At 72.9% G+C, this 57,111-nt stretch carries 50 protein-coding genes, 1 pseudogene and 1 riboswitch (1 of these 52 only partly in view); of the genes and pseudogenes, 23 read left to right on the top strand and 28 right to left on the bottom strand.

The annotated features are described in order from the left end of the window. On the bottom strand, positions 1-70 hold the 5' portion of the coding sequence (locus tag ACZ42A_RS35645; protein ID WP_468531490.1) for a hypothetical protein. Its footprint begins 377 nt before the window's first position; only the first 70 of its 447 coding nucleotides appear in the window; it begins with the start codon at positions 68-70; its stop codon lies beyond the left edge, outside the window. Positions 71-87: 17 nt separating this feature from the next. Further along, positions 88-654: a TetR/AcrR family transcriptional regulator gene (locus ACZ42A_RS35640; protein WP_468531489.1), complete on the bottom strand. Its 567-nt coding sequence runs from the start codon at positions 652-654 to the stop codon at positions 88-90. 135 nt (positions 655-789) lie between these two features. Between ACZ42A_RS35640 and ACZ42A_RS35635 the strand changes: the two genes are divergently transcribed. Continuing rightward, the gene (locus tag ACZ42A_RS35635) at positions 790-1,308 is read left to right on the top strand and encodes a flavoprotein (RefSeq protein ID WP_468531488.1); all 519 of its coding nucleotides are present in this window, start codon (positions 790-792) and stop codon (positions 1,306-1,308) included. 113 nt (positions 1,309-1,421) lie between these two features. Next, positions 1,422-1,898 carry an SRPBCC family protein gene (locus tag ACZ42A_RS35630; protein WP_468531487.1) on the top strand — a complete coding sequence of 159 codons (477 nt, stop codon included), beginning with the start codon at positions 1,422-1,424 and terminating at the stop codon, positions 1,896-1,898. On the opposite strand, the pseudogene ACZ42A_RS35625 reads toward ACZ42A_RS35630, so the two are convergent. Continuing rightward, positions 1,813-2,064, bottom strand: a pseudogene (locus ACZ42A_RS35625) (hypothetical protein); the annotation flags it as partial. The gene ACZ42A_RS35630 and the pseudogene ACZ42A_RS35625 overlap by 86 nt on opposite strands. Before the next feature lie 224 nt (positions 2,065-2,288). On the opposite strand from ACZ42A_RS35625, the gene ACZ42A_RS35620 reads away from it, so the two are divergent. Continuing rightward, positions 2,289-3,257 (top strand): aldo/keto reductase, encoded by a 969-nt coding sequence (locus tag ACZ42A_RS35620; protein WP_468531486.1) that lies wholly within the window; start codon positions 2,289-2,291, stop codon positions 3,255-3,257. Positions 3,258-3,320: 63 nt separating this feature from the next. Here ACZ42A_RS35620 and ACZ42A_RS35615 read toward each other — a convergent pair whose 3' ends face one another. Beyond that, positions 3,321-4,136: a phytanoyl-CoA dioxygenase family protein gene (locus tag ACZ42A_RS35615; protein WP_468531485.1), complete on the bottom strand. Its 816-nt coding sequence runs from the start codon at positions 4,134-4,136 to the stop codon at positions 3,321-3,323. Positions 4,137-4,220: 84 nt separating this feature from the next. Here ACZ42A_RS35615 and ACZ42A_RS35610 point away from each other — a divergent pair, with 84 nt between their 5' ends. Further along, complete coding sequence (locus ACZ42A_RS35610; RefSeq protein WP_468531484.1) at positions 4,221-5,126, top strand: helix-turn-helix domain-containing protein; 906 nt, start codon at positions 4,221-4,223, stop codon at positions 5,124-5,126. A gap of 6 nt (positions 5,127-5,132) precedes the next feature. Here ACZ42A_RS35610 and ACZ42A_RS35605 read toward each other — a convergent pair whose 3' ends face one another. Continuing rightward, positions 5,133-5,747, bottom strand: a complete 615-nt coding sequence (locus ACZ42A_RS35605; RefSeq protein WP_468531483.1) for a DUF4232 domain-containing protein — start codon at positions 5,745-5,747, stop codon at positions 5,133-5,135. Positions 5,748-5,811: 64 nt separating this feature from the next. Then, a complete protein-coding gene (locus tag ACZ42A_RS35600; RefSeq protein ID WP_468531482.1) occupies positions 5,812-8,202 on the bottom strand; it encodes a SpoIIE family protein phosphatase in 2,391 nt (796 codons plus the stop codon). A gap of 226 nt (positions 8,203-8,428) precedes the next feature. Here ACZ42A_RS35600 and ACZ42A_RS35595 point away from each other — a divergent pair, with 226 nt between their 5' ends. The 6 genes from ACZ42A_RS35595 to ACZ42A_RS35570 all read left to right on the top strand — a co-directional run bounded on the left by ACZ42A_RS35595 (position 8,429) and on the right by ACZ42A_RS35570 (position 17,258). After that, the gene (locus tag ACZ42A_RS35595) at positions 8,429-11,512 is read left to right on the top strand and encodes a glycoside hydrolase family 2 TIM barrel-domain containing protein (protein WP_468531481.1); all 3,084 of its coding nucleotides are present in this window, start codon (positions 8,429-8,431) and stop codon (positions 11,510-11,512) included. Between the two features lie 412 nt (positions 11,513-11,924). Beyond that, positions 11,925-12,089, top strand: a complete 165-nt coding sequence (locus ACZ42A_RS35590; RefSeq protein WP_468531480.1) for a hypothetical protein — start codon at positions 11,925-11,927, stop codon at positions 12,087-12,089. 125 nt (positions 12,090-12,214) lie between these two features. Further along, positions 12,215-14,449 (top strand): glycoside hydrolase family 9 protein, encoded by a 2,235-nt coding sequence (locus ACZ42A_RS35585; RefSeq protein WP_468531479.1) that lies wholly within the window; start codon positions 12,215-12,217, stop codon positions 14,447-14,449. A gap of 143 nt (positions 14,450-14,592) precedes the next feature. Further along, entirely contained in the window at positions 14,593-14,838 is a 246-nt protein-coding gene (locus ACZ42A_RS35580) for a hypothetical protein (protein ID WP_468531478.1), read from the top strand. A 2-nt stretch (positions 14,839-14,840) separates the two neighbouring features. After that, the gene (locus ACZ42A_RS35575; RefSeq protein WP_468531477.1) at positions 14,841-15,221 is read left to right on the top strand and encodes a toxin Doc; all 381 of its coding nucleotides are present in this window, start codon (positions 14,841-14,843) and stop codon (positions 15,219-15,221) included. A gap of 456 nt (positions 15,222-15,677) precedes the next feature. Next, on the top strand, positions 15,678-17,258 hold the full coding sequence (locus tag ACZ42A_RS35570; RefSeq protein ID WP_468531476.1) for an RICIN domain-containing protein: 1,581 nt from the start codon (positions 15,678-15,680) through the stop codon (positions 17,256-17,258). 171 nt (positions 17,259-17,429) lie between these two features. On the opposite strand, the gene ACZ42A_RS35565 is transcribed toward ACZ42A_RS35570, so the two are convergent. From ACZ42A_RS35565 to ACZ42A_RS35550, 4 genes are all read right to left on the bottom strand, one after another. Further along, on the bottom strand, positions 17,430-18,422 hold the full coding sequence (locus ACZ42A_RS35565; protein WP_468531475.1) for a 2-hydroxyacid dehydrogenase: 993 nt from the start codon (positions 18,420-18,422) through the stop codon (positions 17,430-17,432). After that, a complete protein-coding gene (locus tag ACZ42A_RS35560; RefSeq protein WP_468531474.1) occupies positions 18,419-19,588 on the bottom strand; it encodes an alpha-hydroxy-acid oxidizing protein in 1,170 nt (389 codons plus the stop codon). The genes ACZ42A_RS35565 and ACZ42A_RS35560 overlap by 4 nt, the downstream gene beginning before the upstream one ends. Positions 19,589-19,657: 69 nt before the next feature. Further along, the gene (locus tag ACZ42A_RS35555; RefSeq protein WP_468531473.1) at positions 19,658-20,353 is read right to left on the bottom strand and encodes an alpha/beta fold hydrolase; all 696 of its coding nucleotides are present in this window, start codon (positions 20,351-20,353) and stop codon (positions 19,658-19,660) included. Next, positions 20,350-21,936: a purine-cytosine permease family protein gene (locus tag ACZ42A_RS35550; protein ID WP_468531472.1), complete on the bottom strand. Its 1,587-nt coding sequence runs from the start codon at positions 21,934-21,936 to the stop codon at positions 20,350-20,352. The genes ACZ42A_RS35555 and ACZ42A_RS35550 overlap by 4 nt, the downstream gene beginning before the upstream one ends. A 505-nt stretch (positions 21,937-22,441) precedes the next feature. Here ACZ42A_RS35550 and ACZ42A_RS35545 point away from each other — a divergent pair. Beyond that, positions 22,442-22,861: a subtilase-type protease inhibitor gene (locus ACZ42A_RS35545; RefSeq protein ID WP_468531471.1), complete on the top strand. Its 420-nt coding sequence runs from the start codon at positions 22,442-22,444 to the stop codon at positions 22,859-22,861. A gap of 278 nt (positions 22,862-23,139) precedes the next feature. Here the strand turns inward: ACZ42A_RS35545 and ACZ42A_RS35540 are convergent, their stop codons facing one another. The 10 genes from ACZ42A_RS35540 to ACZ42A_RS35495 form a co-directional block, all read right to left on the bottom strand. After that, a complete protein-coding gene (locus ACZ42A_RS35540) occupies positions 23,140-23,346 on the bottom strand; it encodes a CDGSH iron-sulfur domain-containing protein (protein WP_468531470.1) in 207 nt (68 codons plus the stop codon). Continuing rightward, complete coding sequence (locus ACZ42A_RS35535; protein ID WP_468531469.1) at positions 23,327-24,001, bottom strand: HemK2/MTQ2 family protein methyltransferase; 675 nt, start codon at positions 23,999-24,001, stop codon at positions 23,327-23,329. The genes ACZ42A_RS35540 and ACZ42A_RS35535 overlap by 20 nt, the downstream gene beginning before the upstream one ends. Next, positions 24,002-25,009 carry an iron-containing redox enzyme family protein gene (locus ACZ42A_RS35530; protein ID WP_468531468.1) on the bottom strand — a complete coding sequence of 336 codons (1,008 nt, stop codon included), beginning with the start codon at positions 25,007-25,009 and terminating at the stop codon, positions 24,002-24,004. A 52-nt stretch (positions 25,010-25,061) separates the two neighbouring features. Then, positions 25,062-25,262, bottom strand: coding sequence for a hypothetical protein (locus ACZ42A_RS35525; RefSeq protein WP_468531467.1), 201 nt, complete (start codon positions 25,260-25,262; stop codon positions 25,062-25,064). 26 nt (positions 25,263-25,288) lie between these two features. After that, positions 25,289-26,296 carry a Ppx/GppA family phosphatase gene (locus tag ACZ42A_RS35520; protein WP_468531466.1) on the bottom strand — a complete coding sequence of 336 codons (1,008 nt, stop codon included), beginning with the start codon at positions 26,294-26,296 and terminating at the stop codon, positions 25,289-25,291. Positions 26,297-26,435: 139 nt separating this feature from the next. Beyond that, the gene (locus ACZ42A_RS35515) at positions 26,436-29,252 is read right to left on the bottom strand and encodes an NHLP bacteriocin export ABC transporter permease/ATPase subunit (protein ID WP_468531465.1); all 2,817 of its coding nucleotides are present in this window, start codon (positions 29,250-29,252) and stop codon (positions 26,436-26,438) included. A 1-nt stretch (position 29,253) separates the two neighbouring features. After that, positions 29,254-31,368, bottom strand: coding sequence for an NHLP family bacteriocin export ABC transporter peptidase/permease/ATPase subunit (locus tag ACZ42A_RS35510; protein ID WP_468531591.1), 2,115 nt, complete (start codon positions 31,366-31,368; stop codon positions 29,254-29,256). A 104-nt stretch (positions 31,369-31,472) separates the two neighbouring features. Continuing rightward, a complete protein-coding gene (locus ACZ42A_RS35505; protein WP_468531464.1) occupies positions 31,473-32,279 on the bottom strand; it encodes a hypothetical protein in 807 nt (268 codons plus the stop codon). 116 nt (positions 32,280-32,395) lie between these two features. Then, the gene (locus ACZ42A_RS35500) at positions 32,396-32,611 is read right to left on the bottom strand and encodes a type A2 lantipeptide (RefSeq protein WP_468531463.1); all 216 of its coding nucleotides are present in this window, start codon (positions 32,609-32,611) and stop codon (positions 32,396-32,398) included. A 455-nt stretch (positions 32,612-33,066) separates the two neighbouring features. Next, entirely contained in the window at positions 33,067-33,480 is a 414-nt protein-coding gene (locus ACZ42A_RS35495) for a PaaI family thioesterase (RefSeq protein WP_468531462.1), read from the bottom strand. Positions 33,481-33,669: 189 nt separating this feature from the next. Here ACZ42A_RS35495 and ACZ42A_RS35490 point away from each other — a divergent pair, with 189 nt between their 5' ends. Then, a complete protein-coding gene (locus tag ACZ42A_RS35490) occupies positions 33,670-35,019 on the top strand; it encodes a S1 family peptidase (protein WP_468531461.1) in 1,350 nt (449 codons plus the stop codon). 32 nt (positions 35,020-35,051) lie between these two features. Here the strand turns inward: ACZ42A_RS35490 and ACZ42A_RS35485 are convergent, their stop codons facing one another. Further along, positions 35,052-37,199 carry a SpoIIE family protein phosphatase gene (locus ACZ42A_RS35485; protein WP_468531460.1) on the bottom strand — a complete coding sequence of 716 codons (2,148 nt, stop codon included), beginning with the start codon at positions 37,197-37,199 and terminating at the stop codon, positions 35,052-35,054. Between the two features lie 297 nt (positions 37,200-37,496). On the opposite strand from ACZ42A_RS35485, the gene ACZ42A_RS35480 reads away from it, so the two are divergent. The 3 genes from ACZ42A_RS35480 to qcrB all read left to right on the top strand — a co-directional run bounded on the left by ACZ42A_RS35480 (position 37,497) and on the right by qcrB (position 42,123). Beyond that, positions 37,497-39,941: a SpoIIE family protein phosphatase gene (locus ACZ42A_RS35480; RefSeq protein WP_468531459.1), complete on the top strand. Its 2,445-nt coding sequence runs from the start codon at positions 37,497-37,499 to the stop codon at positions 39,939-39,941. 53 nt (positions 39,942-39,994) lie between these two features. Further along, entirely contained in the window at positions 39,995-40,414 is a 420-nt protein-coding gene (locus ACZ42A_RS35475) for a CBS domain-containing protein (protein WP_468531458.1), read from the top strand. Between the two features lie 167 nt (positions 40,415-40,581). Beyond that, complete coding sequence (gene qcrB, locus ACZ42A_RS35470) at positions 40,582-42,123, top strand: cytochrome bc1 complex cytochrome b subunit (RefSeq protein WP_468531457.1); 1,542 nt, start codon at positions 40,582-40,584, stop codon at positions 42,121-42,123. Here the strand turns inward: qcrB and ctaF are convergent. Both ctaF and ctaD read right to left on the bottom strand, forming a co-directional pair. Next, positions 42,041-42,442, bottom strand: coding sequence for an aa3-type cytochrome oxidase subunit IV (gene ctaF / locus ACZ42A_RS35465; RefSeq protein WP_468531456.1), 402 nt, complete (start codon positions 42,440-42,442; stop codon positions 42,041-42,043). The genes qcrB and ctaF overlap by 83 nt on opposite strands. Then, positions 42,439-44,118, bottom strand: a complete 1,680-nt coding sequence (gene ctaD, locus ACZ42A_RS35460) for an aa3-type cytochrome oxidase subunit I (RefSeq protein WP_468531455.1) — start codon at positions 44,116-44,118, stop codon at positions 42,439-42,441. Before ctaD ends, ctaF begins: the two co-directional genes overlap by 4 nt. 161 nt (positions 44,119-44,279) lie before the next feature. Here ctaD and ACZ42A_RS35455 point away from each other — a divergent pair, with 161 nt between their 5' ends. From ACZ42A_RS35455 to ACZ42A_RS35445, 3 genes are all read left to right on the top strand, one after another. Next, entirely contained in the window at positions 44,280-44,636 is a 357-nt protein-coding gene (locus tag ACZ42A_RS35455) for a DUF6479 family protein (protein WP_468531454.1), read from the top strand. A 97-nt stretch (positions 44,637-44,733) separates the two neighbouring features. Further along, positions 44,734-44,913, top strand: coding sequence for a hypothetical protein (locus tag ACZ42A_RS35450; protein ID WP_468531453.1), 180 nt, complete (start codon positions 44,734-44,736; stop codon positions 44,911-44,913). A 29-nt stretch (positions 44,914-44,942) separates the two neighbouring features. Then, positions 44,943-45,443 (top strand): metallophosphoesterase family protein, encoded by a 501-nt coding sequence (locus tag ACZ42A_RS35445; protein ID WP_468531452.1) that lies wholly within the window; start codon positions 44,943-44,945, stop codon positions 45,441-45,443. A gap of 40 nt (positions 45,444-45,483) precedes the next feature. Here ACZ42A_RS35445 and ACZ42A_RS35440 read toward each other — a convergent pair whose 3' ends face one another. Further along, positions 45,484-46,587, bottom strand: a complete 1,104-nt coding sequence (locus ACZ42A_RS35440) for an XdhC family protein (RefSeq protein ID WP_468531451.1) — start codon at positions 46,585-46,587, stop codon at positions 45,484-45,486. A gap of 153 nt (positions 46,588-46,740) precedes the next feature. Here ACZ42A_RS35440 and ACZ42A_RS35435 point away from each other — a divergent pair, with 153 nt between their 5' ends. Both ACZ42A_RS35435 and ACZ42A_RS35430 read left to right on the top strand, forming a co-directional pair. Continuing rightward, positions 46,741-48,714 carry a GTP-binding protein gene (locus ACZ42A_RS35435; protein WP_468531450.1) on the top strand — a complete coding sequence of 658 codons (1,974 nt, stop codon included), beginning with the start codon at positions 46,741-46,743 and terminating at the stop codon, positions 48,712-48,714. Between the two features lie 32 nt (positions 48,715-48,746). Further along, positions 48,747-50,618, top strand: coding sequence for a glycoside hydrolase family 5 protein (locus tag ACZ42A_RS35430; RefSeq protein ID WP_468531449.1), 1,872 nt, complete (start codon positions 48,747-48,749; stop codon positions 50,616-50,618). On the opposite strand, the gene ACZ42A_RS35425 is transcribed toward ACZ42A_RS35430, so the two are convergent. Further along, complete coding sequence (locus ACZ42A_RS35425; RefSeq protein WP_468531448.1) at positions 50,611-51,867, bottom strand: YncE family protein; 1,257 nt, start codon at positions 51,865-51,867, stop codon at positions 50,611-50,613. The two genes, ACZ42A_RS35430 and ACZ42A_RS35425, sit on opposite strands and share 8 nt — an antisense overlap. A 157-nt stretch (positions 51,868-52,024) precedes the next feature. Here ACZ42A_RS35425 and ACZ42A_RS35420 point away from each other — a divergent pair, with 157 nt between their 5' ends. Together ACZ42A_RS35420 and ACZ42A_RS35415 are read left to right on the top strand one after the other, a co-directional pair. Beyond that, positions 52,025-52,684: a TetR/AcrR family transcriptional regulator gene (locus tag ACZ42A_RS35420; RefSeq protein WP_468531447.1), complete on the top strand. Its 660-nt coding sequence runs from the start codon at positions 52,025-52,027 to the stop codon at positions 52,682-52,684. Between the two features lie 160 nt (positions 52,685-52,844). Then, entirely contained in the window at positions 52,845-53,708 is an 864-nt protein-coding gene (locus ACZ42A_RS35415) for an LLM class flavin-dependent oxidoreductase (RefSeq protein ID WP_468531446.1), read from the top strand. Positions 53,709-53,728: 20 nt separating this feature from the next. Here ACZ42A_RS35415 and ACZ42A_RS35410 read toward each other — a convergent pair whose 3' ends face one another. The 3 genes from ACZ42A_RS35410 to ACZ42A_RS35400 form a co-directional block, all read right to left on the bottom strand. Then, positions 53,729-55,015 carry a cytochrome P450 gene (locus tag ACZ42A_RS35410; protein ID WP_468531445.1) on the bottom strand — a complete coding sequence of 429 codons (1,287 nt, stop codon included), beginning with the start codon at positions 55,013-55,015 and terminating at the stop codon, positions 53,729-53,731. Between the two features lie 105 nt (positions 55,016-55,120). Continuing rightward, on the bottom strand, positions 55,121-55,969 hold the full coding sequence (locus ACZ42A_RS35405) for a bifunctional 5,10-methylenetetrahydrofolate dehydrogenase/5,10-methenyltetrahydrofolate cyclohydrolase (protein WP_468531444.1): 849 nt from the start codon (positions 55,967-55,969) through the stop codon (positions 55,121-55,123). A 22-nt stretch (positions 55,970-55,991) separates the two neighbouring features. After that, positions 55,992-56,077, bottom strand: a riboswitch (ZMP/ZTP riboswitch). Between the two features lie 40 nt (positions 56,078-56,117). Then, positions 56,118-56,483, bottom strand: a complete 366-nt coding sequence (locus ACZ42A_RS35400) for a nuclear transport factor 2 family protein (protein WP_468531443.1) — start codon at positions 56,481-56,483, stop codon at positions 56,118-56,120. Between the two features lie 172 nt (positions 56,484-56,655). On the opposite strand from ACZ42A_RS35400, the gene ACZ42A_RS35395 reads away from it, so the two are divergent. Then, positions 56,656-56,955 carry a hypothetical protein gene (locus ACZ42A_RS35395; RefSeq protein WP_468531442.1) on the top strand — a complete coding sequence of 100 codons (300 nt, stop codon included), beginning with the start codon at positions 56,656-56,658 and terminating at the stop codon, positions 56,953-56,955. Positions 56,956-57,111 lie beyond the last annotated feature (156 nt).

The raw sequence follows: 57,111 nt of genomic DNA, 5'->3' as shown, positions 1-57,111 counted from the left end.
ACCGGTGCTCACCCAGCCGACGCCGGAGCGAACTCCTCGCATCGCCGAATCCGGCGATGTCCAGCCCCACCCAGGGGATCACCTCCGTCACGCCGGTTCACTTCCGCCTGTGTCGAGGAGCAGTCGTGCCGCCTCCCGCGCCTCGGCGGCCGGTTCCGTTGCGCCGGTGATGCCCGCTGTCACCATGGCGCCCTCGGCCAGCAGGAACAGCGGCCCGGTGAGCGCGGCGGGGAGCCCCGCGTCCGCGACCAGACCGGCGAGACAGTCCCGGAACGCCTCCTTGTGCGCCCGCACGCGCTCCGCCACCCCCGCCGAGGTGGCCCCCAGTTCGCCGTACGCGTTGATCCACGCGCAGCCCCGGAAGTCCGGCTCGGCGAACCAGCCCTCCAGCCAGTCGAAGACCGCGATGATGCGCCGCCGAGGGTCCTCATGCTCCGCCACATGGGCCGCGAGCCGCCCGCGCCAGCGTCCGTCGCGCCGCTCGAGATACGCCTCGACCAACTGCTCCTTGGCCGGGAACAACTGGTACAGCCGCTTGAGCGAGAGCCCCGACGCGCCGCGGATCTCATCCATACCGACCGACTGCACGCCGCGCCCGTAGAAGAGGCCTTCCGCCGCGTCCAATGCCCGCTCCCGGGCGACCGCGCTGTCCATGAACCGCCTCTCCCTGGCCTTTCCCTGACGTGAGAACGAGCGTTCCCCCACGGTAGCAGCCGAGCGGGAGAGCGATCGTTCTCCGGTCCTGTCGGAGGGTGACGGACCGTCCCTGTTCAGTAGGGTGCCCGGGTGATGGAACAGGCTCGGAAACCCTTCCTCTACGTCGTCGTCTGCGCCGCCGGCATCGCCGCCGACGTGAGCAAGCTGATCACCGCCGCCCAGGAGCGGGACTGGGAGGTCGGCGTCATAGCCACCCCCGTCGCGATGAACGGCTTCTTCGACACCGCCGCCGTCGAGGCCCAGACGGGCCGCCCCATCCGTTCGGCCTGGCGCACCCCGGGCGAACCGCGCCCCTTCCCGCCGCCGGACGCGGTCGTGGTCGCGCCGGCCACCTTCAACACGGTCAACAAGTGGGCGGCGGGACTGGCCGACACCCTCGCCGTCGCCACCCTCTGCGAGGCCTGCGGCCTCGGCGTCCCTGTGGCCGCCCTGCCCTGCGTCGCCGACGCCCTCGCCGCCCACCCCGCCTACCAGGACAGCCTGACCCGGCTGCGCGCCATGGGCGTCCGCTTCGGGGAGCCGTACTCCGGTGAGGACCGTGACCCAGCGGAGTTCCCGTGGGAGCGGGCGCTGGACCTCGTGGCGCGCTAGGGAAGACGCCCCCTGTCTTTCGCGTCGGGTTTCCCGGGTACCCGATGCCTCGCAGACGGGGGTGGGCGCGCCGGCCGCGGCCCACCCCGCGAGGAGCGGATCAGGAGGATCAGATGAGCACGGTCAAGGAATCGGTCGAGGTCGAGGTCCCGCTGCGCCGGGCGTACGACCAGTGGACCCAGTTCGAGGACTTCCCGAACTTCATGGAAGGTGTCGACGAGGTCAGGCAGCTCGATGACCGGCACAACCACTGGTCCACAAGCATCGGTGGGGTGCACCGTGAGTTCGACACGGAGATCGTCGACCAGCTGGCCGACGACCGGATCACCTGGCGGACCATCGGCGGTGAGACTCAGCAGCGCGGCTCGGTCCGGTTCGAGCGGCTGGACGATACGCACACCCGGGTGGAGCTCACCATGGACGTCGAGCCGACCGGTGTCGCCGAGAAGGGCGCGGACGCACTCGGTGTGATCGACCGGCGGGTCAAGGGTGACCTGCGACGTTTCAAGGACTACGTCGAGAGCGGTGGCGGCCAGGGTGGCGGCTGGCGCGGACGTATCCGGCCGCAGGACCCGGGCACCACCCTCTGAGGTTCGTGATGCCGACACGCAGACCGGGGAATCCGGGCCGGCCCCGCGCCTCACGGGGCCGGCCCAGGATCCCGTTCGGCAGCGGGCCCGCCATCGCGGTCGTCACCACGGCCATGACGACCAAGAGCGAGTAGAGGTCCTGGTCGAGGCGGCCGACCGCAGGACCGGCATCTTGTTCAGGTGAAAGCACCACGGGGAACAGCGTCGAGGGCCTCCTCGTGAAAGACCGGGCAACCCGGCGTGGCCGCTGTCTCCGTGCTTTCGGGCATCTCCTTGGACGCCAAGGAGGCTTCCATGCCTTCTGGTCGTAGCGTCCTTTCGTGATCGGAACGACCCGGCCCCGGACGTCGTACGCTCCTTGGACCTACTCCGGAGGCAGGAGCAGCAACGATGCAGTATGTGAAGCTCGGTTCGACGGGCCTGGACGTGTCGCGGATCTGTCTGGGCTGTATGACGTACGGCCTTCCCGACCGTGGCGTGCACGAGTGGACGCTCGACGAGGAGGCGTCCCGCCCGCTGATCCGGCAGGCCGTGGAGGCCGGGATCAATTTCTTCGACACCGCGAACGTGTACTCCGACGGCACCAGCGAGGAGATCGTCGGCCGGGCGCTGCGCGACTTCGCCCGCCGGGACGAGATCGTGCTGGCGACGAAGGTGCACGGCCGGATGCGGCCCGGACCCAACGGCGCGGGCCTGTCCCGCAAGGCGATCACGGCCGAGATCGACCACAGCCTGCGCCGCCTCGGCACCGACTACGTCGACCTCTACCAGATCCACCGCTTCGACCCGCACACCCCGGTCGAGGAGACGATGGAGGCCCTGCACGACCTGGTCAAGGCGGGCAAGGTCCGGTACCTCGGGGCGAGTTCGATGTACGCCTGGCAGTTCTCCAAGATGCAGTACACCGCCGAGCGGCACGGCTGGACGAAGTTCGTCTCCATGCAGAACCACTACAACCTCCTCTACCGCGAGGAGGAGCGCGAGATGCTGCCGCTCTGTGCGGACCAGGGCGTCGGCGTGCTGCCCTGGAGCCCGCTCGCCCGCGGCCGGCTCACCCGCGACTGGGGCACGGTCACCGAGCGCAGCTCGCGCGACAACTTCGGCAGCACCCTCTACCAGGAGGGCGACCACGCCATCGTCGACGCCGTCACCCGGATCGCCGCCGACCGCGGCGTTCCGCGCGCCCAGGTGGCCCTCGCCTGGCTGCTGCAGCGGGACACGGTGGCGGCACCGGTCGTCGGCGCGTCCAAGCCGCACCACCTCGAGGACGCCGTGGCCGCCGTGGAACTGGAGCTGACCGAGAAGGAGATCGAGGAGCTGGAGCGCCCGTACACCGCGCGCCCGGTCGTGGGGCACTGACGGGCAGTCAGGTCCTCGGTGCCTCGGTGCCTCGGTGCCTCGGTGCCTCGGTGCCTCAGTGCCTCAGTGCGGTCCGTGCGGTGCGAACTCCGTGCCGCACGGACCGGCGCCCTCGCTCTCCGGCAGGGCGACCCGCTCGCCGGACATGGTCAGCGTCCGGTAGTAGCCCCCGATGCGCTCCGCGGAGCGGCCCACGTAGTGGCCGATGAAGGAGCGGCGGAACCGGTCGGCGGTGCGATTGGGCTGTGAGCCGTGCACCAGGCTGCCGTTGAAGAACAGCACGTCCCCGGGGAGCATGTCGACCGGTACGGCCGCCAGCCCGGGCGGCGGCGGTACGTACTCCCGGGCGAAGGACACCTCCGCGTCCGCCTCTTCGGGGCAGAACAGCTCCATCCGGTGGGTGCCCGGCACCACCTCCAGGCCGCCGTTCTCCCGGTCGATCACATCGCAGGCGATCCACGCCGCCACACACGTGCCCGGCTCCACCCGCAGATAGAAGTTGTCCTGGTGCAGCGCCTGGCCCCGCGCGCCCGGCGGCTTGAAATAGAACATGGACTGGGCCGCCAGCACCTCCTCGCCGAGCAGCGCCTCCAGCACCTCGCGCAGCCGCGCGTCCAGCAGGAACTCCCGCGCCAGGTCGTCGATCTCGTGCGGCTGCATCACCCGTGGGTAGGCGTGGAGCGGATCGGCCGGGGTGGCGGGCATGGGCCGGCGCGGCTCGAAGTGCCCGGGCACCGGCCCGGCCTCCCGCAGCTCCGCGAACCGGGCGCACAGGCGGTCGATCTCGTCGTACCCGAACAACCCGCGCACGACGGCGAAGCCGTCCTCCTCGAACCGCGCGAGCGTGGAACCGGCGGCGCCCCTGTCCGTGGCCGTCATACGTCCCCTCCTGAACCGATGGTCGGATGGTCGGTTGCCCTACGACCGCCACGCTAGGGTGACCGGCTGATCCGGAGGATGCCCATGAGCGCTGCCGACCTGCCCGCCACTGCTGCCCCCGGCGACCCCTCCCCGCCGCCCGGCCTGGTGGTCGTCGGCCACTTCGACCAGCCGCAGGGCTACGCCGTCCACCGGCCGCGCGGCGCGGACAGCTGGCTGTTCACCTGGACGACCGGCGGTGCGGGCGTGTTGCGGCAGGGCGCGGCCGGGACGCGGGCGGGCGTGGGCGACCTGGTGGTGCTGGCGCCGGGCGTGGGGCAGCGGTACGCCGTCGCGCCCGGGGCCCGCACCTGGCGCTTCTGGTGGGCGCACGGCCAGGCCCGGCCGTCCTGGCAGGCGTGGCTGCGGCCGTATGCCGCCGGCGACGGCCTGTACGTCGTGGCGCCGGTCCCGGCCGGTGTCCACGGCCGGATCGAGACGGTGTTCCGGCGCATGCTCGCGGACGCCCGCTGGAGCGGGGCCGAGGCGCCGCCGGCCGCCGCCGCGCCCTCGGACGACCCGGTCGCCGTGGCGCACGGCGCCGCCGCGCGGGAGCTGGCCCGGTGCGCGCTGGAGGAGGTCGTGCTGCTCGCCGCGACGACCGCGAGGAGCGTCCCCGCGCCGCCCGGGGCGGATGAGCGGGTGCTGCGCGCGCAGGCGCTGATCGACGCGGATCCGGGCGCCCCGCACACCGTCCGCTCCCTGGCCGCCGCTGTCGCGCTCTCGCCCTCCCGGTTCGCGCACCTGTTCACCCAGCACCTCGGCCAGTCACCGATGCGGGCCCTACGCGAGGCCCGGCTGGGCCATGCCGCCCGCCTGCTGGAGGGCACCGACCTCTCCGTGGAACGTGTCGCCGCGGCCTCGGGCTTCGCCAGCCCGTTCCACTTCCACCGGGTCTTCCGCGACCGCTACGGCGTCCCGCCGGGCGCCTACCGCGCCAGGCACCGCTGACGATCGTCAGGCGCCGGTCCCCGCCCGCAGTACCGTCAGGGACACCGTCGACTCGTTCCCGCCCACCGGCACCTTGCCCGCCGTCCACGGCACCCGCAGCGGCTCCCGCTCGTCCGGCGGCGTGACCAGCAGCGCCGCCGGGGTGGCCGTACGGGCGCCGCTGATCTCGGGGTTGGCATACGACAGCCCGGCCCACGCGCTGCCGCCCGGCGCCAGCGTGACCCGCGTCGGCGACTCGGGCTCGCGGCGCGGATCGGGGCCCAGCTGCTCTCCGGAGGGGTCGACGAAGGCGGCGCCCGGGAAGCCGTAGAGCGTGCACGTGTGCGAGGACGTGTTGGTCAGGACGATCGGGTAGTTCTCCTGACCGGCTCCCGGGTTGTTGCGGCCGACGGTGGCGCGCAACTCGGAGGTGTGGCAGCGGTCGGCGCCGGGGGAGGGGGAGGTGGTTGCGGGGACCGCGGAGACCTCGGAGGCCGCCGGGCTCGCCGAGGCGGCCGGAGCCTCGGACGCTCTGCCGGTCGTACCACCGCCGCTCCCACCACAGGCCGTCAGCAGAGCGAGCATCGACGCCGCCGCGACGACGAGCGTCGCGCGACGCGGGGACGAGGACACGGACGCCATGCAGACCTGGTGCCCCGTTGCGGGCGGAGGATGCGCGGAGGAGGGAGGATCCGCGCAGGATGCCTTACTCCTCCTCGACGAGGGCCAGCTCCGCCCAGATCGTCTTGCCCTCGGGCGTGTGCCGGCTGCCCCAGCGCTGGGTGAGCTGGGCGACCAGGAGCAGCCCCCGGCCGCCCTCGTCCCACGTCTTGGCGCGGCGCAGATGCGGCGCGGTGTGGCTGGTGTCGGAGACCTCGCAGATCAGGGTGTCCGCGTCGTGGATCAGCCGCAGCCGGATCGGGTGCGAGCCGTACCGGATCGCGTTGGTGACCAGCTCGCTCACCACCAGCTCGGTGGTGAAGGAGGCCTCCGTCAGCCCCCAGGTGCTCAGCTGCTCGGCGACCTGCTTGCGGATCGGCGCGACCAGCGCCGGATCGGCGGGGATGTCCCAGGTCGCGACCTGCGAGGCGGGCAGTCCGTGGGTGCGGGCGAGCAGCAGGGCCACGTCGTCGCAGGCCCCGCCGGCCGGCAGCAGGGCGTGCAGGATCCGGTCGCAGGTCTCGTCCAGCGAGGTGGACGGCGCCGGGCCGGCGCCCGAGGCCAGCGCGTCGCGCAGCAGCCGCTGTCCGGTCTCGGCGTCCCGGTCCGGGCTCTGGACCAGGCCGTTGGTGAAGAAGGAGAGCAGGGTGCCCTCGTGCAGATACAGCTCGGCCGCCTCGAACGGCAGCCCGCCCAGCCCCAGCGGCGGACCGGCGGGCACCTCGAGCTCCCGGGGCGTGCCGCCCGGCGGCACCACGATCGGCGCCGGATGCCCGGCCCGGGCGAAGGTGCAGCGCCGCGAGACCGGGTCGTAGACGGCGTACAGACAGGTGGCCCCCATCTCTCCGGGACCGCCGCCCTCGCCGCCGGACTCCTCCGACAGCCGGACGACCAGGTCGTCGAGGTGGGTGAGGAGTTCGTCGGGGGCAAGGTCGATGTCGGCGAGGGTGCGCACGGCGGTGCGCAGCCGGCCCATGGTGGCCGAGGCCTGGATGCCGTGCCCGACGACGTCTCCGACGACCATGGCGACGCGCATGCCGGACAGCGGGATCACGTCGAACCAGTCGCCGCCGACCCCGGCGCGGGCGGCGGGGAGGTAGCGCGAGGACGCCTCCAGCGCGGCCGTCCTCGGCAGCGTGCGGGGCAGCAGGCTGCGCTGGAGCGCGAGAGCGGTATCGCGTTCGCGGGAGTACCGGCGGGCGTTGTCGACGCAGACCGCGGCCCGCGCGGTGATCTCCTCGACCAGCAGCACGTCGTCCCCGGTGAAGGGGTCCGGCCGCTGGGCGCGGCTGAGGACCGCGACGCCGAGGGTGGTGCCGCGGGCCTGGATCGGCACGGACATCGTGGAGTGGAAGCCGTACTGCCGGTACCGGTCGCGGCGGACCGCGTCGTGCTCCAGCCACCGCTCCAGGGTGCCGTCGCCGATGGCGGCGACGATGGTGCGGCCCGCCACCAGCGAGTCCGCCTGGGGGGAGGCGGCGGGGTGCGACTCGACCTCGCCGGGCTCGACCATGGCCTCCGGGCAGCCCGGGTTCACCGACTGGTGCGCGACCCGGCGCAGCGTCACCGGCGCGGAGACCCGGGCCGGGGGCTCGCCGCCGGGCAGCGGCGGGTCGAGCAGATCGACGCTCACGAAGTCGGCGAGCGCGGGCACGCAGACGTCGGCCAGCTCCTGGGCCGTGCGGGTGACGTCGAGGGTGGTGCCGATGCGCACGCTGGCCTCGTTCACCAGGTGCAGCCGCTGCCGGGCCTGATAGTTCTCCGTGATGTCATGGGCGGCCAGGCAGACGCCCCGCACCCGGCCCTCGGCGTCGGTGACGGGGGCCATCCGGGCCAGCCAGGCGTGCGCCCGGCTCTCGCCGCCGGTGCGCAGATAGGTCTGCACGTCCTGCGGCTGCCCGGTGGTGAGCACCTGGAGGAGATGCCGCTCCAGCTCCTCGCTCTGCGGCTTTCCGCCGATCTCGGAGAGCCTGAGGCCCCGGATGCGTTCCTCGGGCAGGCCGACGACCTGGGACATCGCGTCGTTCTGGGTACGCAGCCGAAGCTGCTCGTCATAGACGGCGACGGCGCACGGTGACTGGGTGAGCGCCGCCGCGTCCAGCGGGTCGTCGAGCGAGCGGGGGCCGGGGGGCTCCAGCGGGGCGACCACCAGCCAGTGGCCGGGTCCGCCGCCGCGTGGCCCGCGGTGGTGGGCGAGCAGCCAGACGGGAACCGTACGGCCGGCTCGGTGACGCAGTGCGACCGTGCCGTCCCAGCGGGGGCCGCTCACCTCGGGGGCGGAGTCCGCGAGCAGCCGGGCGGCGGGCCGTCCCACGACCTCGTCGGCCGTCCAGCCGAGCAGCCGCCGCGCGCCCTCGTTCCACTGGGTCAGGGTGCCGGCGTCGTCGATGACAGCCCGGGCCGTCGCGGCCTCGTCGAACGGGTACTCCGGGCTCATCGTCGCCACTCCATCGCGCACACCCACCGTTAACAAGTGCGTCACTTCCGTTCCAGCCTAGTGCGTCCGGCTCCCGCGCGGCCGGGTTGCCGATTGCCGCGCGGCGTTACCCGCGGGACGCGAGCGGCGTCCGCACTCTTGACGGGCCCATGTGGCAGGCCGTCAGAATCTGTTTGTTCACGATCACTTGTGAGTACTTCTGGGCCCTGATGAGGGAGAGCCGCACATGACGGTCACGCGCAGATCGGTTCTGATCGCCGGTACGGCGGCACCGGCCGCCGGAGCGCTGCTGGGCGCCGCCGACGCCAGGGCCGCGCACCCGGGCGGACGCCGCACCGTCGCCCTCCGTGACGGCTGGCGGTTCGCGCTGGTCAACCCGGACGGCATCACCGATCCGAGCGGCGCGTATGCGCGGGCCGCCGATCCCGCGTACGACGACTCCGCCTGGCGCGAGGTGGCCGTACCTCACGACTGGTCCATCGAGCAGGCGCCGACCACCGAGCATGGCACCACCAGCGGCACCGGCTTCTTCGCCGGCGGTCTCGGCTGGTACCGGCTCGCCTTCACCCTGCCACCCGCCCTCGTCGGCAAGCGGATCTCGGTGGAGTTCGACGGCGTGTACATGGACGCGTACGTCTACTGCAACGGGACCGAGATCGGCCGGCACCCCTACGGGTACACCGGCTTCGCCTTCGACCTCACCGACCTGGTGCACACCGACGGCACCACCGAGAACGTCCTCGCCGTCAGGGTCCTGAACCGGCTGCCCAGCAGCCGCTGGTACTCGGGCAGCGGCATCTACCGCGAGGCCCGCCTGGTCGTCACCGAGCCGGTGCACGTCGAGCGCTGGGGCACGTACGTCACCACCCCGGAGATCACCGCCGACCGGGCCCTGGTCCGGGTGCGGACCTCGGTGGTGAACACCGCGCGCGACGGCGCCGACGTCGAGATCGTCTCCCGGATCACCGCGCCCGGCGGCCGGACCGTCGCCCGTACGTCCTCCACGGTCACCGTCGCCGACCGCGCGACCGAGACCCACGACCTCACGGTCCCCGACCCGAAGCTCTGGGACTTCGGGACCCCGCACCGCTACACCCTCACCACCGAACTGCGCGTCGACGGCGAGACGACCGACACCTACCGCACCCCCTTCGGTATCCGGACCTTCCGTATCGACCCCGACGAGGGCTTCCACCTCAACGGCACCCATCACAAGCTCCAGGGCGTCAACCTGCACCACGACCTGGGCGCGCTCGGCGCCGCGACCAGCGCCGACGCCGTGCGCCGCCAGCTGACGATCATGAAGTCGATGGGCGTCAACGCGCTGCGCACCTCCCACAACCCGCCCTCCCCGGAGGTGATCCGGGCCTGCGACGAACTCGGCATCGTGCTCCAGGTGGAGGCCTTCGACTGCTGGCGGAGGGGGAAGACCAGCTACGACTACGGCCGCTTCTTCGACGAGTGGTGCGAGCGGGACGCCACGGAGATGGTGCTCGCCGCCCGCAACTCGCCCGCCGTGATCATGTGGTCCATAGGCAACGAGATCCCCGACTCCACCTCCACCGCCGGCCTCGCCATGGCCGACCGGATCATCGCCGCGATCAAGGCCGCCGACGACACCCGCCCCCTCGTCATCGGCTCCGACAAGTACCGGCGGCTGCCCGCCAAGGGCTCGGCGGCCGATCTGATGCTGGCCAAGCTCGACGGGCTCGGCCTCAACTACAACAGCGCGAAGTCCGTCGACGCCCTGCACGCCGCCTACCCGCACCTGTTCGTCTTCGAGTCGGAGTCCTCCTCGGAGACCTCCACGCGCGGCACCTACCAGGAGCCGGAACGCCTGAACACGGGCGAGAACCACACCCCCGGCCGACGGGCCACCTCGTCGTACGACAACAACCTCGCCTCCTGGACGATGAGCGGCGAGTACAGCCACAAGAAGGACCGCGACCGCAAGTGGTTCACCGGGCAGTTCCTGTGGTCCGGCATCGACTACATCGGCGAGCCCACCCCGTACGACGTCTTCCCGGTGAAGGCCTCCTTCTTCGGCGCGGTCGACACGGCCGGCTTCCCGAAGGACATGTACCACCTGTTCAAGAGCCAGTGGACGACCGAGCCCATGGTCCATCTGCTGCCCATGAGCTGGAACCACGCCGAGGGCGAGACGGTCGAGGTCTGGGCGTACTCCAACGTCGACACCGTCGAGCTGTTCCTGAACGGCGAGTCCCTCGGCGTACGGCGGTTCGACACCAAGAAGACCGTCGACGGCCGGACCTACCTGGAAACCACCGAGCCGACCGGCGACGACAAGACCTTCACCGACGGCCCCTACCCCGGCAGCTACACCAGCCCCAACGGCAGTGCCGGCAAGCTCCACCTGACGTGGAAGGTGCCCTTCCGGCCCGGGGAACTGAAGGCGGTCGCCCGCCGCGACGGCAAGGTGGTGGCCACCGACGTACTGCGCACCGCCGGGGCCCCGCATGCCCTACGCCTCACCCCGGACCGCGAGACCGTCGCGGCGGACGGGCGGTCGCTGGTGTTCGTCACGGCGGAGGTGGTCGACGCGCGCGGGGTCGTCGTGCCGGGCGCCGAGGACCTGATCGCCTTCGAGGTGCGCGGCGGCTCGCTCGCGGGGCTCGACAACGGCCGCCAGGAGAGCGCCGAGCGCTACCAGGCCAGTACCCGCACGGCCTTCCACGGCAAGGCCCTCGCCATCGTCCGCGCCGGCACGAAGGCGGGCACCCTGAAGGTGACGGCCCGTGCCGAAGGCCTGCGCGCGGGCACGGCGACCGTCCGTACGACCGCCGCCCGCGCCGCCTCCACCACGCCCGCACCGGAGTTCCGCCCCGACCTCCCGGCCCCGCTCACCTACCCGCACGCCGACGCCGGTTACTCCGGCCGCCCCGACACCCTCCCCGCCGCCATGCTCGACGGCGACCCCGCCACCGGCTGGTCCAACGGCTTCCTCAAGGCGGCCACCGCCCTGCTGCCCGCCTTCGACGGGGCCCGCGCCGAGGACTGGGTGTCGGTCGACTGGGGCCGCGTCAGGACCGTCGACCGGGCCGAGATCTCCTTCACCGTGGACGCCGCGCACAGCCTGCCCGCGGCGATCGAGGCCGAGGTCTGGGACGGCCGCCGCTATGTGCCTGTCGAGAACCCCTCGGTCGACTGGGCCACCACCTCGGACACCCCCACCGTCCTCACCTTCGCCCCGCTCCAGGGCTCCCGGCTCCGGCTGACCCTGACCAGCCGGTATCCCGGGGAGGCACGCGGGGCCCTGCGCATCAGCAGGCTGGAGGTCCCGGCAAGCTAGGGCCGATCATCTGTGGTTGATCAGAGGGCGGCTCGGGAATGGAGCGGGGACTCACCGTCCTGGACGGCGGCGCAGGCCGGGCGTCCCGTGCCCGGGATCGAGAACATGGCCGCGTACCTCGTCGCCCAGCTCCACGACGCCTCGCACCGGGAGGTCGTCGGACCCTGCTGGACGGGCAGGGCACGAGCGGCGTCATCGTCCGGCGGGGTGCCGTGATCGCGTCCTGGGGTGACCCGGAGCGCCCGGAGATGGCGTACAGCGCGACGAAGAGCGTCCTGGCGCTGGTGGCGGGCGTCGCCCACGACGACGGGGCGCTCGTGCTCGACGAACCGGTGTCGGCCCGCCTCGATCTGCCACAGTTCGTGCCCCTGCCGAGTACGGACTGTCCTGGTGGCTCAACGACCGTCGCACGGTGTGGCCCGCGGCGCCGTCGAGGGGGCGCTGCGCCCGCGGCAACGGCGGCCGTCATCTGCTCTGGCTCGACCCGGCCCGCGATCTGGTGATCAGCTCCCGCTGGGGCGCGGAGGCCGAGACGCTGCTGACGGAGGTGTCCCGCGCGGTGGAGCCCGGCCGATAGGGACCACCAGTCCCGCCCGGACCGTTGACGGCACGTCATGACTCCCACAAGCATGGCCTCCGTCCGCAACTTGGGAGCGCTCCCATCACCGGGGGCGCCACCCGTACCTCCCGAGGAGCCCCGACGTGAAACGACGCAGAACCGCGCTGCTGTCCCTGACGGCACTCATCGGCGCGGCGCTCACCACGGTCCCGGCCCAGGCCGACGAGGTCGAGCAGGTCAGGAACGGCACCTTCGACACCACCACCGAGCCCTGGTGGACCACGAGCAACGTCACGGCCGGCCTGTCCGACGGCCGGATGTGCGCCGACGTCCCCGGCGGCACCGCCAACCGCTGGGACGCCGCCGTCGGCCAGAACGACCTCACCCTGGTGAAGGGAGAGTCGTACCGCTTCTCCTTCCATGCCGACGGCACCCCGGCCGACCACGTGGTCCGGGCCATCGTGGGACTCTCGGTGGCCCCGTACGACACCTGGTTCGAGGTGAGCCCGCAGCTCAGCGTCTCGGGCAACAGCTACTCGTACACCTTCACCTCGCCCGTCGACACCACCCAGGCCCAGGTCGGCTTCCAGCTCGGCGGCAGCGCCGAGCCCTGGCGGTTCTGCATGGACGACGTCTCGCTGCTCGGCGGGGTGGCGCCCGAGCCGTACGAGCCTGACACCGGGCCCCGGGTCCGCGTCAACCAGGTCGCCTATCTGCCCGCCGGGCCGAAGAACGCCACCCTCGTCACCGCGGCGACCGAGCGGCTGCCCTGGCAGCTGAAGAACGCCGACGGCACCGTGGTCGCCCGCGGCTGGACCGTGCCGCGCGGCACGGACGCCTCCTCCGGGCAGAAGGTCCACTCCCTCGACTTCGGCGCCTACAAGACCCGCGGCAAGGGCTTCACCCTGGTCGCCGACGGGGAGACCAGCCGCCCCTTCGACATCGGCACCGGCGCGTACGACCGGCTGGCCACCGACGCGGCGAAGTTCTACTACACCCAGCGCAGCGGCCTCGCGATCCGCGACGACCTGCGGCCCGGCTACGGCCGCCCGGCCGGCCACGTCGGCGTGGCGCCCAACCAGGGCGACACGGACGTACCGTGTCAGCCGGGTGTGTGCGACTACCGGCTCGACGTCTCCGGCGGCTGGTACGACGCCGGCGACCACGGCAAGTACGTCGTCAACGGCGGTATCTCGGTCTGGGAGCTGCTGAGCACGTACGAGCGCGCGCGGCACGCCCGCACCGGCGAGGTGGAGCGGTTCCGGGACGGCACGCTCGCCATCCCGGAGAGCGGCAACAAGGTGCCCGACCTGCTCGACGAGGTCCGCTGGGAGCTGGACTTCCTGCTGAAGATGCAGGTCCCGGACGGTCAGCCGCTGGCCGGCATGGCGCACCACAAGATCCACGACGAGAACTGGACCGGGCTGCCGCTGCTGCCGAGCGACGATCCGCAGAAGCGCGAGCTGCACCCGCCGACCACCGCCGCGACCCTGAACCTCGCGGCCGTCGCCGCCCAGGCGGCCCGCCTCTACAAGCCGTACGACCCCGCGTTCGCGGCGCAGGCGCTCGTCGCCGCGCGCAAGGCATGGGCGGCGGCCCAGGCGCACCCCGCGGTGTACGCGGACGAGAGCGACGGCATCGGCGGCGGGGCCTACCCGGACCGGACCGTCGACGACGAGTTCTACTGGGCGGCGGCCGAGCTGTACCTCACCACCGGCGAGCAGCGGTTCGCGGACCACGTCCTGAACTCCCCGGTCCACACCGCCGACATCTTCGGCCCGCTCGGCTTCGACTGGGCGCGCACCGCCGCGGCGGCCCGGCTGGACCTGGCCACCGTGCCGAACGGGCTCCCCGGCCGGGACAAGGTCCGTCAGTCCGTCGTCAAGGGCGCCGACCGCTATCTGGCCACCCTGAAGGCCCACCCCTACGGGCTGCCGTACGCCCCCGACGACAACAAGTACGACTGGGGCTCCAGCCACCAGGTGCTCAACAACGCGGTCGTGCTGGCCACCGCGTACGACATCACCGGCGGCGCCAAGTACCGCGACGGGGCCGTCCAGACCATGGACTACATCCTGGGCCGCAACGCGCTGAACATCTCCTACGTCACCGGCTACGGCGACGTCAGCGCGCAGAACCAGCACAGCCGCTGGTACGCCCGCCAGCTCGACCCGAACCTGCCGAACCCGCCGGCCGGTTCGCTCTCGGGCGGCCCGAACTCGAGCATCCAGGACCCGCTGGCGCAGAGCAAACTCCAGGGATGCGTCGGCCAGTTCTGCTACATAGACGACATCCAGTCCTGGTCGACCAACGAGATCACCATCAACTGGAACGCGGCCCTGGCCCGGATGGCGGCCTTCGTCGCGGACCAGGACTGAACGGTCCGAATCGACACCCGAGGGGTTCGAATGTGATGCACATCTCGGCGAATCTGACCGCTTTCGAACCCCTCGGTACCGTCCTGCCCCCTATCTGACCTGGGGATATTTACGAGTAAGTACCCTCGCGGTACCGTGAGCCCATGCCAGCCCTCAACGTGGAGTTCAGCGAGCGCGAGCTGGAGGACCTGCGCCAGATCGCCAAGGAGCGCGGGACGTCGATGAAGGCCCTCGTCCGGGAGGCCGCCGCGGCCGACATCGCCCGGCACCGGGCGCTGCAGGAAGGTGCCGAGGCGTTCCGCCGGTTCTTCGCCGCTCACGCCGACGAGTTCGCGGCCGCCTTCCCCGACGACGAGCCGCCCGCCGGCGGCGAGGGACGGGCCGCCTGACGATGGCATCCCCCGTCCTCCATATCGACGTGCCCTGGCTGCTCCAGCGGCACGAAGAGGTCCTGCCGGACCAGCCGACGATCAACGACTTCTCCGCGCTCGTCGCCGCCGTCGCCCGGCACCGCGTCGACCCGCCGCGGCTCGGCGTCGACTCCGACCCGGCCTGGCGGGCCGCCGCGCTGCTGCACACCCTCGCCCTGCTGCGTCCCCTGCCCTCGGCGAACGCCCGCTTCGCCTGCGCGACCGCCGTGGCCTACATGTTCGTCAGCGGCGTCGGCATCGACCCGCCCTACGGCGCCCTCGTCGACCTCGCCCGCGATCTGATGGACGGCAAGACGGACGTCTACGGCGCGGCCGACCGGCTGCGCTCCTGGCAGATCTGACCCCGCCCGGCGCCGGCGAGCCGCTCCCGCCCTCGGGGGAGGCCGCCGGCCGAGGGCGGGAGGAACACGGCCGGCGGCCGTGACGCGCGGGAGTGCCGCCGTCCCGCGCGGGGCCTGGCGAACGAGGCCGACTCCAGTGCACCGCGGGACGCCCGCCGGCGGGAGCGTGCGCATCACCCCCGGCGCGGGCACGCGTTTCACACGGGGTGCGGGAAAAAGCGAATGGCGAGGCGAGCAGCGCGAGTTGCCGCCAAATCTGACTTTATTTCAGTGGTGCGGATGTTGCCCGAGTGCCTTGTTGCGCGCTACTCGGTTGTGCAAAAGTGATCCACCGGGAATTTCTGCTCCCGATCGCCCGCCAAAAAGGTATGCACCAAGTCCGGCTTCCTCGTCCGGGTTCCTTTCGGCGAACAGAACTCCCGGCTGTCCCATATACGTGGGAAGGAAACCCGCTCAGTGCTCACCCCCCACCCTGCTCCACCGCCGTCCTTCGACGGCGTCCCCGGCCCCTCCGACGAAACGCTGGCCGCCCGGCTCAGCGGCGTCCCGGACGTCGAAGTCTCCCAGGCCACCGCCCAGTTGCTGGCCCGTCACTGGCCCTCCGCGCACGCCTACGCGAGCATCTGCCTCGCCTCGTCCGCGCAGGTCGCCGCCATGGTCACCGCCGCCGCCTGCCACCAGGTGCTCGACCGGCTCACCCTCGGCGACTCCGGTGTCGCACTGCGTCCGCGGTTGCTCGTCACCGTGCGGGACACCGTGCGGCAGTGGTCCGCCGAGGACCGAATATCCGGTCTGCTGCCGGAGTTGCGGAAACCGGCCGGAGGGCGCGGTATGCGTGCCGCCACGTCCATGACGCCGGAAAACCGCAAGCTGGCGGAACGCGCTTTCCAAGAGCTTCCCGGACCGGCCCGCTGTCTGCTGTGGCACACCGAGGTCGAAGCCGAACCGCTCGACTTCCCGGCCATGCTGCTGGGCATGGACACCGACACCGCGGCGGTCACCCTGGAACAAGCGCGGGAGAAATTCCGGGAAGGCTGCGTCCGCGCCCACCGGCAACTCGCCCCGAGCCCCGACTGCCGCTTCTACAACCGCCTCCTCGACGTGCCGATCCGGCGCGGCGGCGCCCTGCTCCCGGACGTCCAGGACCATCTGACGGGGTGCCGGCACTGCCGGGACACCGCGGAGCAGCTGAGCCAGGCCGAGACCGGACTCGGCGCGCTCCTCGCCGAGGCGGTGCTCGGCTGGGGCGCCCGCCGCTACCTCGACTCACGGCCCGGCCGCGCGCAGCACCGGCCGCGCGTCCGCGGCGCCCGGCGGGCCGGGCGGCCCCGCGTCCTGCCGAGGTTCCCCGGCGCGGCGGCCCGCTCCACGCGGGCGCTGCGCACCGGCGTCGGTATCGCCTCCGCCGGTCTGCTCGCGACCGTCCTCGCCACCAGCCTGTCGTACGACGGTGACGCGGACCCCACGGCGTCCACCGGCGCGACCGACCGCCGCGACGCGGCCGCCCCCGGCACCGGCGCGACCACCGCGCCCCCGGACGCCGCCCAACTGCCCAGCGCACCCCGGCAGACCAGGTTCCGCGACGCGGACACCGGCCTGTGCCTCGACATCCAGGGCGAGCCGAAGGCCGGCGCGGAGGCCGGTCTGGCGGCCTGCTCCGAGGCGTGGACGCAGCAGTGGTCGTACGAGAACGACGGACTGCTGCGCAGCGTGGCCGACCCCGGGCTGTGCCTCGACTCGCACGCGGACGCCGGGGTGGTCATCCTCGGCACCTGTGCCGACGCGGACGACGAGCGCGGCGACGACGTGCGCTACGACCGCACCGCGCAGGGCGAGTTCCTCCCCCGCTGGGACGAGCAGCTGGCCCTCGCCCCCGCCACCGGCGGGCCGGGCGCCGACCTCGTCGTCAAGGTCCGCGACGGTTCCCCCGCACAGCGCTGGACCGCCGACCCGGGGACCACCGGGGCGGACTCCCTGTCGGTCGCCGAGACGACCTCGGCGACGGCCCGGCGGGCGGGACTGCCGGGGGCGGGGTAGCGGCACGATCCGCCGCGCCGGCCGGCTCCCGCCGGCTCGGCACGCGGCACCCGCGTGGCGCGCGCCGGCCGGCCGGGGCTGCGATGAGCTGCCTCGGTCGGCCTGGGCGGCGTGCATGGCCGGGTACCGGGCGTCCGGCGCCGCCGCCGGGACCGGGCACGCCCCCCCGCGTCACACCCCTGGACCGGGACTCACGACGTCCCGTGGCTCCCCGCCCGTCAGGAAGTCGGCGGCGTTGCGGACCGCGGCCAGGGCGATGCGGATCACGGTCTCGCGGGTGACCCCGGCGGCGTGTGGGGAGAGGACCACGTTCGGGGCCTTGAGCAGGCGTAGGGCCGGGGTGGGCGGTTCGGGGTCGAAGACGTCGAGGCCCGCACCGGCCAGGGCGCCGCGCTCCAGGGCGTCCGCGAGGGCCTCCTGGTCGATCAGGGCGCCGCGCGCGGTGTTCACCACGAAGGCCGTCGGCTTGAGGAGGGCGAGGCGTTCGGCGTCGAGGAGATGGCGGGTCTCGTCCGTGAGCGGGGCGTGCAGGGTGACGTAGTCGGCGGTGCGCAGCAGGTCCTCCAGCGGGAGGTGCCGGGCGCCGCCCAGCCGTGCCTCGGTCTCCGGCGCGACCCGGCGCCGGCCCGCGTACACGACCGTCATGTCGAACGCCACCGCGCGCCGGGCGACCTGCTGCCCGATCTGCCCGAGCCCCACGATGCCGAGGGCCTTGCCGGACAGTTCGGTCAGACTGCTCCGGAGCCGCGGCAGCGCCCAGTCGGCCTCGACCAGGGCGTTGTGCGCGGGGACCAGCCGCTTGGCGAGGGCGAGCAGCAGGGCGAAGGTCTGCTCGGCCACGTTCTGCGCCTCGGCGCCGCTGGAGCCGATGGTGCACACCGTCACTCCCCGGGTGTGAGCGGCGGCCGTGTCGACGTAGTCGTGGCCGTGACTGGCACACTGCACCAGCGCCAACTCCGGTGCGGCGGCCAGGTGTTCGGCCGTGACGGGGACTAGTGCCGTGACGATGGCATGGGCCGCGCGCAGGGCGGCCGGGTCCTCGTCCGTGGCCTCGACGACGGTGACGTCCATGTCGGCGGGGAAGAGCTGGGCGAGGCCCGCTCCGGCCGTACGGCCGCCGACGTGTGGTGCGACGACCGCGAGGACGTTCCTCCGGGTGGTCACGCGGTCTCCTCCACGAGGTCGGCGGCGGTCACGGTGACGGGCGTGGCGTGGCCCGACAGGGCGAGGGTGAGGTCGAGTTCGGCGAGCAGACAGCGGATGACGTGCTCGACGCCGGCCTGCCCGTCGAGGCCGAGGCCGTACGCGTACGGCCGTCCGACGAGCACCGCCCGGGCCCCGAGCGCGAGTGCCTTGACGATGTCGTCGCCGGTGCGGATGCCGCTGTCGAACAGGACGGTGAGCCGGTCGCCGACCGCTTCGGCGACCCGGGGCAGCGCGTCGGCCGCCGCCACCGCGCCGGCCACCTGACGGCCGCCATGGTTGGACACCACCACCCCGTCCATCCCGGCCTGGGCGGCGCGCCGCGCGTCGTCCGGGTGCAGGACGCCCTTGAGGACGATCGGGCCGTCCCAGTTCTCCCGCAGGAACGCGAGGTCGGGCCAGGTCTTGCCGGGGTCGGCGAACATGCCCACGAAGTGCATGACAGCCGCGTTCGGATCCTCGTGCACCGGCTTGGCGAGGCCCGCCCGGAAGGCGGGGTCGGTGAAGTAGTTGGCGGTGCCGACGCCGTGCAGGAACGGCAGATACGCCTGGTCCAGGTCGCGCGGCCGCCAGGCGAGCAGCGGGGTGTCCAGCGTGACCACCAGGACGCTGTACCCGGCCGCCTTCGCCCGGCTCAGGAAACTCCGGGTCACCTCGCGGTCCTTGGCCCAGTACAGCTGGAACCAGCGCTCGGCGTCACCCATCGCCTCCGCCACCTGCTCCATCGGCGTGCTGGACGCCGAGGACAGGATGTACGGCACGCCCTGCGCGGCGGCGGCCCGGGCGGCCGCCGGCTCGGCGTCCGGGTGCATGATCGACAGTACGCCGACCGGGGCCAGCGCCAGCGGGGCGGGCAGTGCCCGGCCCAGCACCTCCACCGACAGATCGCGCTCGTGGACGTCCCGCAGCATCCGCGGCACGATCCGGCGCCGCCGCAGGGCCGCCCGGTTGGCGAGGGCGGTGCTGCCGTCGCCCGCGCTGCCCGCGACATAGCCGACGGGACCGGGCCCGAGCCGCCGCTCGGTCAGCTCCTCGAGCCGGGTCAGATCGGTGGGCAGCCGGGGCACCGCCCCCGTCATCCCGTTCAGGTATATCTCGTACTGGAAGTCCGCCCAGTGCCTGGCCATCCGTCCGCCTCTCGCCGTCGAGCCTGCGTCGCCGACGCCGACCATACCGGCCGGTACGCCGCTGCGGGATCAGCCGGTGCGCGCCGATTCCCGCAGGATTCGGGCGAGTTCACGCGGCCGGGAGAACATCGGCCAGTGCCCGGTGTCCAGGGTCACCAGCTCCCAGCGGTCGCTCTTCAGCGCCTCGGCCGCGGCCGGCAGCGGCTCCTCGCCGTCCAGCAGGCACTTGACGTACGTCGCGGGCAGCTCGCCCAGCGGGCGGGCCAGGACCGCCGGTTCGGTCAGCGAGGCCCCCGGGTGCGGGGTCGCGCGGGTCCGCAGGCCCGCGATCTGCTCGTCCGTCAGTTCCTGGCCGGCGAACTCCCCGGCGTCCAGGGGCGGCCAGTAGCCGTCGTTGGCCTCGATCGAGCGGCGCACCTCGGCACTGGGCCAGCCGGACAGGAACGACTCGCCGTCCACGGGCACGTTGGCGTCGATGAACACCACCCGGGCCAGCCGGTCGCCGATCCGCTCGGCCGCCTGGCCTACCGGGACGCCGGCGTAGCTGTGCCCGACGAGCATCACGTCCCGCAGGTCCAGGCGCTCGACCTCGTCGACGACGTCCCGCACGTGCGTGGCCTGTCCGGCCGGCACACCCTGCTTCTCGGCGAGGCCGGACAGTGTCAGCGGATGCGCGCGGTGCCCGGCCGCGCGCAGTTCGGCCGCCACCTCGTCCCACGCCCACGCCCCTAGCCAGGTCCCTGCCACCAGTACGAAATCGGTCATGCGGGCAACGTAGCCGACGGGTCCGACAGTGCCCCGTCGGCGCCGGGCCCGGTGATCGGCGGCACCGGCACATCGGCCGCGCGGACCCAGCGGGGGCCCTGCGGGCCGTATGCCGCGCGGGGTTCGGGGAAGAGCCACAGCAGCGTCAGGAACAGTACGGCGGCGACCGCCAGGGACAGCGGAAGGCCGATGTCGACACCGTTCGCCAGGTCGCCGAGGGGGCCGACGAACTGGCCCGGGATGTTGGTGAAGAGCACGCCGACCGCGGCGGAGACCCACCAGGCGGTCAGGCCGCGCCAGTTCCAGCCGTGCGCGAACCAGTAACGGCCGCCGCGCTGACGGCGGTTGAAGACCTGGAGTGCGTCGGGGTCGTACCAGCCGCGCCGGGTCCAGTAGCCGAGGATCATCACGACCATCCACGGGGTGGTGCAGGTGATGATCATGGTGGCGAAGGTGGAGATGGACTGGACGAGGTCGAGCGCGAAGCGGCCGGCGAAGATGAAGCCCACCGCCACCGTCCCGACCAGCACCGTCGCCTGTACGCGCGACAGCCTGGGGAACACCGAGGAGAAGTCCAGGCCGGTGCCGTACAGCGAGGTCGTCCCCGTCGACAGGCCGCCGATCAGCGCGAGCAGACACACCGGCAGGAAGAACCAGGACGGCGAGATCGCGAGCAGCCCGCCGACGAAGTCGGGGGCGGCCGGATCGACGTACTCCGGGGCCTGGGTGGCGATGACGCTCGCCGTCGACAGCCCGAACAGGAACGGCAGCAGCGTCGCCAGCTGCGACAGGAAGGCCGCGCCGACGACCCGGCGGCGCGGGGTGCTCGCCGGGATGTAGCGCGACCAGTCGCCGAGGAACGCCCCGAACGACACGGGGTTGGACAGCACGATCAGCGCCGAGCCGATGAACGACGGCCAGAACAGCGCCTGGGTGCCGGGGTCGGCGGAGTCCGTGAAGACGCCCGCGTACGACGGGTCGAAGTCGTCGGCGAAGGCGATCGCGCCCAGCAGGAACAGCAGGGTCGCCGAGGTCACCGCGACCTTGTTGACGAACAGCATGAACCGGAAGCCGTACACGCACACCGCGAGAACCAGCCCGGCGAACAGCGCGTACGCGACGGCGTACGACAGGTTTCCGCGTTCCAGGCCGAACAGCCGGTGGGCGCCGCCGACCAGGGCGTCGCCGGAGCTCCACACCGACAGCGAGAAGAACGCGACCGCGGTCAGCAGGGACAGGAACGAGCCGACGACGCGTCCGTGCACGCCGAGGTGCGCGGACGACGAGACCGCGTTGTTGGTGCCGTTGACGGGGCCGAACACCGCCATCGGACACAGGATCAGCGCCCCGGCGACGACGCCGAGGAGGGTGGCCGCGAGGCCCTGCCGGAAGGACAGGCCGAACAGGATCGGGAAGGCGCCGAGGACGCAGGTGGAGAAGGTGTTGGCACCGCCGAAGGCGAGCCGGAACAGGTCGAACGGGGTCGCGGTGCGGTCCGCGTCCGGGATGCGCTCCACGCCGTGGGCCTCGACCTCGGTGAGGGACGGCGGCGGCGCGGGGGAGGGGTCGGGCTGCGGGGACAAGGGGGCTCCAGCTCCAGCGGAGGATCGGGGTGGAGCGCGTCGTGGCGCGGCGGCGGGGGCGGACGGCGGCCCGTGCCGCGGGGGTGAGCGGCGCGCGCGGAGGCCGTCCTCGGAGGTGTGCCGACGGTACGGCCGGGACCAAGGTGGGGACCAGAGGACGGTTCATCCATTTTCCGCGCGCGGAATGGATGATTCGACCACCTCTCCGTGAACGCGCGGCGTCCACCGGGGGTCGGCGCCGGTCAGAATCGGAATGTTTCAGGCCGATTAACGAGGACCGTGAAACCAGCCATTCGGCCACCTAAAACGATCAAGAACCGCGCAGATCGCCGATTGGAACGTTCGAATTCCGTGACTTCACGCCACTGATTCAATACGCAAGGTTACTGAAACCGGTGGGGTCGATGTGAGTTTCGGCGGCGGACTCGGCAGACTCGCGCTCGCCGGTCGGCACTCACCGCGTGCGGACCGGTACTCAACGCAATCGAGCGGAAGGAAGCACACAATGCGGAACTTCGCGCGCCGGGCAGCGACCCTCGCCCTCGCCGCCACCGCGATCGCCGCACCTCTGACCGGGGCCGCGCACGCGGCGCCCGACACGCTCTACGCCCCCTCCGCCCTGGTCTTCACCGTGGGCCACGGCGAGACCGCCGCCGTCACCCCGGAGCGCGCGGTGACCCTGACCTGCGCCCCGAAGCCGTCCGGCACGCACCCGGACCCGGTCTCGGCCTGCGCGGAACTGCGCCACGTCGACGGCGACTTCGCCGCCCTGGAGAGCGAGAGCGGCATGCTGTGCACCCGCGAGTACGACCCCGTGGTCGTCACCGTCGACGGGGTCTGGCAGGGCGAGCGCGTCTCCTACGAGCGCGTGTTCGCCAACGAGTGCGTGAAGAACGCGTCCGGCACGAGCGTCTTCGCGTTCTAGGGACCGGGGTCGCGACGGTCCCGTGATGGCAGCAGGAGGCCCGCAGGTGGGGAGTGCGGGTTCCTGTCACGGACCGGAGTGATCTCGCAGCAGGGGCCGGCGGACGGAGTGGGGCCGTCCGCCGGCCCCTCGATCATGCCCGCGGTCACCGGCCGCGGGCCTGCCCGCGTTTACCGGCCGCGGGCCTGTCCGGGGCACCGGCCGCCGGCCTGACCGGGGCACCGGCCGTGGTCATGCCCGGGTCACCGCCCGCAGTCGTGCCGCGGCCGTGTCCGCGCTCACCGGTCGCGCGTCCGGTCGCGGTGGCTGGTGTCGCACCACGGGAACCGGCGGCTGCGCCGGCAGGTGCACAGGGCCACCTGGAAGCGGTCGGAGGAGACGGTCGTCCCGTCCTCCAGCTCCACCTCCACCGGGCCTTCGACCAGGATCGGGCCCTCGCGCCGGACCGTGATCCGGCGGGGCCGGTCAGTCGGGGAGTTCGGCACGGACCACCACCAGCTCTTCCTTCTCCTCGGCGGGCCCCAGCAGGCCCCGCTGCCGCAGCCAGTCCGCCCGGGCGCGCAGCACCGGCCCGAAGGCGATCCGGCGGCGCCGGGTCACGGCCGTCCGCAGCCCCGCCGCGCGCAGCTGCGCCACCGTCCGGTCCGGACCGCTGAGTGTCGAGTGGACCACCAGAAGCACCCCGCCGGGCCGCAGCAGGGTGGGTGCCTCACGGCAGATGCGGTTCAGCAGCAGTCGCCCGTCCGGACCCCCGTCCCAGTTCCGGGCCCGCCCGCGGGGCGCGTGGCCCTCGTCCGGCGAGGGCACGTACGGCGGGTTGACCAGGATCAGATCGAACCGCTGCCCGTGCACGGGGTCGAACAGGTTGCCGCGCCGGATGCGCACCGGCAGCCGGGACAGCCGGGCGTTGAGCCACGCGGTCCACACCGACCGCCAGGAGACGTCCACGGCGGTCACCCGGCTACCGCGCCGCGCGGCCGCCAGGGCCAGCGCGCCGCTGCCGGTGCCGACGTCCAGGACCGTCGCGTCCCGGGGCAGCGGCTCGTCGGACAGAGCCGCCACCAGCAGGGAGGTGTCCTCCTGCGGTGGATAGACACCGGGCGGGACCAGCGGTTTCACTCCCTTCCAGTACCCGGGCACTCAGAAAATATGGGGTATTTCGGAAATGGTGCGCGGGCGCAGCGAGGACCGGCCCGCCCGCCAGTCGGAGAGCAGCCGGTCGGCGAAGCGGTCCTCCACCAGGACGGTGGCGTCGATCCCGAAGGCCACGTCCGACGCCAGATACGGCTCCTCGGCCAGCAGGCCCCCGATGACGTCGTGGCGGACCACCTGCTCGTGCACCGCGTCCGCCACCACGTGCTCGTCGTAGAAGTGCTCGGCCGCCGGCCCGGCTCCGGTGCGCCGCATCGCCTCCGCCAGCCGCCGCGAACCGGGCGACGAGGTGACCTCCACGGCGGCGAAGTGGCCGACGAGGGCGCCCCTGAGGGCGCGGTGCAGGCCGAACAGGGACATCAGGTTCACCGTGGCCAGGGCCTCCGCGGACGCCACGTCGAGGTAGCGGCCGTAGGCGGTGTCCAGGTCCAGGTCCGCCATGAGGTCGGCGAACAGCCGGGCGTGCACCCTCTCGGGGCGCCCGCCGCCGAACTCGTCGAACTCCACCGCCGCCATCGCCGCCTTGGCCCGGCCCCACAGCCGCGGCAGCACCCAGGCGTGCGGATCCGCCTCCTTCAGGTGGTACAGCGAGCGCTGGGCCGCGTACTCGCGCAGCTGCCACAGCTCGCCCTCGTCGCGCAGATAGTGGGTGAGCCCGGTGCCGTCGACCGGCTCGACCAGCAGATCGGCGAGCGCGTCCTCGACGCCGTCGTGCACCGGGGCGTCCGCCCGCAGCGCGGCCAGGAAGCGCTGCTCCAGCGCCGCCCGGGCGCGCAGCAGCTCGGGGTCCCACTCGCGTTCCGGGGCCACCCCCGAGAAGCCCCGGTAGTGCAGTTCGTAGCAGAGGTACAGGGCGAGCTGGAGGTCGTCGCCGTACGGGGCCGCGTCCGCGACCGACTCGGGGGCCGGCGGCGGGCCGGTCGCCCGCAGGCGGTCCTCGACGGCCGCCGAGACCGGGCCCCGTGACGTGGGCAGTCGCTGTCCTTCACGTTCCATGCGGTCCGGGTACCCCTGCGGGCGCCCGGCTCCGCACCGTCGGTCCGGAGGCTCACTCGCCCTCGGACTCCTCCTCCGCCCGGGTGTTCGGGGTGATGGCCTCCCCGGCCTCGCCCCGCCGGCGCCGCTGCTCCTCGGTGTCGCGGACCCGCCGCTCCTCGTCCAGGATCTCCTGGAGCACCTCCTCGAACGCGGTCTGCGACTGCTCTTCCTCGCGGTGCTTGTCGTCAGGGTGCTTGTCGTCGGCCGACACGGTGACCGCTCCTTCCGGTCGCTGGGTCAGGATGTGGTGCTCGCGATGCGCAGCGGCACCGGTTCCGCGCCGACGGCGGCCTCGTCGAGCCGGCAGACCTCCGCCCACCAGGACGGACCGTCCTCGATATGGCGCAGCAGGACGCCCTCGCGGATCGCCCACGGGCAGACGGTGACCGTCCTGAGGCCGGTCACCTTCATCGCCGTGTGCCCGACCAGCGCGCCCGCCAGGCTCTGCGCGGCGCGCGGCGCGGAGATGCCGGGCAGCAGGGCCCGCTCGGCGGCGGGCAGCGCGGCCAGCCGGTCCACCGCGATACGCAGGTCCGCGCGGCGCAACTGCCGCTCCGCGAAGGGACCGTGCCGCCCCGGCGCGGCCCCGCACAGCCGCCCGAGCTGCTGGAAGGTGCGGGAGGTGGCCACGGCGGTGCGGGGCCCCTCCCAGCGGATCCGGGCCCCGGCGTCGCGCAGTTGGTGGCGGACCTTGCGGCGCAGCGCCCGCACCTGCTCCGGCGGCGGCGGGTCCTGGTCCGCGAAGAACTCGTGGGTGAGCCGGCCCGCGCCGAGCGGCAGCGAGGCCACGAAGTCCGGCAGCCGCCCGCGGCCGAAGGCCACTTCCAGCGAGCCGCCGCCGATGTCCAGCAGCGCGAGCGGCCCCGACCGCCAGCCCATCCAGCGCCGGGCGGCCAGAAACGTCAGCTCCGCCTCGACCTCGCCGGGCAGCGTGCACAGCTCCACACCGGTCCGCCCGCGCACGGTGCGCAGCACCTCCCGGCGGTTCGGGGCGGCGCGCACCACCGCGGTGGCGAACGCCAGCGGCCCGGCCGCGCCCCACCGGGTCGCGGTCCGGCTCGCCTCGGCCGCCGCGTCGACCAGCCGTTCGACGGCGGTGTCGGGGATCGGTGCGCCCGGCCGTACGTCCTCGGCGAGCCGCAGCCGCCACTTGGCGGTGTGCACCGGCAGCGGCACCCCGCCCTCCGCGTCCGCCACGACCAGCCGCACCGTATTGGAGCCCACGTCCACCACGCTGATTCGCATGGACACGCGGGTACCCGGATATCCACCGCGCCAGTCGCCGACGGCGCGATCACGGTACGGCGCACGGAAGCACGGGGACCGGCGCGGGGCGGGGGCGCGACGCCCGGGGGTCGCCCGCGCCCGGACGGACCGGTCCGGTTCAGGCCAGCTGCCGGCGCACCAGCTCGTGCAGCCGCCCGCCGGTGTCCGCGAGGAGCTGCGCCGGCGGGCCCTGCTGGGCGACCTTGCCGTCCTCCATCACGATGACCCGGTCGGCGTCCAGGACGGTCGACAGCCGGTGCGCGATGACGACCCGGGTGGCGTTGAGCGCCTTGGTGCTCTCGATGACCCGCCGCTGCGTCTCGTTGTCCAGGGCGCTGGTCGCCTCGTCGAAGAAGAGGATGCGCGGCCGGCGGATCAGCGCCTGCGCGATCATCAGCCGCTGCCGCTGGCCGCCCGAGATCGCCCCGTTGCCCGCCACGATGGTGTGCAGGCCCATCGGCATCCGCTTGATGTCCTCCGCGAGCCCCGCCATCTCGGCCGCCGCCATCGCCTCCTCCGGCGTGTACGGCTCGGTGCCGCAGATGACGTCCAGGATCGACCCGGTGAACGGCTGCGCGTGCTGGAGCACCACCCCGCACTGCCGCCGTACGGCCGACTGGTCGAGCGCGGCCAGATCCTGGCCGTCGTAGAGCACACTGCCCGACACCGGCCGGTCGAAGCCGATCAGCAGCCGCAGCAGCGTGGACTTGCCGCAGCCGCTCGGGCCGACGATCGCCACGAACTCGCCCGGCCGGATGTCGAAGGAGACGTCGTCGAGGACGAGCGGCCCGTCGTCGGAGTAACGGAAGGACAGCCGCCGCGCCTCGATCGCGCCGGACAGCCGGCCCGGCCGGGTGCTGGCCGTGCGCACCTCCGGCAGCTCCCGCAGCACCGGCTTGATCTGCTCGTACAGCGGCAGCGCGGCCACCAGGGACACGAACGCGCCGGTCAGCTGGGTGACCGAGGTGAGCAGCATGGTCACCGAAGTGTTGAACGCCAGGAAGTCGGCGGCCGACATCGCACCCCGCGCCGGGCCCGCCAGCAGCATGAACATCAGCAGCGAGCACAGCGGAAGATAGACCGCGCCGAGTACCGCCGAGAGGTTCTTGATCCGGCCGAGCCGCTGCTGGAGCTCCCGGCTGCGCGCGAACTCGCCCGCCCAGGCCGCGTACGCGTAGTTCTCGGCAGCCGCCACCCGCAGCTTCGGCAGCCCGCGCAGGGTCTGGAACGCCTGGTTGTTCAGCTTGTTGGTGAGCACCGTCAGCCGCCGCTGCCAGCGCACCTGCCACAGCCCGAGACCGAGGAACACGGCGGCGATGACGACGAGCATGCCCAGCGCGGCCAGCGCCATCGGCACGCTGTACCAGAGCAGCAGCCCCAGGTTCATCGCGCCGATCGTCACCGACTGGGCGACCGTCGGCCCGACGCCCGCGAGGAGGCGGCGGATCGCGCTGATGCCCATCGCCGCGCTCGCCAGCTCACCGGTGGAGCGGCCGGTGAAGAACTTCGTCGGCAGCCGCAACAGCCGGTCCCACACGGCGGGTTGGAGGGTGGCCTCGATCCGGCCCTCCAGCCGCAGGATGGTCAGGTTCTGCAGCAGCATGAACGCCGCCGCGACCACACTGCTGACGATGACCGCGAGACAGACCTGCGCGATCAGCCCGGCCTGCGCCTTCGGCACGTACTCGCCGAGCACCTTGCCGGTCGCGACCGGCACCAGCGCGCCGATCGCCACCGTCACGAGCCCGCTCAGCAGCAGCCCCGTCAGATCGCCGCGGGTGCCGCGCATACAGAACCGCAGCAGCCCGAGCGGGCCCAGCGGGCGGTCCGGCAGCGGCCGGTAGAACATCACCGCGCGCGGCTCGAACTCGGCCGCGTTGGCCTTCTCGACCGGCGTCTCCCGCCCGGTCGCCGGATGGACGGCCACATAGCCGCCGCGCCGCCACAGCAACGCGACCGGTGCCCCGGACAGCGCCCGCTGCCCGACCAGTGGTCCGACGTTGTCCCGCCACCAGGTGCCGTCCAGCCGTACCGCCCGGGTGCGTACCCGGGAGGCGAGGGCGATCCGCTCCACCGGGTCGAGACGGTCGCTCTCGCTGCCGCCGTGCCCGGGGTCGGCGAGCGGGATCCCGGCCGCGCGGGCCACCAGCCGGCACGCCGCGTACGTGGCGTCCGCGTCGGCGGCCGTGGCGCGCCGCTCCGACGAGCGGCCGATGGACGCCAGCAGCGTCCGGTCGGCCTGCGCGCGCACCTGCTCACCGGCCTTGATCCCGGCCGCGGTGCGCGTCTCGTGGGTGCGCTCCAGCTGCTCGATCCAGCGGTCCAGCGTGGTCAGCAGCCGGTACTGCTGGTCCACCATGCTCTGCCACACCGCCGGGTCCATCAGCAGATCGGCGGCGGCCTCCGCGCCGTACAGCGAGCCGTACTGGACGCTGCCGGGCGGCACCTGCATCCAGAGAACGTCGTCGTCAGTGACCTCCGCGGCTCCCTCGGAGGCCATCGGTGCCTGGAAGAGGACCGACAGGCCGCGGCCGACGCCCAGCGCGAGGGCGTACTCCAGCGGGCTCGTCGTCGGCGGTACGTACTGCGGGTTGCCGTACTCGTCGTACGACCATGTCTGGGTGGCGGCCGGCTGGTACAGCTCGCGCAGGCCGATGCGGTGCACCACACAGTCCCGCACCGGGCGGGCCACCAGCGTGTGCTGCGGGCCCGCGACCGGGCCGAGCAGCAGCGTGCCCGCCTCCAGGCGGCCCAGGTGGTGCCAGTGGCCCTGCTGCGCCGCGTCCACCGCGAACAGGTCCAGCGCGCCCGCCGCGACCAGCCACAGCACCTGCGGGCCCTCCAGGTCCAGCCGGGTCAGGGCCGACCCGTCGATCGGCGTGCCCAGCGAGCCCAGGGCGCCCAGAACCAGGTCGCCCTCGTCGACGGTCGTCATCTCACCGCTCCCTGACCAGCGCCGCGTACGCGCCGCCGCGCGCCACCAGCTCCTCGTGCCGCCCGCGTTCCACGACCGTGCCGTGCTGCAGGACGACGATCTCGTCGCTGTCCCGCACGGTGCTCAGCCGGTGGGCGATGACCACACAGGCACAGCCGCGCCGTCGCAGGTTGTCCATCACCACCAGCTCCGTCTCGGCGTCGAGCGCGCTGGTCACCTCGTCGAGCACCAGGATGCTGGGCCGCCGCACCAGCGCCCGGGCGATCTCCAGGCGCTGGCGCTGCCCGCCGGAGAAGTTCCGCCCGTCCTGCTCGACCCGGCTGCGGATGCCGCCCGGACGGCGCATCACCACGTCGTACAGGGCCGCGTCCCGCAGTGCCTCCACCACCGCGTCGTCCGGGATCGACGGGTCCCACAGCGCCACGTTGTCCCGGATCGTGCCCTCGAAGAGGAACACGTCCTGGTCGACGAAGGAGACGGAGGCCGCGAGGGCGCCGCGCGGGATGTCCTCCAGGCGCTGCCCGTCGATGCGGATGACGCCCTCCCACGGCGTGTACAGACCGGCGATCAGCCGGGACACGGTCGACTTGCCGCTGCCGGAGCCGCCGACCAGCGCCACCTGCTGCCCCGGCCCGACCGTCAGGTCGAAGCCGGTCAGCAGCGGCTTGTCGAGCGGGCTGTAGCCGAAGGTGATGTTCTCCAGCTCGACGTGCCCGTGCAGCCGCCGCGTCGACTCGCCGCCCGCCCGGCTGTACAGCGGGTCCGTGCGGAAGTTCTCCACGTCCTTCAGCCGGGCCACGTCCGCCGCGAAGTCCTGGATCCGGCCCGCGACCCCGTTCAGCCGGGTCAGCGGCGCGGTGAACCGGGTCACCAGCGCCTGGAAGGCGACCAGCAGGCCCACCGAGATATGGCCCTCGATGGCCCGCATGCCGCCGATCCACAGGATCAGCGCGCTGTTCAGCGTGGCCAGCGTCGGCGCCACCACACCCAGCCAGGCGCTGGGCACGCCGAGCCGCTGCTGCTCCTCCAGCGTGGTCGCGTGCTGCCCGGCCCACTTGCGGAAGTAGCCGTCCTCGCCGCCGGTCGCCTTCATCGTCTCGATCAGCTGGAGACCGGAGTACGCGGTGTTCGTCAGCCGGGCGTTGTCCGCGCGCAGCTTCGCCGTACGGGTCGCGCGCAGCCGGATCACCACCCGCATGGCGACGATGTTCAGCAGCGCCACCCCGATGCCGACGAACGTCAGCTGCGGGTCGTACGTGTAGAGCAGCACCGCGTAGAGCACGACGACCACCGCGTCCACGCCCGCCGCCGCGAGGTCGCGGGCCAGCGTCTCGGCGACCGCGTCGTTCGACTGGAGCCGCTGTACCAGGTCGGCCGGGCTGCGCTGGGAGAAGAAGGTGACCGGCAGCCGCAGCAGATGGCGCAGGAAGCGGGCGCTGGACAGGGTCGAGGAGATGATCCGGCCGTGGTGCAGATTCGCCTGCTGCAGCCAGGTCAGGACCAGCGTGAGCAGCACGCAGGCGCCCATCGACGCGAACAGCACGTCGAGCAGGGAGGTCTGGCCGCCGATCAGGAACATGTCGATGTACGTCCGGCTGAGCGCCGGCACCGCCGCGCCGACCAGCACCAGCAGCAGGCTCGCCAGTACGGCGGCGGGCAGCGTGCCCGCGGTGCCCCGCAGTCGGGCGGGCATGGCGCCGAGGACGCCGGGCCTGCGCCCGCCCTTGGTGAAGTCCTCGCCGGGCTCCATCACCAGCACCACGCCGGTGAAGCTGCCGTCGAAGTCCTCCATCGGAACGAAACGGCGGCCCTTGCCGGGGTCGTTGATCCACACGCCGCGGCGCCCGAAGCGGCGGCCCATGCCGTCGTAGACGACGTAGTGGTTGAACTCCCAGAACAGCACGGCCGGCGCCTGCACCTCGGCGAGTGCGGCCAGGTCCATCTGCATGCCCTTGGCGGTCAGTCCGTAACCGCGGGCCGCCTTCAGCAGGTTGCTGGCGCGCGAGCCGTCGCGGGAGACGCCGCAGGCGATGCGCAGCTCCTCCAGCGGGACGTGCTTGCCGTAGTGGCCCAGCACCATCGCCAGGGAGGCGGCGCCGCACTCGACGGCCTCCATCTGGAGCACGGTGGGGGTGCGGACGGTGCGGCGGCGGGCCTTGGGGACCGTGCGCCGCGGCGGGGCGGCCCGGCGCCGGCCCCGGGTTTCCTCGGCGGTGGTGGTCACGGCAGCAGCCAATCGACGGGACGCTGATCGGCCAGCCGGATCGAACCGGTGGCCAGGGTCATGGAGGTGAGGCGGTGCGGGGGGCCGTCCGTCGTCGACCAGGCGTAACCGCTCTTCGTCGATGTCGACTTGTCGAGGCGGACGAGTACGGCGACGGGCCGGCCGTCCTTGGTGAACTGCTCGCCGAGCTGGCTGTCGCCGAGGAACGCGCCGATCCGCTGGGCGGTCTGCGGCGAGCGGTCCACGGACTTCACATGGCCGCGCAGCACGCCGTACTCCTGCGTGGGAACCGTCTGCACGGTGAGGTCCACGGGCGCGTCCGCGGGGATGGCGGAGGCGTTCTCGGCGGGGACGTACACCGTCGCGTACAGCGGGGCGTCCTTCGCGGTGACCTTCTCCACGGCGGCCACGTTCGCGCCGGTGGAGATGATCTGGCCGATCGTCGCGGCGAGCGCGGTCAGCCGACCCGCGGCGAGGGTGCGGACCACGGTCTCGCCCTCGGCGGTACGGACCTTCAGGACGGGGGAGTTCGCGGGCAGCCGCTCGCCCTCCTTCGCCAGGATCGCGGTGACCTGGCCGGCGACGGGGCTCTGCAGGACGTAACTGCCCTGCCCGTGGGTGAGGATCGCGGGCGCGCTCACCGTGGAGGACACGCTGCCCGTCACCGCCCACACCGAGGCGGCGGCCATCGCGATCACCGTCACGGACAGCACGAGCCAGCCCTGCGGGCGGGCGAGCCGCACCGGAAGGTCCAGCTCTTCGGGCGACTGGAGCCTGGCGAGGGCCTGTTGGCGGAACTGCACGGAGACTTTCCCTCACCGGGTGAACTGCGGGGACTTGCGTGACTGCCTGACGGCATCCGAAGAGCCCCGGAGCCGGGGTACGGCTCCGGGACTCGGCGGGGCACCCTGAGGTGCGATCAGAGACCGGCGACCAGGGCGGTGACCGGGGCGGTGTTCAGGCCGGTGACACCCTCGACGGTGCCGACGGCCGTGTTGACCAGGCCGGAAACCGGGGCGATGCCGTCCACCAGGCCGGTGACGGTGCCCAGCGAGTTCACGTGCAGGCCGCCGGAGACGTTGTCGAGCTCGGCGTCGGAGATCTCGACGGTCTCAACCTGGGGGGTGGAGTTCATGATGGAACTTCCCTTCGTATGGATATTTCACAAGGGGGGAGCGGCCCCCTCTGGGGACAGATGGACGGCCGCGAACCGCAGGCGCCGGGCGCCCCGTGAAGGACGCCCGTCGCGGCCCCCGCGGTGCGAAGGATCAAAGCACGCGGCGACCTCCGCCCTCCAATCAACCGCCCACCTCACCAGGGCATTTGAGCCCTGCTCGTGCCCAACCGTGCAGGCCTGCGCACGGCTTGTCGGCGACTTCTTCACATGCCGCACGGCATCGGCGCACACCGCCTCTTGCCGTCCGTACGGCGAATCCGGCACACCCGCCCCAATGGCGTGCCCGGCGCCGCGGGCGTGTGCGGATCCGCCGCACACGGTGAGCCGGTTGGGCATTCGATGTGCAGATTCCCTGAAGCTCTCGTTCCGCTCAGTGATCGAAACAGATCGTCGCCGATCGATCGCGGACCGTGTCAGCCCAGCAGGGCATAGACCGTGCTCGCGTGGGCCGCGAGTTCCCCGGTCGGCTCCGCCGTCATCGTGATGTCGGCGAAGGCCATCCGGCGGCCCAGCTTGGTGAGCACCGCCGTGATCAGCACGTCCGAGCCGGTCACCGCGCGCTGGAAGGACGTGGACTGCTGAACCGTCGTCATCGGGACGAAGCCGCCCCGCGCCGCGGACACGGCGATCACCGTCGTGGTGTCGGCCGCGGCCATCAGCGCCTGCCCCGACAGCGCGCCGCCCTCCCGGGCCAGCCGGTCCGACCAGGGCAGCCGCAGCGTCGCGCGGTCGTCGCCCAATGCCTCGACGGTGAGGCCCAGTTCCAGCACCCAGGGGGCGAAGTTGGCGGAGAGGATCTTCTCGGCTTCGGCCGTGGTCATCGTCATGGGGGGACTTTTCCCCCGAACTCCCGAATCCGCACCGCGATCCCGCCGACATCGCACACTCGATGGCCGGTTTCGCACACCCGATTGAACGCCCCGCGCGCGCCCTGCGTACCCATGGTCATCCAGGCGCCCCCCAACCGCCGCCGACGGGCGGCCAGGACCCGGTCCCCCCCAGGAGGTCGAGAAGTCTTGAGTCACAAGCGAATTCCGAAGCGCAAGGCCGTGATGGCCGCGGGCGGCGTGGCGGCGCTCGGAGCGGCGGCGCTCCTGCTGCCGAACGCCAACGCGTCCCAGGACGGCGCATCGGACACCAAGGCCGCCCCGAGGGCCTTGAAGGCCGCGGACGCCTCGGATCTCGCCGCGCAGCTCTCCGGGCTGCTCGGCGACGCCTTCGCCGGGTCGTACTACGACGCCGACCGGCAGCAGCTCGTCGTCAACGTGGTCGGCGACGACAACCAACTCGTCGTCCAGGCCAAGAAGGCGGGCGCGGCGGTCCGCCAGGTCGACAACAGCACCGCCGAACTGAAGGCCGCCGCGCAGACCCTGAAGAGCGAGGCGACCATCCCCGGCACCGCCTGGGCCGTCGACCCCAGAACGAACAAGATCCTCGTCACCGCCGACAGCACGGTCACCGGCAGCGAGTGGGACACGCTGGAGTCCACCGTGCAGAGCCTCGGGTCCGGCATGGCGACCCTGCGCAAGTCCACCGGCACGTTCAAGACCTTCGCCTCCGGCGGAGACGCCATCTTCGGCGGCGGCGCCCGCTGCTCCCTCGGCTTCAACGTCACGGCGGGCGACGGCACCCCGGCCTTCCTGACCGCCGGCCACTGCGGGGTCGCGGCGGCCGAGTGGTCCGACGCGCAGGGCGGCGCGCCGATCGGCACCGTCGACCAGGCCGTCTTCCCCGGCGCGGGCGACTTCGCGCTGGTCAAGTACGACGACCCGGCCACCCAGGCGCCGAGCGAGGTGAACGCCGAGGGCCAGACCGTCCCGATCCTCCAGGCGGCGGAGGCCACCGTCGGCCAGGAGGTGTTCCGCATGGGCTCCACCACGGGCCTCGCCGATGGCACGGTGACCGGGCTCGACGCGACCGTCAACTACCCCGAGGGCACCGTCACCGGGCTCATCCAGACGAACGTCTGCGCCGAACCCGGCGACAGCGGCGGCTCCATGTTCACCCAGGACGGCCTCGCCCTCGGCCTCACCTCCGGCGGCAGCGGCGACTGCACGGTCGGCGGGGAGACGTTCTTCCAGCCGGTCACCACCGCGCTGGAGGCGGTGGGCGCCACGCTGGGCGACGGCGGGGCGGCGGGAGCCGGTGGTGCTGAGGAGGGCGCCGGTGGCGCTGAGGACGGTGCGGGTGGTGCCGGGCAGGGTGCCGGTGGTGCCGATGAGGGCGCCGGTGGTGCTGAGGAGGGCGCCGGTGGTGCCGAGGAAGGCGCCGGAAACGGGCAGCAGGGTGCGGGTGCCGGTGAGCAGGCCGGCGGTGCGCAGGAGGCTGCCGGCGTCGGCGACTCCGAGCTGACCCAGACCCACTGACCCGCCCCCCACCGGCGGGCCGGACCACCTCGTCACGTGCGCGCCCGCAGCAGCAGCAACGCCACGTCGTCCGCCCGCTCCTCCGTACCCGCCCCGTGCCCGACGAGCAGATCGGCCAGCTCGTCCAGCGGCAGCTCCCCGGCCTCGCCGAGCCGCTGCCCGAGGGCGGCGAGCGCGTCCTCGATGTCGACGCCCGGGGACTCGATCAGACCGTCGGTGTACAGGACGAGCACGGAACCGGGCGCGAGATCCACCTCGGTCGTCGGATACCCGGCCGACGCGTCGATGCCCAGCAGCGGACCGCCCGCCAGGTCGAGCACCCGCACCCGCCCGTCCGGCCGTCTCAGCAGCGGCGGCGGATGCCCGGCCCGCGCCATCACCGCCCGCCCGCGCTCCGGGTCGAGCCGCAGATACAGACAGCTGGCGAACAGGTCGACGCCGAGGTCGAACAGCAGCCGGTTGGTGCTGCGCATCACCTCCTGCGGCGTCTGGCCGACGGTCGTGTACGCCCGGACGGCGGTGCGGATCTGCCCCATCAGCCCCGCCGCCGTCACGTTGTGGCCCTGCACGTCCCCGATCACGGCCGCCGCCCCGCCGCCCGGGACGGGCACCGCGTCGTAGAAGTCGCCGCCGATGTCCATGCCCCGGGTGCTCGGCAGATAGCGGGCCGCCGCGTCGATGCCCGGCAGCGGCGGCAGCGAGGGCGGCAGCAGCGCCGCCTGGAGGCCGTGCGCCAGCTGGTGCTTCACGTCGTACAGCAGGGCCCGCTCCAGGGCCAGCGCCACCAGCCCGGCCACGCTGGTCAGCACCGCCCGCTCGTCCGTGGCGAAGGGATGCGGCTCGGCGTAGGCGAGCACACAGGTGCCCACGGGGCGTCCCGAGGCGATCAGCGGCAGATACGCCCAGGCCGCGAACCCGTCCGGGGTCGCGGACCGCGCCGGGTACAGCCGCTCCAGCTCCTCCCGGGACTCGAAGAACGCCGGCACTCCGGTGGTCAGGGCGTGCGCCCCGGGCGTCTCGGCGCCCAGCGAGGTCCCGTCGAACCGCTCCACCACCCGTGCGTCGGGATAGCCGCGGTGCCCCAGCACCCGCAGCCGGCCCGCCCGGGAGCCGAGCACGACCAGGGCCTGACTGCCCACCGCCGGGGCCAGTTCGTCGGCCACCAGTTGCACCACGTCCTGCACGCCCACCGCCTCGGTCAGCGCGCTCGCGAGCGTCAGCACCTGGGAGATGGTCACCAGCCGGGACGGGCCGTCGACGGAGCGCGGCGCGGCCCGGCCCATCTCCGACACGGCTTTGGCCCGGGTGATCCGCACGCTCAGCCCGGACGTGCTCGGGTACAGCCGGAAGGACAGCCAGTCGCCGGGCGGGCGCAGCGCCACGAACGACGTGGGCTGCTGGCTGAACAGCGCGGCGCGGTAACGGTCCTCGTACACCGGGTCGTTGAGCCACGGCACCGTCGCCCACAGCTGGTGGCCCACCAGCCGGCGGACCGGCTGTCCGATCAGCTCGGCCGCCGCCGGGTTGGCGAAGGCGACCCGGCCGTGCAGATCGAGCGAGCACAGCCCGTACGGCAGCCGGGACACCATCCGGGCCACCTCGACCGCGCCGATCGTGCCGGCCATGCCCCCCACCAGCGGCGCGGCGAGCAGATCCGGCTCCGGAAGCACCGGACGGCCGTCCCGGGCGGCCCGCTCCAGCCGTAGCGCGAGCCGCTCGCAGGCCGACGTCAGATGCTCCCGCTCCCGGTCGGACAGCACCGGCGGACGGGAGCCGGGCCAGGTGACGAAGACCGCGCCGTACACCGTGCCGCCGGTCGCCACCGGCAGCGCGGCCAACGCGAAGGGATACGGCAGCACCACGGCCACCCGGGGGTAGCGGCGGGCCATCTCCTCCTCGTCCCCGACCCAGACCAGCCGGCGTTCCCGGACCGCCTCCGAGACCGGGACCGGCGCGGTCACCGCGACGCGTTCCCAGGGGGCGGCGAAGGCGCGTGGCAGCCCCGCCATCACCGCCATCTCCAGCACCTGCTCGCCGGGGGAGAGCAGATAGACCGCGCCGGAGTGGGCGTGGACACCGTCCATCATCGCGGCCAGCGCCAGCGACAGCAGCGGACCCCCGACCGGGTGCCGCTCGGCCGCCGGTGCCTGCGCGGGCTGCACGTCGGACACGCCGACCACCTCCTCGCCGCGCCGCGAGCCGGGTTCCAGGCATCAAATCTCTCTCGTCCCGGCGCACGCCGCACGGCGAGGACGGCGCCCGAGCGCCCCGAGCGGGAGCGAGGACGGCCCCCGCGCCCCTTGAGCGGGGGCGAGGACGGACCCGCCTCCACGCTCCTTGAGCGGGGGCGAGGACGGCCCCCGTGCCCCCTGAGCGAGGGCGAGCACGCCCCCCCGTGCCCCCTGAGCGGGGGCCGTGCGGCCCCACGAAAGTTCCCGGGGGCTGCGCGGGACGTTCATTAGCGCTGTAATACGGACGTGGTCAGTGAGGGTGCTGCGGGACGCGGAACGGCGACGCCGCGTGCCGAAATCGCCCTGCGCGCGCTCATGGAGGACCACACCGCACCCGAGCGGCTGCACCGTGTGCTCGAACAGGCGCTCGTCTTCGCGAGGGCGACGTTCGCCGCCGTGTACACCCCGGACGACGACGGCGAGCTGCTGCGCCTGATCGAGTCGGCGGGCGTGCCCAGGACGCTGTACGGACTGCGCGACAGCTATCCGCTCGCCGGGCGTTCCCCGGCGGCCGACGCCCACCGCGACCGGCGGCCGGTCTGGCTGGCGCCCGCCGAGCTGGCCGCCCGCTCCGAGAGCCGGCGCACCCCGGGACCGGAGTTCCACCTGGCCGCGCTGCCCGCCCACCGGCAGGCCGACGGCGGCTGCCTGCTCGCGGTCAGCGAGGACCCGCACGGCTTCGACACCGAGCAGCGCAAGTGTCTGGAACTGATCGCCGACGCCGTCTCCTGCCCGGTCCCGCCCACCCGCGCCGAGGGCGGCGAACTCCCGCCGAACGCGTTCACCCTCGCCATGGACACCGGCCGGGCGGAGGTCGGCGACGAGCTGCTCCACCTGTTCGGCCTCACCCGGGACGACTTCGACGGCAGGGTGGAGACCCTGCTCGGCCTCACCGTCCCCGAGGACCTGCCCTCGCTGATGTCCGTGGTGGAGGCCGACCACATGTCCATCGGCGAGCGCGAGCTGGAGTTCCGGGTGCGCCGGCCCACCGGACCGCCCCGCTGGCTGCGGCTGCGCGGCCGTTTCCTGCCGGGCGGCGAGGGACAGCCCGCGCTGCTCGCCGGCACCGTCGTCGACGCCGCCGGGCTGCGCTCCGACGTCACCGACGTCGCCCGCGTCCAGCGCCTGGCCGCCGCTCTCGCCACCGCCGGCACCGTCCGCGACGTCAGCCAGGCCGTGGTCGCCGCCCTGCGCCGGCCGCTGCGCGCCGACCGGATCGCCCTGGCCGAACTGGAACACGACCGGCTCGTCGTCACCGTCCTCGACCCGCCCGAACCCGAGGCCTGGCCCGAGCTGTGGCGGCTGGAGTGGCGCACCGAGTGGCCCGACGCACCCGTACGCGCCATGCCCACCCTCGCCGCCGCCCTGCGCGAGGGCCGCGCCCAGATCTGGCCCGCCGGCACCCCGCTGGAACCGGCCCTCGCCGACGTCGGACCCGGCGGCCTCGCCGTGCTGCCGCTGCCCGCCGCCGGCCGGATGGCCGGCGCCTGTCTGATCGGCTGGGACAGCCCGCACGACTTCGGCCACGACGAGCGCGCCCTGCTCACCGCCTCTGCGGGCCTCGCGGGACAGGCGCTGATGCGCGCCCGCGCCTTCGACGCCGAGCACGAACTCGTCGGCATGCTCCAGCGCCAGCTGCTGCCGCGCCGGCTGCCCGCACTGCCCGGCGCGGTCGCCGTCGCCCGCTATCTGCCGGCCACCGCCGGTCTCGAGGTCGGCGGCGACTGGTACGACGTCATCCCGCTGCCCGACCACCACGTGGCCCTGATCATCGGCGACGTGCAGGGCCACAGCGCCGCCGCCGCCACCCTGATGGGTCAGATGCGCACCGCGCTGCGTGCCTACGCCGTCGAGGGCCACCCGCCCGACGTGGTCGTCTCGCACGCCAACCGGCTCCTCGTCGACATGGAGACCGACCTCTTCGCCACCTGCGCCTATGTCGACGTGGACATGGAGGAGGGCACCGCCTGGTGCGTCCGCGCCGGCCACCTGCCCCCGGTGCTGCGCCATCCCGACGGCTCCACCCAGGTCGTCGAGGCGGAGGGCGGCCCGCCGCTCGGCGTGGTCACCCAGGCCGACTTCCCCATGACCCAGCTGCGCCTGACGCCCGGCACCGTGGTCACCCTCACCACCGACGGCCTGGTGGAGTCCGCGGACATTGACATCGACGAGGGCATGGACCGCCTCGCCCACCAGCTCGCCCGTTCCGACCCCGCCCACCTCGGCCTGGTCGCCGACGTCCTGCTCACCGGCGCCCGGCGCAGCGACGACATCGCCCTGCTGCTGATGCGCTACGACGGTATGGCCGTGCGCCCCCGCCGGGAGAGCTGGACGGTCTGGCGCCTCCCCGAGGCCGTCCGGCACGCCCGCCGCTTCACCAGCCGCACCCTGCGGGCCTGGGGCGTCGCGCAGTACGCCGACGCCGTCCTCCTGATCGTCTCCGAACTCGTCACCAACGCGCTCGTGCACACGGAGGGCCCGGTCCGCCTCGACCTCACTCTCGTCGGCAGCCGGCTGCGGGTCGCCGTCGCCGACACCTCGCCCCGTAGTCCCGTCAAACCCACGAGCATCGGCTGGGAGGCCACCGGCGGCCGCGGTCTGCTCCTCGTCGAGGCCATGTCGGCGGCCTGGGGCACGGTGCCGGTCAGCGGCGGCAAACAGGTGTGGAGCGAGATCGTGCTGGAGCCGTGACCCGGGTACCCGGAGCGGCGACAGACGAGGAGAAGGCGGAGAAGGAGTACGCCATGACCCAGCACGTCCGCGACATCATGACCGCCGACCCGGTGACCGTGGAACCGCTCACCTCCGTCGCCGAGGTCGCCCGGATCATGCGCGACGAGGACATCGGCGCCGTCCTGGTCACCGAGGGCGACACCCTGCGCGGCCTGGTCACCGACCGCGACCTGATCGTCCGGTCGGTCTGCGAGGGCGGCGACCCGGAGCAGACCACGGTCGCCGGGGCGCTCAGCGAGGACCTGTTCACGCTGACGCCCGACGAGGACCTGGACCACGCCGTCCAGCTGATGCGCGAGCACGCGGTACGCCGCGTCCCGGTCGTCGACCACGGCCACCCGGTCGGCATCGTCTCCCTGGCCGACCTGGCCATCGAACGCGACCCGGATTCGGCCCTCGGCGACATCAGCGCGGCCCGTCCGAACAGGTAGGCCGGCGCCCGCCCCGCACCCCCGAACGGGTGCCGTCCGGGCCACGGCCGGGTGGATCCCGGCGTTCACCGGCTCGGCAGCGCCCCCGCGCGGGAATACCAGCACGTCGGCGCGGCACCCGGACGTGCCGGCGCGCCGGTGGGTCGGGTGCGAGGAGGCGGGCAGACGTGAAACGGGGCGGCGGACGCGCAGCGGGCCGGGAACACCTCACGGACGGGCGCGCGGCCCGTCTCGCCGGCGCCGTCGACGCCCGGCTGCCCGCCTACGAGGGCGGAACCCTGCTGCGCAAGGCGTTCCCCGACCACTGGGCGTTCCTGCTCGGCGAGATCGCCCTGTACAGCCTGATCGTCCTGGTCCTGACCGGCGTATGGCTGACGCTGTTCTTCAAGCCGGACATGACCGAGGTGGTCTACGACGGCGCGTACGGCCCGCTGCGCGGCCAGTTGATGTCCTCGGCGTTCGACTCCACGCTCACCATCAGCTTCGACGTGCGCGGCGGACTGCTGCTGCGGCAGACGCACCACTGGGCGGCCCTGGTCTTCCTCGCCGCGATCGGCCTGCATCTGCTGCGGATCTTCTTCACCGGCGCGTTCCGCCGCCCCCGGGAGCTGAACTGGGTCATCGGCGTCACCCTGTTCGTGCTCGCCCTCGCCGAGGGCTTCGCCGGCTACTCGCTCCCCGACGACCTGCTCTCCGGCACCGGGATGCGCATCGCGCAGGGCATCCTGCTGTCCATCCCGGTCGTCGGCACCTACCTCAGCCTGTTCGCGTTCGGCGCCGAGTTCCCCGGCGAGGACATCGTCACCCGGCTCTACGTGCTGCACGTCCTGCTGCTGCCCGGCGCCCTGATCGCCCTGGTCACCCTGCATCTGATCCTGGTGTTCCACCTCAAGCACACCCAGTGGCGCCAGCCCGGCCACACCCGCCGCAACGTCGTCGGCAAGCCGTTCTTCCCGCAGTTCACAGCCACCTCCGGCGGGCTGTCCATCGCCGTCTTCGGCGTCCTCGTGCTGCTCGGTGGCGTCGCCCAGGTCAACCCGGTGTGGACCTACGGCCCCTACCGCCCCGACCTGGTGTCGATCGGCTCCCAGCCCGACTGGTACGTCGGCTTCCTGGAGGGCGCGCTCCGGCTCGTACCGCCCTGGGAGACCAGCCTCGCCGGGCACACGCTGATGTGGAACGTGCTGCTCCCGGCGGTCGTCCTGCCCGGGCTGCTGTTCCTGGTGCTGTACCTGTACCCGTTCGTGGAACAGCGCCTGACGGGGGAGTGGGAGCGCGAACAGCACCTGTGCGACCGGCCCCGCGACCGGCCCGTGCGCACCGCGCTCGGCGTCGCCGGGATCACCTTCTACGGCGTCCTGCTGCTGGCCGGCGGCAACGACATCATCGCGTTCAGCTTCCGGATCTCGGTGGAGGCCCTCACCTGGGTGCTGCGCGTCGCCCTGGTCGTCGCCCCGGTCCTCGCCTTCTGGGTCACCCGGTGGCTGTGCCACGCCCTGACCCGGGCCGAGCTGCAGCGGCTGCGGGAGGGCGAGGAGACCGGCGAGGTGCGGCAGTCGGTGACCGGGGGGTACGAGAGCGAACACCGCCCGGTGCGGAGCTTCCGGCCCGGTGCGCCCAGGGCGCTCACTCCTCCCGATCGGCGCCCCGACGCGCGTACTGGAACACCAGACCAAGAACACCGTGGGTCAGCACCCCCAGGCCGATGAGGAACAGCCACAGCCCGAACACCACCCCCACGGCGGCCACCGCGAACCCCGCCGCCGTGACGATCGGCCACCCGCTCTCCGGTGGGAAGAACTCCAGCGGGCCGGCGTTCTCGGCGACCTCCGCGTCCCGCCGGTCCTGCGGGCGGCGCCCCTTGCGCCGGTACTGGACCGCCCCGAAGAAGGACACCACCCCCGCCATCAGAAACGCGATCACCAGCACCGCGGTCCCGGCGGGCTCCTCCGACCACCAGCCGTAGAGCCCGGCGCTGCCCGCGAAGAACAGCGCGACCACCCCGAACAGCAGCGACTCGGTCTTCACTGCGCGCCCTCCGGGGTCCGCCGGCCGATCTCGGGATGGCGCAGGTCGAACGCCGGCGACTCCGAACGCACCCGGGGCAACGCGGTGAAGTTGTGCCGGGGCGGCGGGCACGCGGTCGCCCACTCCAGGGAGCGGCCGTACCCCCACGGGTCGTCGACCTCGACCCGCACGCCGTACCGGGCGGTCCGCCAGACGTTGTACAGGAACGGCAGGGTGGAGACCCCCAGCAGGAACGAGCCCGCCGTGGACAGGGTGTTGAGCGCGGTGAAGCCGTCGGCGGGCAGATAGTCGGCGTACCGGCGCGGCATCCCCTCCTCGCCGAGCCAGTGCTGCACCAGGAAGGTCAGCTGGAAGCCCGGGAACAGCAGCCAGAAGTGCAGCCTGCCCAGCCGCTCGTCCAGCAGCTTCCCGGTGAACTTCGGCCACCAGAAGTAGAACCCGGCGAACATCGCGAACACGACCGTGCCGAACAGCACGTAGTGCAGATGCGCCACGATGAAGTACGAGTCCGTGAGATGGAAGTCGAGCGGCGGGGAGGCGATGAGCACCCCGCTCAGCCCGCCGAGCAGGAACGTCACCATGAAGCCCAGCGCCCACAGCATCGGCGTCTCGAAGGACACCGACCCGCGGACCATGGTGCCGATCCAGGCGAAGAACTTGATCCCGGTCGGCACCGCGATCAGGAACGACATCAGCGAGAAGAACGGCAGCAGCACCGCACCGGTGGCGAACATGTGGTGCGCCCACACCACCGCGGACAGCATGGTGATCACGATGGTCGCGCCGATCAGCGACGGATAGCCCCACAGCGGCTTGCGGGAGAACACCGGCACGATCTCCGAGATGATCCCGAAGAACGGCAGCGCCACGATGTACACCTCGGGATGCCCGAAGAACCAGAACAGGTGCTGCCACAGCAGCGCGCCGCCGCTCGCCGCGTCGTAGATGTGCGAGCCGAACTTCCGGTCCGACTCCAGCACCAGCAGCGCGGCCGTGAGCACGGGGAAGGAGGGCAGGACCAGGATCGATGTGAACAGCACGTTCCAGGTGAACAGCGGCATCCGGAACATGGTCAGGCCGGGGGCCCGCAGACACATGATCGTGGCGATGAAGTTCACCGCCCCCAGCGTCGTCGACACCCCGGTCACCACCTGGCCCATCACCCACAGGTCGGGACCCGCCCCGGGCGAGAAGCGGGCGTTGTTCATCGGCGCGTACGCGAACCACCCGAACGGCGCCGCCCCGCCCGGCACCAGGAATCCGGCGACCACCATCAGCCCGCCGAACAGATACAGCCAGTACGACAGCGCGTTCAGCCGTGGGAACGCCACATCCGGGGAGCCGATCTGCAACGGCATCACCGCGTTCGCGAACCCGGCGAACATCGGTGTCGCGAACAGCAGCATCATGATCGTGCCGTGGATCGTGAAGAGCTGGTTGTAGGTGTGCTCGTGCACGAACTGCAGCCCCGGACGGGCGAGTTCGGCCCGCATGGCCAGGGCCAGCAGCCCGGCGAAGAGGAAGAAGCAGAAGGCGGTGACCATGTACAGCCGGCCGATCACCTTGTGATCGGTGGTCGTCGCCCAGCGCAGCAGCGCGTTGCCGAGCGAGGCCCCGGCCGGGCCGCGCCGCCCGGCGGCCTCGGTGCCCTGCGGCAGCTCCGACAGCTCCGTCATCGTCCTCCTCGCGTCCCCGCCCTCTCCGCCGGAGTCCTCCCCTCGTCCGGAGCCCACCCTTCCGGACCGCCGTGACGCTACCGCCGCCACCCGGCACCGGGTTCGCGCCACGCCCGCCGGGAAGCCGCCATTCACCTGGCGGCAGCGGGTACCCGGCGCTCATGAACACCACCGCCTACGCAGCAGCCGCGTCCACGTCCATGCTGGGCATGATCGCCATCGTCGTCGGGGGCGTCCTCATCACCGGCGCGCTGATCTGGGCCGTCCAGTACGGCATCCGGGTGCGCCGCAGCGAGGCCCGCCGACCGCGGCGCGGCAAGCACCCGACGCTGCCCGAGTCCGGGCCGGTCCACGAGACCCGGGAGCAGCGCGCCCCGCACGAGATGGGTGACGGGGAACGGCTCACCCCGCACGAACTCCGACCCACCGGCGGCACCCCCAGCGACGACCAGCGGCGTCCGCGCTGGAACCGCGGCTCCAGCGGCTCCTTCGGCGGCGGCGGGCCCGGTGCCACCTGAGCGCACCCGGCATCATCTGAGCGACTTTGGTGTTTGTCCAGATGAGAGCAGGGGACCCGGAGGGAGTAGTCAGCGAAAGTGACGAAAGGGGTAGGTCGTGACCACCTCCACCAGTGACAAACCCGTCGCCCGACGCCCCGAGACGGGCTGGTCGAGAGCCCGTCGACTGCGGGAGAAACCGGCCCTGCGCACCTGCCTGCCGCCCGTCGAGGACCCGGACGGACCGCGGCTGTCGCGCTCGGCCGCCGACTGGAACATCGTCAGGGGTGAGGACTGACCCGCACATGATCGTCGTAGGCTGAAGACGTGCGCCTGCTGCTGATGGCCGACACCCACGTCCCCAAGCGAGCCCGGGAACTGCCCGGGCCGCTGCTCGACGAGCTGCCGGACGCCGATGTCGTGTTCCACGCCGGGGACTGGGTCGACACCGCCACCCTCGATCTGCTCGAGCGCCGCTGCCGTCGGCTCGTCGGCGTCCACGGCAACAACGACGGCCCCGAACTGCGGGCCCGGCTCCCCGAGGTGGCCTACGCCGAACTGGACGGCCTGCGCTTCGGCGCCGTCCACGAGACCGGCCCCGCCCAGGGCCGTGAGGCGCGCTGCGCCGCCCGCTTCCCCGACCTGGACGTGCTGGTCTTCGGCCACAGCCACATCCCCTGGGACACCACCGCGCCCTCGGGCCTGCGCCTGCTGAACCCCGGCTCGCCCACCGACCGCCGCAGGCAGCCGCACTGCACGTACATGACCGCCACACTCGCCGACGGCCGCCTCACGGAGGTGACCCTGCACCGGCTGCCCCGGCGCTGAATCCGGTCGCGCCGACTCCTGTGCGGGCACCCGCCTCCGGTCAGGTCCGCGGCGGATGCACCGCGCCCGTCGTGGCGGTCAGCGGTGCCCCGCTGCCGCCCCAGCGCAGCGCGACGATCTCCGCCGCCACCGCCACGGCCACCTCTTCGGGGGTGCGCGCGCCGAGATCCAGCCCGATCGGTGAGCGCAGCCGGGCCAGTTCGTCCGCACGGATCCCGGCCTCGGTCAGCCGCCGCGCCCGCTCGTCGTGGGTGCGGCGGCTGCCCATCGCCCCGATGTACGCGGCGGGCCGGCGCAGCGCCTCCGTCAGCAGGGGTACGTCGAACTTCGGGTCGTGGGTGAGGACGCAGATCACCGTGCGCGCGTCCGTGCCGGTGCCTCGCAGATAGCGGTCCGGCCAGTCCACGACCACCTCCACACCGGGCGGGAAGCGCTTCGGCGTGGCGAACACCGGGCGGGCGTCGCAGACGGTGACCCGGTAGCCGAGGAAGTCGCCGATGCGGGCCACGGCCGCCGCGTAGTCGATGGCCCCGAACACCAGCATCCTCGGCGGCGGCGCGAAGGAGTGCAGGAACACCGTCACATCGTCCGCCCGCCGCTCCCCGCGCGGCCCGTAGTGCCGCAGAGCGGTGGCGCCGAGGGCGAGTTCACCGCGCGCGTCGGCGGTGACCGCCGCGTCCAGGCCTTCGGCGCCGAGCGTGCCGGACACCTCCTCCTGCCACACAGCGAGCGTCGCCCCGCGCGGCGCCGGACCGTCGGTCACCGTCGCCACGGCCACCGGGCGCCCCTCGGCCACCGACGCGGCGACCGCGCCGAACGACGTGTCCAGGGCGGGGCTGACCGGCCGTACCAGCACGGTGATCTCACCGCCGCAGGTCAGGCCGACCGCGAAGGCGTCCGCGTCGCTGTACCCGAACGTCTCCAGCCGCGCCCGGCCGCTCTCCACCACCTCCCGCGCCAGCTCGAACACCGCACCCTCGACACAGCCCCCGGACACACTCCCCACGGCCTCGCCGCCCGGCCCCACCGCCATCGCCGCGCCGGGGTCGCGCGGCGCGCTGCGGCTGACCGCGACCACGGTGGCCAGACCGAACGGCTCCGCGGCCGCGTACCAGCCGCTCAGCACCGGGAGGATGTCCCGCACGCTCCGCTCCCTCCGTAAATCCGTTGGCGCCCCGCACGCCGTTCTGCTGCACTGCATCCGACCCGTCGTCGCACCACGAGGAGCGATCCATGCGCGCTGCGTCCATGTCCATCCCGCAAGGAACGGCCCCTACCACCAAGGACATGACGCTTCGTGCACGTGCTCAACCTCGGGATCCTCGCCCATGTCGACGCCGGTAAGACCAGTCTGACCGAACGGCTGCTGCACAGCGCCGGAGTCATCGACGAGATCGGCAGCGTCGACGCCGGCAGCACCCGCACCGACACCCTCGCGCTGGAGCGGCAGCGCGGCATCACCATCAAGTCCGCCGTCGTCTCGTTCCCGCTCGACGGCGTGACCGTCAACCTCATCGACACCCCCGGTCACCCGGACTTCATCGCCGAGGTGGAGCGGGTGCTCGGCGTGCTGGACGGCGCCGTCCTGGTCGTCTCCGCCGTCGAGGGCGTCCAGGCGCAGACACGGGTGCTGATGCGGACCCTGCGCCGGCTGCGCATTCCCACCCTGCTCTTCGTCAACAAGATCGACCGCCGTGGCGCGGCCTACGAGGACGTGCTGCGCGCCGCCGCCGAACGGCTCTCCGCGGCCATCGTCCCCATGGGCACCGCCACCGCCCTCGGTACACCCGCCGCCCGCTTCACCCCGGGCCCCGTCCCCGCCGCGCTGGACGTCCTCGCCGACCACGACGACGACCTGCTCGCCGCCTGGGTCGAGGGCACGGTCCCGGACACCCTGCTGCGCACGGCCCTCGCCGAGCAGACCCGGCAGGGGCTGGTCCATCCGGCGTACGCGGGCTCCGCGATCACCGGGGCGGGCGTCGACGCGCTGATCGACGGCATCCGGCGGCTGCTGCCCACCGCCGACGGCGACCCCGCTGGGCCCCTCTCCGGCACCGTCTTCAAAGTGGAGCGGGGCCCGGCGGGGGAGAAGGTGGCGTACGCCCGCCTGTTCTCCGGCACCCTGCGGACCCGCGACCGGATCTCCTTCGGGGAGGAGGGCCGCGAGGGCCGGGTGACCGCCGTGCACGTCTTCGAGGACGGCACGGACACCCGGCAGGACGCGGTCACCGCGGGCCGGATCGCCCGGCTGTGGGGCCTGGCCGAGATCAGGATCGGCGACTGGCTCGGCGTACCCCGGAAGGCGGACGGGCACCTGTTCGCCCCGCCGACGCTGGAAACCGTCGTCGAGCCGGTGCGGCCGGCCGACCGGCGCGCCCTGCATCTGGCGCTCACCCAGCTCGCCGAGCAGGACCCGCTGATCGGCCTGCGCCATGACGAGGTGCGCCAGGAGACCTCGGTGTCCCTCTACGGGGAGGTCCAGAAGGAGGTCGTCCAGGCCACCCTCGCCGACGAGTACGGCCTGGACGTCACCTTCCGCGAGACGACGCCGCTGTGCGTCGAGCGGCTGGTCGGTACGGGCGCGGCGGTCGAGTTCAACAAGAAGGACGGCAACCCGTTCCTCGCCACCGTCGGGCTGCGCGTCGAGCCTGCCCCGGCCGGCACGGGCACGGAGTTCCGGCTGGAGGTGGAGCTGGGCTCGATGCCGTACGCCTTCTTCAAGGCCGTCGAGGACACCGTGCGGGAGACCCTGGCCCAGGGCCTGCACGGCTGGCAGGTCACCGACTGCACGGTCACCATGACCCACTCCGGCTACTCACCCCGCCAGAGCCACGCCCACCAGGGCTTCGACAAGAGCATGTCCAGCACCGGCGCCGACTTCCGGGGCCTGACCCCGCTGGTGCTGACCGAGGCGCTGCGCCGGGCCGGGACGCGGGTGTACGAGCCGATGCACCGGTTCCGGCTTCAGGCCCCGGCGGACACCCTGGGCGCGCTGCTGCCGGTGCTGTCCGCGCTGCGGGCGGTGCCCCGGACCACCGAGACACGCGGTACCCGCTGCGTCCTCGACGGCGCGGTACCGGCGGCGCGGGTGCACGCGCTGGAACAGCGGTTGCCGGGGCTCACCCGGGGCGAGGGCGAGCTGGAGAGTGCCTTCGACCACTACGCGCCCGTCGACCGCGGGTCCCCGGTGCCCGAGCGCCCGCGCACCGACCACAACCCGCTGAACCGGAAGGAATATCTGCTCAACATCACTCGTCGGCAAAGTAGTTGACGCTGCATCAGATCCGCTGGACTGTGGTGGACATGCCGAATAAACGTGCGCGTCTGCTCGTTGTTCTGGTTGTCCTCTGTGGATTCCTGTGCGGTTCCCCGGCGGCGGGCGCCCGCCCCGCCGCCGCGGCCACCGCCGTTCCCGGCTCCCTCTGGTTCGACGGCTCCCCGCTCACCGTGCGGGACGGCCGCTTCACCGACGCCCACGGCCGCGAGGTGGTGCTGCGCGGCTACAACGTCTCCGGCGAGACCAAGCTGGAGGAGAACGGCGGCCTGCCGTTCGCCTCCGTCGCCGACGCGCGGAAGTCCGCGACCGCCCTGCGCGCCCTCGGCGGCGGCAACACCGTCCGCTTTCTGCTCTCCTGGGCCCACGCCGAGCCCGTGCGCGGTCAGGTGGACACGGCGTACCTGGCCGCCGCCACCGCCCAGATGGGCGCCTTCCTCGACACCGGCATCCGCGTCTACCCGGACTTCCACCAGGACCTCCACTCCCGCCACCTCTTCGACCCCGACAGCTGGTACACCGGCGACGGCGCCCCCAAGTGGGCGGTGGACGCCGGGAACTACCCCGACGAGTTCTGCGGCATCTGCCCCTTCTGGGGCCAGAACATCACCCAGAACGAGGCGGTGAAACGGGCGTCCTACGACTTCTGGCACAACGCGTACGGCGTTCAGGACGCCTTCCTCGCCACCGCCGAGAAGACGATGACGTACATTCGGGAGCACCTCACCCCGGAGCAGTTCGCGGGCATCGCCGGCTTCGACCCCTACAACGAGCCGCACGCGGGCGTTTACGACCCCGGCCAGACCAGCCGCACCTGGGAACGGGACGTGCTGTGGCCCTTCTACGAGCGGTTCCGGGCCCGGATGGACACGGCCGGCTGGCAGGCCAAGCCCGCCTTCGTCGAACCGAACCTCTTCTGGAACGCCAACCTCGACTTCCAGAAGGAGGAGGGCGGCCTGCTGGACGCGGGCCCGCTCGGCCCGCGCTATGTCTTCAACACCCACTTCTACGACCAGAAGGCGATCTCCGGCGTCTTCATGTGGGGCAAGGCGGCCGACGGCCAGTACGCAGGCGACTTCGGCACCGTCCGCGACCGCGCGGCGGCGGCCGGGACGCCCGGTGTCGTCAGCGAGTTCGGCCACCCGCTGTCCGGCGCCGTCTCCGACAAGGCGCCCACCGTCCTCAAGGCGATGTACCAGGCCCTGGACTCCCGGCTGCCCGGGTCGCGCTGGTGGACGGACCCGGCGGCCTCCGGCCCGGTCCTGTCCGGCACGCAGTGGCAGTGGGACATCTACAACGGCCGCCATCGCGAACTCATGAACGGCAACCCCGACAAGGTGCTCACCGCCGGTGACGCCTGGAACGACGAGGACCTGTCCGCCGTACGGCTCGACGACCACGGCGCGGTGACCCTCCGCCAGGACGCCCGGCTCCTGGACCGCGTGTACCCGACCGCCACCGCGGGGAGGACCGTCGCCTTCACCTACGAGGACCGCTCCCGCGACGGTTCCACCACCCTCACCTGGAACCCGGTGCCGGCCTCGCTGCCGAACGTGGCCCGCCTGGTCGGCACCGGACAGTACGCGCTGCTGCTGTGGCGCTCCGACGGCGGCCCGGCACCCACCGAACTGCACCTGCCGGCGTCCTTCCCGACCGCGTCGACCACCGTCGTCTCCGACCTGGGCACGGTGTACGCGCCACCGGCGTACACGCCCGCCGCCCCCGTCGGCGTGGCCGCCGAACCCGGCGGCACCGGCAGCCGCCGCCTGCTGCTCACCGCGCGGGACTCCGGAGCCCTCCACCACGCGCTGGTGACCAACGGGGCGACGGCGCCGTCCGCGGAGCTGCTGGCGGCGGCCCGCGCCGAGCTGACGGCGTGGGCCGCGCGGGAGGTCAGCTAGCCGACGGCCCCGTCCAGTCGGCCGGCACCCGGGCCAGCCGTACCCGCTGGGGGTGGTCGCCGACCGGGACCGACGCCGTCTTCTCGCCGGTGGCGAAGTCGATGGCGGTCACCCGGTCGGCGCCGCTCTCCGAGACCACGCAGGACTTCCCGTCGCCGCTGACAGTCGCCCAGTAGGGCTTGGCGACGGGGACCAGCGGGCCCTCCTGGAGCGTCGTACGGTCGACGACGGTCGCGTAGTCGTCCATGGTGCCCGCGACGCACAGCTTGGTGCCGTCCGGCTTCATCGTGATGCCGTGGTGGCGGGAGTCGTTGACCCAGGTCGTACGGTCCTCGCTGGTGGCGGGGTTCTTCGGGAGGGTCTTGGTCCGGGTGATCCGGTCGGTGGCGACGTCGTACTCGAAGAAGCCGTTGAAGAACGACACCTGGAAGTACAGCTTCGACTCGTCCGGGCTGAACGCGGCCGGGCGGACCGCGTCCGAATAGTCCTTGAGCCCGATCGCGTCCAGACGCTCGCGCATGTCGATCACCTTGACCTGCCGGAACGTGGCCGCGTCGACGACCGTGATCCGCCGGTCGCCCTTCGTCCAGTCCAGCCAGGGGGCGTCCAGGGCGGTGTTCACGTCGCCGATGGACATGTTCCAGATGTACCTGCCGTCCCGGCTGAAGACGTTCTCGTGCGGCTTGTCGCCGGTGGCGAACGAACCGACCTGCTTCCCCGTCTCGATGTCCAGCACATGCACGGTGTTGGAGGTGGACGCGGAGACCGCGACCCGGGTGCCGTCGGGGGAGACCGCCATGTGGTCGGCGCGGTAACCCGACACCGGGAACCGCCAGTTGATCGCGCCGCTCGCCAGGTCGATCGAGACGACGTCGGCGAAGCTCGGCCGGGAGACCACCATCGCCGAGCCGTCCGGGGTGGCGTACATGTCGTCGACGAACTGGTCGTGCCCCTCGCCGACGCTGTTGCGGATGCCCATGAAGTAGATCCACTTGATGGGATCGGCCTTGATCTCCGCCATCCGCTGTTCCTTGTCGGGGATGACATCGATCCGCCCGATCCGCGCGAAGTCCCCGCTCGGTTTGATGACATCGGCGGTGCCGTCCCAGTTGTTGCCGACGAACAGCACCTCCCGCAGGGCGGTGGGGGAGTCCGGGGCGGCCTGGGCGGCGGTCGCGGGTGCGGTGACGGCGAGCACGAGGGCGGCGGCGACGGCGGCGAGCCGTCTTCCGTGACCGAGGGCAGGCATGACTGCTCCCTCCTGGGAGTGGGGGTGGCGGGGAGAATCTGAAAATGACGGCGTTCAGAGTGACTTACTGGAAAGTAAGGAGCGTGCGCCCTTCTCCACAAGACCGCGTACACGACAAAATTGGCCGGCGCGCAGGACGCGGAGGACGGGGAGGCACGTGGCAGGCAGGCTCAGAGCGCCCACCGGGCGGTACGGCGGCCGGTCCGCCGAGGAGCGGCAGGCCGAGCGGCGCCGGCGCTTCCTCGACGCCGCACTCCAGCTGTTCGGCGACCGGCCGGGCTACCGGGCCACGACCGTCGCCGCGCTGAGCGAGGCGGCGGGCCTGTCCACCCGGCAGTTCTACGAGGAGTTCCGCACCCTCGAGGACGTCCTCGCCGCCCTCCACCTCCAGGTCAACGACTGGGCCGAACAGGCCGTCCGCGCCGCCGTGGCCGAGGCCGACGGACTGCCCCTGGCCGACCGCGTGGCCGCCATCTTCCACGCCTACGCCGCCAACGTCACCGCCGACCCGCGCCGCATCCGCATCACCTTCGTCGAGATCGTCGGCGTCAGCCCCCGCCTGGAGGAGCAGCGACTGGCCCGCAGGGCCCGCTGGGTCGACCTCATCCGCGCGGAGGCCGAGGCCGCCGTCCGCCGCGGCGAGGCCGCCCCCCGCGACTACCGGCTCCCCGCCACCGCGTTCATCGGCAGCGTCAACGGCCTGCTGCACGACTGGAGCGCCGGCTGGGTGGACGCCACGCTGGACGAGGTGGTGGCGGAACTGGTCCGGCAGTTGCTGGGCATCCTGCGCCCCGTGGCAGGGGAGGACGGGGGGTGAGACCGCCCCGTCGGACCGAACGCGGCCGGCCCGCGCATCGGCCAGTACGACGCCGAAGCCGCCGCTCCAGGGCGAACCTGCCGTGTCCTTCGGCGTGCGCGGTGTGCCCGGGGCGGAGGATGGCTGCCACCAAGGGGCTCCCCACCACCGGAGGCAATGGATGGACATCGGCATCGGCTTGCCCAACACCGTTCCGGGAACCGAACCGCACACGCTCGTCGACTGGGCCCGGCGGGCGGAAGAGGCCGGGTTCAGCACCCTCGGCACGATCGGCCGCGTGGTGTACTCCGGATACGAGGAACTGATCGCCCTCACCGCCGCCGCGGTCGTCACCAGCAGGATCCGGCTGACGACCACCGTGCTGCTCGCACCGCTGCGCACCAACGCCGCGCTGCTGGCCAAGCAGGCGGCCACCCTCGACCGGATCTCCGGAGGACGCCTGGTGCTGGGCCTCGGCCTGGGCGCCCGCGACGACGACTACACCGCCAGCGGCGTGCCGATGCGGGGCCGAGGGCGCCGGCTGGGCGAACAGATCGCCGAGATGCGCCGCATCTGGTCCGGCGAGGACCGCGGCTACGCCGGACCGATCGGACCGCGCCCGGTGCGCGACGGCGGACCCGAGGTGATCCTCGGCGGCTCCACGGAGCGCAGCTTCCGGCGGGTGGCGCGGCTGGGCGACGGCTGGATCATGAGCGGCGGCACGCCGGAGATGTTCGCCGAGCAGGCCGCGGCCGTGGACGCCGCCTGGCAGGAGGCCGGGCGTCCGGGCACGCCGCGCAAACTGTCGCTGGCCTACTTCTCGCTCGGTCCCGACGCCCGCGCGCAGGCGGACACCTATCTCCTCGACTACTACGACTTCATGGGCGAGTTCGCGGCCCAGATCGCGGCGAGCGCGGCGGTGGGCCCGGACATGGTCCGCGAGTACGCCGCCGGGTTCGGCAAGGCGGGCTGCGACGAACTCGTCTTCGTGCCCTGCGCGTCGACGCCGGACCAGGTCGACCTGCTGGCCGAGGCGACCGCCTGACCGCGCCGCGACGGCCGGCGCTACGGCTGTTCCACGGCCACCCTCAGCGGCGCCCGGAACGACAGCAGGCCGAGCATCGGGGCGTCCTCGGCCGCCGGCCGTACGTGCGGCAGGCGACGCGCTGCCTGCCGCAGCGCCACCGCCGCCTCCGTACGCGCGAGGGAGGCGCCCGGACAGCGGTGCCGGCCGACGCCGAAGGCCAGGTGCTGCCGTACGTTCGCCCGGTGCGGGCACATCCGCTCCGGAGCGGTGAAGACCTCCGGGTCCGATCCGCTGCCCATGAGCATCAGCAGCAGCTGAGCGCCCTCGGGCAGTTCGACCCCGCCCAGCTCGACCGGGCGTGCGGTGACCCGGCGCCAGGTCGTCACCGGCGGCTCGCGGCGCAGCACCTCCTCGACCCACGCCTCCGCCAGGCCCGGCTCGTCGGCGAGGCGGGACCACAGTCCGTCCTCGGCCAGGGCCCGGCGCAGCACGGTCGCGATCAGCTGGCCCGTGGTGGACTGCCCGGCGACGAAGACGAAGAAGCACGCGCCGACCGCCGTCTGCGCGTCGAGCGGCTCGCCGTCGGGCAGCCGGTGGTCGGCCAGGGCCGCGACGAACGAACCGGGCGCGGCCGTCCCGCCGCGCACGGTCTCGGTCAGCCACTGGTGGAACTCGGCGACGAGCGGGGCGAGTTCGAGCTGGCGCTCGGGAGTGGGCCGGCCCCAGAACAGTTCCAGCGAGGCGTCGCTCCAGCGGACCAGCGTGGCCGGGGAGACGCCGTCGATGCCGAGGAGCTCCATCAGCACCCGGCACGGCAGGATCTGGGCGAAGGACGTGAACAGGTCGCCGTCGCCCGAGGTGCCGATGCGTTCCCCCGCCGTGGCGAGCAGCTCGTCGGCGATCCGCTCGATCACCGGTACGGCGGCGGCCACGCGCCGGGCGTTGAAGAACCGGGTGACGACGCGGCGCAGTCCGGGGTGGCTGGCGGTGCCGTTGTTGGCCAGCGCCGGCGGGAGGTTGAAGCCCGCCCGGGCGAGCACCCGCAGCACGCCGACCGGCAGCGGGGTGACGGCGTGCTGGGCGTTGTCCGGGCGGAAGACATCCGGGTCGAGCAGGACCCGGCGTATGTCCTCGTGGCGGCTGACCAGCCACAGCCCGGTCCGCGGGTCGTGGTGCACCGGCGCCTCGGCGCGCAGCGTGTCCAGCCAGGGATACGGGTCGCGGACGAAGTCGTCGCCGAAGAGATCGAGCAGGTCGAGGGCCTGGTCGGGGGCCTGGTCGGGGGCCTCAGGAAGGCCGATCGTGTCCGCAGCCGAGAGAGTCACGGCCGGGACGCTAACACGTGATCGCGCGGACACGGTCCGTGTGTGCGCGGCATCACTCGATCACCGGGAGGCCGGCGCCCCGGCCGGGCGCCGGCCTCCCCGCCGTCACAGCCCCAGCTGCCGCTGCGCCGCGTCGACCGTCTGCTCCAGGAGCGTGGCGATGGTCATCGGGCCGACCCCGCCCGGCACCGGCGTGATCAGCGAGGCGCGCTCGACGGCCGAGTCGAAGTCGACATCGCCCACGTTGCCCGGGTTGTATCCGGCGTCGATCACCACCGCGCCCGGCTTGATGTCCTGGCCGCGGATCAGCCGGGGCCGGCCGACCGCGGCGACCACGATGTCCGCCTCCCGCACCGCCGCCGACAGGTCCGCGGTGCGCGAGTGGCAGTAGGTCACCGTCGCGTCCCGGGCGAGCAGCAGCATCCCGGCCGGCTTGCCGAGGATGGCGCTGCGGCCCACGACCACGGCCCGCTTCCCGGCCGGGTCGACGCCGTACTCGTCCAGCAGCCGCATGATGCCGCCGGGCGTGCACGAGACGAAGCCGGGCAGACCGAAGCTCATCGTGGCGAAGGAGGAGAAGGTGACGCCGTCGACGTCCTTCTCCGGCGCGATCGCCTCGAAGGCGGCCCGCTCGTCGATGTGGTCGCCCACCGGGTGCTGGAGCAGGATGCCGTGCACGCCGGGGTCTGCGGACAGCTCGCGCAGTGTGCCGACCAGCTCCTCGGTGGTCGTGGTGGCGGGCAGGGCGACGTGCCGGGAGGCGATGCCGGCCTTCCGGCAGCGGTTCTGCTTCATCTTGACGTACGTCACGGAAGCCGGGTCCTCGCCGACCAGCACCGTCGCCAGACACGGGGCCGTGCCCGTGCGGTCGGTGAGGTCGGCCGCGCGCTTCGCGGTCTCCTCGACGATGCGCCGGGCGAGCGCGGTGCCGTCCATGAGCCGGGCCTGAGACATGATCCACTCCTGGGTCGATCGACCGGATCGCCCAGGCGCGCGGCATCGACTCCTTCGTGGACCGCTCCCCGGTGGTACTCCACCTCAGCGCCAGTCACGGCCCCGGACCAGCGTAACCGAGGCCGTGCGCGGTGCTGTGCCGGGCCGGCTATTCGTCCCAGGCCTGAATCATGGTCTGCTCGACGATCTTGCCGTCGCGCAGGGTGATCATCGACTCGGCGAGCACCCGGACCCCGTCGGGGTACTCGCAGGACTCGCTGAAGGCGGCGCGGTCGCCCTGGATGACGCAGTCCTCCAGCTTGTGCGTCATGTCCCGGCCGTAGATGTCGTCCAGCAGTTCGCCGATCTCGTCCCGTCCGTGCAGCTCCCGTGGGTGGCTGGGCTGGGTGTTGCGGTCGACGACGCGCAGTTCCGCGTCGTCCGCGTAGAGCGACAACAGGGTCGCCGAGTTGTGTCCCTCGATGCCCCGGCGCAACGTCTCGGTGTCGAAGGTGGGGGTGGCCGCAGTGCCCATCGTGACCTCCTCGCAAGGGGTGCGGCCCGGCATGGCGGCGGGCCGCGAAGGGCCTCTCCTACGAGGCTCCTCCGCCCCGTCGGCCGCGGCAAGCGCAGCGTACGCTCCGCCTGACGGGTGAGCGCGCCCGGCCGGCCGTGTCCGCCGGACGGCGGCCCGCGTTGCTGAGGGCATGATCTCAACACGTCGTATCGCCGCCGCCGTTGCTCTCGCCGCCGGGATCACGGGCCTGGCCGCACCCATGGCCGACGCGGCCGAGGCGGGGGCCAAGTCCGGCAAGCTCAACCCGCTCGGCGCGCTCGACTCGCTCGCCGTCAGCGACCTGCCCGCCGAGCACAAGGACGCCCTCCCGCGGCCCTCCGCCCAGCTGAAGCAGCTGAGCAAGGTCAACGAGCTGAACCGGCTGAACGAGGCGACCCAGGTCCTCGGCCTGGTCTCGCCCGTCTTCGGACTGGTGCCCGCCGTCCGGTGACCGCCCCGACGCCTAGGGCCTGTCTTCCGGATCATGTCGGCGTCGCGGGGCCTGGCACGCACATCTGCCGCGTTGTCGTCGGTCGCCGACGCTCCGCGTCGACTCCCTCCTCCGCCTTGCAGCTGCACGCACCAGACCCCGCTCGGGTCGGCCAAG

The sequence above is a fragment of the Streptomyces sp. NPDC030838 genome (assembly GCF_055572035.1).
This window is presented reverse-complemented; position numbering and strand designations above follow the sequence as displayed.

Coding starts and splice junctions, on each gene's coding strand:
- ACZ42A_RS35560 (WP_468531474.1), bottom strand. CDS start 19,588: ATGGCCAGGCACTGGGCGGACTTCCAGTACGAGATATACCTGAACGGG.
- ACZ42A_RS35500 (WP_468531463.1), bottom strand. CDS start 32,611: ATGAACTCCACCCCCCAGGTTGAGACCGTCGAGATCTCCGACGCCGAG.
- ACZ42A_RS35640 (WP_468531489.1), bottom strand. CDS start 654: ATGGACAGCGCGGTCGCCCGGGAGCGGGCATTGGACGCGGCGGAAGGC.
- ctaD (WP_468531455.1), bottom strand. CDS start 44,118: ATGACGGAGCTGTCGGAGCTGCCGCAGGGCACCGAGGCCGCCGGGCGG.
- ACZ42A_RS35395 (WP_468531442.1), top strand. CDS start 56,656: ATGATCTCAACACGTCGTATCGCCGCCGCCGTTGCTCTCGCCGCCGGG.
- ACZ42A_RS35620 (WP_468531486.1), top strand. CDS start 2,289: ATGCAGTATGTGAAGCTCGGTTCGACGGGCCTGGACGTGTCGCGGATC.
- ACZ42A_RS35605 (WP_468531483.1), bottom strand. CDS start 5,747: ATGGCGTCCGTGTCCTCGTCCCCGCGTCGCGCGACGCTCGTCGTCGCG.
- ACZ42A_RS35575 (WP_468531477.1), top strand. CDS start 14,841: ATGGCATCCCCCGTCCTCCATATCGACGTGCCCTGGCTGCTCCAGCGG.
- ACZ42A_RS35415 (WP_468531446.1), top strand. CDS start 52,845: ATGGACATCGGCATCGGCTTGCCCAACACCGTTCCGGGAACCGAACCG.
- ACZ42A_RS35610 (WP_468531484.1), top strand. CDS start 4,221: ATGAGCGCTGCCGACCTGCCCGCCACTGCTGCCCCCGGCGACCCCTCC.
- ACZ42A_RS35425 (WP_468531448.1), bottom strand. CDS start 51,867: ATGCCTGCCCTCGGTCACGGAAGACGGCTCGCCGCCGTCGCCGCCGCC.
- ACZ42A_RS35495 (WP_468531462.1), bottom strand. CDS start 33,480: ATGACGATGACCACGGCCGAAGCCGAGAAGATCCTCTCCGCCAACTTC.
- ACZ42A_RS35400 (WP_468531443.1), bottom strand. CDS start 56,483: ATGGGCACTGCGGCCACCCCCACCTTCGACACCGAGACGTTGCGCCGG.
- ACZ42A_RS35520 (WP_468531466.1), bottom strand. CDS start 26,296: ATGCGAATCAGCGTGGTGGACGTGGGCTCCAATACGGTGCGGCTGGTC.
- ACZ42A_RS35580 (WP_468531478.1), top strand. CDS start 14,593: ATGCCAGCCCTCAACGTGGAGTTCAGCGAGCGCGAGCTGGAGGACCTG.
- ACZ42A_RS35615 (WP_468531485.1), bottom strand. CDS start 4,136: ATGACGGCCACGGACAGGGGCGCCGCCGGTTCCACGCTCGCGCGGTTC.
- ACZ42A_RS35405 (WP_468531444.1), bottom strand. CDS start 55,969: ATGTCTCAGGCCCGGCTCATGGACGGCACCGCGCTCGCCCGGCGCATC.
- ACZ42A_RS35600 (WP_468531482.1), bottom strand. CDS start 8,202: ATGAGCCCGGAGTACCCGTTCGACGAGGCCGCGACGGCCCGGGCTGTC.
- ACZ42A_RS35635 (WP_468531488.1), top strand. CDS start 790: ATGGAACAGGCTCGGAAACCCTTCCTCTACGTCGTCGTCTGCGCCGCC.
- ACZ42A_RS35545 (WP_468531471.1), top strand. CDS start 22,442: ATGCGGAACTTCGCGCGCCGGGCAGCGACCCTCGCCCTCGCCGCCACC.
- ACZ42A_RS35475 (WP_468531458.1), top strand. CDS start 39,995: ATGACCCAGCACGTCCGCGACATCATGACCGCCGACCCGGTGACCGTG.
- ACZ42A_RS35510 (WP_468531591.1), bottom strand. CDS start 31,368: ATGGAGGCCGTCGAGTGCGGCGCCGCCTCCCTGGCGATGGTGCTGGGC.
- ACZ42A_RS35430 (WP_468531449.1), top strand. CDS start 48,747: ATGCCGAATAAACGTGCGCGTCTGCTCGTTGTTCTGGTTGTCCTCTGT.
- ACZ42A_RS35555 (WP_468531473.1), bottom strand. CDS start 20,353: ATGACCGATTTCGTACTGGTGGCAGGGACCTGGCTAGGGGCGTGGGCG.
- ACZ42A_RS35595 (WP_468531481.1), top strand. CDS start 8,429: ATGACGGTCACGCGCAGATCGGTTCTGATCGCCGGTACGGCGGCACCG.
- ACZ42A_RS35455 (WP_468531454.1), top strand. CDS start 44,280: ATGAACACCACCGCCTACGCAGCAGCCGCGTCCACGTCCATGCTGGGC.
- ACZ42A_RS35530 (WP_468531468.1), bottom strand. CDS start 25,009: ATGGAACGTGAAGGACAGCGACTGCCCACGTCACGGGGCCCGGTCTCG.
- ACZ42A_RS35630 (WP_468531487.1), top strand. CDS start 1,422: ATGAGCACGGTCAAGGAATCGGTCGAGGTCGAGGTCCCGCTGCGCCGG.
- ACZ42A_RS35515 (WP_468531465.1), bottom strand. CDS start 29,252: ATGACGACCGTCGACGAGGGCGACCTGGTTCTGGGCGCCCTGGGCTCG.